The sequence below is a fragment of the Enterococcus hermanniensis genome (genome assembly GCF_001885945.1).
GTDB lineage: Bacteria > Bacillota > Bacilli > Lactobacillales > Enterococcaceae > Enterococcus_A > Enterococcus_A hermanniensis.
This window is the reverse complement of sequence record NZ_JXKQ01000003.1, coordinates 1-57671: the sequence shown is the minus strand read 5'-3', so window position 1 is coordinate 57671 and position 57671 is coordinate 1. Positions and strand designations below refer to the sequence as shown.

Genomic DNA, 57671 nt, shown 5'->3' with positions numbered 1-57671 from the left:
TTTCATTTTCTTGCACTTTCAACAGTTCATGGTAATGTAAATCATCGATTGGATCATCGGTAGTCGATAGGGCTTTCACGTTCATATTTCGAATTAGACTTTTTCTTGAAAAAGAAGATTCAGCTAATTTTTTATTTGCTTCTTCCCAAATTTCTGGAGCTGTTTCTGTTGTTAAAACAGTCTCGATATCAAAGAAACGTCTCAATTCAAGATGACACCATTCAAAAATTGGATTGCCATAAGCTTTTTCTAGCACCTCAGCAAAGGCTAAAAATTTTTCATAAGGATCACCATTTCCAGTGATCAATTCCTCCGGTACACCATTTGCTCGCATTAGTCGCCATTTATAATGATCACCAAAATTATTTCCTTCTGTCAGCCAAGCTTCCGTGATATTATTGAAGTTTTTATCTTCATAGATTTCTTTTGGGTTTAAGTGGCAATGATAATCGATGATTGGCATTTCTTTTGCGTACTCGTTAAAGAGTTTTTTTGCAATATCCGTAGTTAATAAAAAATCTTGATCTAAAAACATAGCATTTTCTCCTTATTATTATGAATTTTGATTTATGTTCTGTACTAATTTGCGTGCACCTTGCGTCAAGATAACCGCGACATCATTTTTTACTGTCTTCTCTAACTCAGGGTAGTTAGTCAAGTCTTCTCCCCAAAGTTCTTGATCGCTCAATACCGTGTGTACATAATCATTTGACGTCTTCATTTCTTTAAATTTAGCGATTGTCTCTTCCCCATCCACAGGTTGAACGGCGATTTCATCGTAATTACCATAGATAACTAGCAAGGCTGCCAATGCCGCAACCATCCGCTGTGGCACTTGATTTGTTTCGTTCAGTGTTTGAATGACTCCCGGCAACAATCTTGTTTTGTATTTTGAAATGCTGTTTAAGGCGATCGACTGCAACTCATGGTGAACAAATGGATTTTCGAAACGTTCTTTGATTGCTTCGCAGTAAGAAGCAAGTTCCTCTTTTGGTAAATCAATGATTGGTGAGATCTCTTTCGTCATTTCATCGTGGATAAATGGAGCAAAATCTATATCATTCATAACGGAGCCCACAGTGTCAATCCCAGCCAATAGACCTAATGGTGTCATGGTCGTATGTGGTCCGTTTAACAATCTGACCTTTCGTTCACGATATGGTTGCATATTATCGGTAATGATTACATTTAATCCTGCTTCTTTAAATGGTAAAACTTCGGCTAATTTTTTATTTCCTTCAATCACAAAGAGTAAGAAAGCCTCTGCTTTGACTAACATATTGTCTTCGTAACCAATCCGCTCAAATACTTCTTCTTTATTTTCATGAGGAAATCCCGGAACAATTCGATCAACTAATGTGCCATAAAAATAATTTTCCTTTGCGATCCATTCTTTAAATACCACACCTAGATTCCATAAATCAGCATAGTTTAAAATGATTTCTTTCAATTTTTCTCCATTATAGTTAATCAATTCACATGGGATGATATGAAAACCCGGCTTCCCTAATTCGAATCGTTTGTATAATAATTGAGTTAATTTACCCGGATAGGATTTTGCGGGTGCAGCCTCTTTTTTATCTGTTTCATCATAAGTAATGCCTGCTTCAGTAGTATTTGAAAAAATAACTTCAATTGTGTCCTCTTCAGCAAGTTTTAAGTAATCTGAAAAATTTGTATAGGGGTTAATTGTGTTATTGATTGCTGTGATCACTTCATCACTTTGAACTTTATCTCCATCTAACAATCCTTCTAATGTTACAGTATAAAGATTTTTTTGCGCTTCTAAATGATCGATCATTCCATTTTCAATTGGTTGAACAATCGTTATTCCTCCATTAAATAATTGTTGATTATTCATCTGTTGAATCTGCCAATCAATAAATGCTCGTAAAAAGTTTCCTTCGCCAAATTGAATTATTTTTGTAGGTAAAACTTTTTTATCCATTTTAATTTCCGTAATTTTTTTCATGCAGTTGCTCCTAACATTCTTCTTTGTTAACGTTAACAATAGCTGTAAAAAAATATTTCAATACTTTACATTCATCTTTGTTAGCGTGAACATTTGTTAGGAAGAGCTTATCATCATTTTATTGTGAAATCAATAACTTTTTTGAAAAAATAAAAACTAGTGCAAATATTTCTATTTACCTAGTCTTTGAGTTCCTCATTTTTATCTTACAGAATCACGAACTATTAATCCGCTATCGATATTATATTTGTATTTTTTAGGCGCTTTTTCTTCTAATAAATCTAATAAAATCTCCATTGATTTTTGAGCCATTTCTCGATAAGGCTTATGGATTGTCGTTAATGCGGGATTCATATACTTCGCATAGTTAGTATCATCAAATCCAATAATCGCAAGCTCATTCGGAACCAAATAACGCTCTTCATTACATGCTTTGATGGCTCCAATCGCCATATCATCATTGCCGCAAACGATTACTTCTGGCAAGACGTCATTATTTGCAATAATTTTTTTCATGGCTTCATAACCACTTGCAAGTGTATATTTTCCTTCTTCGATTGCCGAATGAACGATGGTAATTCCAGCATGATTACAAGCTTCTACTAATTTTTGATATCGCTTTTTAGCAGAAGAAAAACTAGAAAATCCTTTGATCGTTCCAACAGTCTTGATACCACATTCAACTAAATAATCGACCATTTCTTGAATACCAACAGACTCATTCGTTGATACATTATAAATTTCTGTATTTTCTATGTATCGATTCATTACCACGATAGGCAAATTTAATTTATGTAGATAGTCAATAAATGCATCATCTTTTTCGGATTGAGTCGCTATGATGACACCATCAAAACGGCCGATCACTGCTTCAATGAGTGAGTTCTTTGCACCATTAATATTCATCTTATCGATACTATTGACTGATAATAAATAATTATGAGGCAATTGTTGATAGATTTGATTAACCAAATCCCCTAAAAAAACTTCTGAGGTTCCTTCCATCGAACTAAAAAAGAGCCCAATTGAAAAATTCCGATTCATGACTAAACTTTTAGCATTATAATTGGGGATATAATTCAATTTTTTTGCAACTGCTAAAACTTTTTCTCGCGTGTCTTTTTTGATGCTACTGTTTGGTTGAAAAGCTCTTGAAACAGTCATATGAGAAACATTGGCTGCTTTTGCAACATCTTTACTCGTTACCATCTCGTTATCACTCCCTGTCGTTTATTTAAAAAGCAGTCTCTTTTTATGTACTATAGTGGTTTCTTTATATAAGTATAATTAGTTTGTATAAAAAAATGAATTTCAGGGATAGTATATCATCATAAATAACCCTATACTATTAAAGTTACATAAATAATACCCCCGTGCTCTTCTTATAAGAACACGAGGGTATCATACTTTTGAAATTTAAAGCAAGTCTACATTGACCAATTTTAATCATTTCAACATAAATATTTTAGTGATTGTTTGCTATTATTCTTCTAAAAATCAATAATTAGGCTTTTGATCTACCTAAAATAAGTGAAACAATTAAGACTAAAATAACAGCTCCAATAATTGAAGGAACTAAAGCCATACCTGCTAGTGATGGTCCCCAACTACCTAATAACGCTTGACCTAAAGCAGAACCGACTAAACCAGCAATGATATTAGCAATCCAGCCCATGCTGTTACCTCTTCCAGTGATCGCTCCTGCAATCACACCAATAATAGCGCCTACGATTAATGACCAAATTAAACCCATGATAATTCCTCCTCTATCTTATTTTTTTATTGTACTCGAGGTTCACGATTTTCTTCTATTTTTGCTTGTGCTTTGTTCGTGCCTCGGCTTACCGCATTTTTAGCTTTATCTGTTTGCTTAGAAGCAAATTGACCTGTTGTTTTTGCGGCTCCAGTTACTTTATCTTGAACCGTTTCACTCTCATCTTCATACTCAGCTCTTGACTTGATATCGACAACATTTACATTCACTTCGATAACTTCGAGATGTGTCATGTGTGCAACTTCATCTGTGATAACTTTTTTAATTTGATTATCGATCGCTGGAATATCACGTCCATACTCAATCACAACATCCATATCCACAGCAACTTGTTTTTTGCCGACTTCTGTTTCGATGCCCGCAGTTACGTTATCGGTATTGACTAATTTTTCAGCGATATTAGAGAAAAATCCGCCATCAACAGTTAGCAAGCCATCGATTTGTTCAACCGCTTTACCCACGATTTTTTGAATAACTTTGTCGTCATAAGTCAATTCACCTTTGACATTATCTGCACGATCATTTTTTGTAGTATCCTTAAAATTGGGATTAGCTGCGTGTTGCGCTCTTGTTTGTCCAGCAACACCTGGAGTTTGATTCAAATTATTGTTTTCAAAATTGTTAGCCATTATAAATTCCTCCGTCTTGTTTAAAATTCTAATTCATTTTTTAGTAAGTAAAAATAATTTATTTGTTTTCTCGCTGATTAAAAAATTCATTTAACAAGCCCGTTTGTTCAAGATAGAACCCAAGAGCCACTCCTAAACCAGTTAAAATGATAATTAACAAAGTTTTAAAGAAGCCAATAGAAACAAACAAGATAGCAAGTATCAAACCTAGTCCCCCGAAAATAATCGGGAGTTTATATTGTTCATATATTTTTTTCATGGAACTCCCTCCTATTCTACTCGTGAGCGATTTGCTTCATTTTTATCATGCTCATCATCATATTTTGCAAATGTGATATCAACTTTAACTTTTTCTTGGCTACCTAAAATATCTTGTAATTCTCGTTGGATTTCTTCCATTAAAGTTCCTGTTTTTCCAATAATAGAAGAAGTTCGTGTTAATTGACCTTTAACTTTTACCTTAATTTTATTTTTTGTCGCTCTTACTTTAACATTTGGTGATGAGACGAAGCCCACACCATTTAGTTTTGAACGAACAAACCCTTCAATTGCTTTTTTATCTAACGTCAATTGACCTTTGTCTTCTTTGAGTACAAAAGTTTGTTTTGCCTTCGGATAGAAGATGAGGAATAAGATAAAAATTAACAAGATAGCAATAAGCACCAACGCGACCCAAAATAGATATTGTCGGAAATAATAATTTGACAGTGAGCCTAGCAAGAATTCTGTACGTTTCATTCCAAATGGTAAACTTAAATATGGAGAACTGATTGCAAGGACTATCAAGAACACCGATATCAATATCACTGAAACAATAATCCCAACTGCTTTTAATCCACGATTCATGACGCACCTCCTTCAATATATTGCAACTGATTCGAAGTACTCTGATTATTAGTCTGTTGTTCGTATACTTTTGAATCAGTCTAGTAACTATCAACAAAGAGAATTAGCTTTCTCTTAATAAAACCATTATTAAATACTGGTGTTAAAGATTGATCGGCTCGCCACCCGTTACACCATAAATTTGAGCAGTAACATAGCTTGCATCATTTGAAGCTAAGAAGACATATACTGGTGCCAGTTCAACTGGTTGTCCAGCTCTTTCTAATAATGCTTGTTGTCCAAAATCTGGTAATTTTTCTTCAGGCTGTCCTTGATCCAACTGAAGCGGTGTCCAGATTGGTCCTGGTGCTACTCCATTGACACGGATACCTTTTTTAGCTAATTGGGTGGCTAAGCTAACCGTAAAGTTTGCAATAGCTGCTTTTGTAGCTGCATAATCCATTAAATTATCACTAGGATTAAATGCTTGTACCGAAGTCGTCGTAATAATACTGCTACCGGCAGGCAGATGACTGACTGCTTCTTGGACAATCGCAAACATCGAAATAATATTTATGGTAAATGTATCTTTTACTTGTTGAATAGGTAAAGTTTCAATCGATTCTTGGGAAATTTGTTGTGCTGAGTTAAGAACTAATGTATCTAATCCATTTAATTCTGCGACTGCTTTTGCAACGATTTCTTTTGGTGCCTGTTCATCCCTCAAATCATAGGGAAGTAATACGGCTTTTCTTCCAGCTGCTTCTATCAGTTCAGCAACTTCCTTTGCATCTTTTTCTTCACCTGGGAAGTATTGGAAAGCCACATCTGCACCTTCACGAGCAAATGCGATGGCAGCTGCGCGTCCAATTCCTGAATCTGCTCCAGTAATCAATACTCTGCGATTCTCCATTTTTTTACTTCCAACATAACTTTCTTCGCCGCAATCTGGTCGTGGTGTCATGTTTGTTTGGAGAGCGGGAGTATCTTGATCTTGTTTTTCAAAACGATCATTATAAAATAACTTTCTCGGATCTCTTAAAACGGGTTCTGTCATTTATTTCTCCTCACTTTCTATATTTATCTTAACGTACTTTAAAATTTTTTAAAAATGATACGCCTTTTTGCACCAACATTCACAATGTTTTTACTGAAAAATCGATAAAAATAGGCCTTTTATCGATAAAAGGTTATAAATAGAACTTCTATTACTTGAAGCTTCTAATATTTATCGAAAAATAAAAATAACATACAATAAAATAGCGGTACTCTTTTTATGTCAATCTCCATTTCTTGATCCTTTTAGAAAAGGGTTTCAAAAATTATAACTATAAAAATCAATTTTATAAAAAACGATTTATTTTATTAATTATATAAGTAGACCGGAAAAGAATGATTTAAGAAGACCGGAAAAGAATGATTTAAGAAGACGTTTCTTGGTTTTTACTGTAGTTATTCAATCAAAAAAAAATTTTTTGAGAATGAATGAATATGATCAAGGACAAAAATGGAAGATTTTCTTATTTTAAAGGGGCTTTCGATAAATCGATGATCCATCGGGCTATGTGACGCTTATAGTTTTTATTTTAAAAAATTCATTTGCGATATTAATAGTTCTTTATTCAACTGATGAATTATTGCGTATTATCGTTCTCTTAACCTAAAAAAAGTGCCTAGTAAAGGCACTTTTTTAACGATCTATTTTTCTAAATCAAGTAAATATTTTTTACGAGCTAAGCCTCCCGCATAACCGGTCAGTTGACCATTTTGTCCAATCACCCTATGGCAAGGAATTATAATCGCTATTTTATTTAAACCATTCGCTCTGCCTACTGCCCTGACCTTATTTCTGTCTCCCAAACGAATAGCTATTTCTTGATAACTCCGCGTATTTCCAGCAGGAATTAGTTCCAATTCTCTCCACACTTTTTTTTGAAAATCTGTCCCATCATAAAATAGCGGAATCGAAAAAGTCATCCTCTTCCTTGCAAAATATTCATTGAGTTGCTGCTCAACTTGCTTACTGATTAATGTCTGACCGTATAGAATGCGAAAATTATATTTGCTACGTAATTTTTCAATTTCAAGCTCAAGTCCGCGTCGGTCTTCAAACTCCAATAAATATAAATAATTCTCATCTGCTAAACACAACATACGCCCAATGGGTATGGATATAAATGAAGCAATCAAAGGTGTCCCTACCACTTTTTTAGCTGGATTACCCATAATTTTGCTGAAGGCGTCGTTAAATCCACTTGCCGATTCATACCCTACTTCCAATTGTTGATCGACTACTTTACTGCCCTTTTTAATTTCCTTAAAAGCTATTCCCATTCGTCTTGCTCGCGCATATTGGACAAAAGTCATCTGATAAACTTCTTTGAACTTTCTTCTTGCACTAGCAGAATGCAACCCAAGCTTAGAAAAATCGGCTTCTTTCCATCGCTTTTCAGGTTGTTCCTCCACCGCATCGACCAATAATTGAACTTCTTCAGGAATCATTTGTGGAAATGACAGTGGTCGACAGATTTTACATGGCCGATAGCCCGCTAATAATGCTTCTTGAGCGGTCTTATAAAATTCACAATTCTCAAATTTAGGCTTACGTGCTGTACATGACGCATGACAAAATATACCTGTTGTTTTAATCCCCGCATAAAAAATTCCATCATAGGCACGATTTTTAGTTATTAAAGCTTGGTAATATTCTTTTTGTTGTTCTAAAGAAACAATCATTGTACTCGCCTCCTTTACAGCTTTAGTTTACTACGTTAGCAAGTATTATTCTTACGAAAATTGAACAACTAATTTTATAGATTTAAATAACCAGTAAATTAGTAGTAAATATGTTTAAACAATGTAAAATACATATAAAATAACTAATGTTTGACATTTTAAAAAAGCTGATTTATACTTTCTTCTATAAAGGAGCTGGCGTAGATGAATCAACAAGAAGCCAATCGTCGAATGGAAGAAGAAATTCAATTCTTCCCTTGGTTTATCCAAAACTATTTCCGAAAAAAAAGTGGAGATCAATACTCATCCATCACTCTTTATGAATATGCAAAAGAATATCGTCGTTTTTTAAACTGGCTGATTCAAGAAAGTTTCTCTTCTGCAGATAAGATATCAGAAGTTACTTTAACTGAATTCGCTAATTTATGGCCAGAAGATTTAGAATTTTATAAAGCACATTTAGTCAAGGCCCCTAAAATTCTAAAAGAAACAACTCAAAAACGTTTAGAAGAAAATGATCAGTCTTTACCGTTGAGACAAAATGCTACTGTCCAACGTGGTATTACAGCCTTACGTTCCCTCTTCAATTACTTAAACGATGCTGTTGATCGTAATAGCGGAAAACCTTATCTTGAACATAATATGATGGCAAAAGTAGCGAATGTCAAGGACAATAAAACAATGGCCGAACGTGGAGCTGCAATAGAAAAAAAATTATTTTTAGACGAAGAAGCCATCGACTTTTTAGACTATATCGAACATCGCTATATCGATACTTTAGAAACACGGCAAGCAATCACCGCTTTTAAGAAAAATCAAGTCCGTGATCTAGCAATCATTGCACTCTTCTTAGGTACTGGGATGCGTCTTTCAGAATTAGTCAATATGAATGTTCAAGATTTAGATCTAACTTCTGGTGAAGCACGGGTTTACCGTAAAGGTGGAAAATGGGATATGGTCGTTATCTCATCGATTGCTATGGAATTTTTAACGAATTACCTGGCTCAACGAGAAAATCTTTATCAGCCAGCTGAAACAGAGACTGCGCTTTTTTTAACACGCTATCGAGGTAAAGCAAAACGGATCGCCAGTGGCGCAGTTGAAGCAATGGTCGGAAAATATTCCGAAAGTTTCAAAATAAAAATATCTCCTCATAAACTGCGTCACTCAGTGGCAACACAACTATACAGCAAAACCAATTCTTTGATCCAAGTTGCCGAGCAGCTTGGTCAATCCGGCACTTCAGCTACAACCGTTTATACACATATCGCCGGCAAACAAAAACGCGATGCGATGAATGATTTGTGGACGTAAACAAGCTTAAATAAAGAACCATATAAGACCCCTGTTTAATAAATCGGGGTTTTATATGGTTTTTTTGATAACTTTTGCGTTCTATTTCATTTCTGAAATAAATTCTTCAATCATCAGATTAAAACTTTCATCATCGTCCATCCGAGGATTTTGGAAATATCCGAGTTGATTTAACGTGATATAGCCATGCAACATGCTCCTAAACGATCTACTTTTAACAATCGTTTTTTCTTCAGAGAGATCAAAACTAGTAAGAAGTTTAGTCAACACTTGATTGCTTTTAGCACCCGCTTCACTCAATCCTGTATTTTGCATCAATGGAATTGTATTTAATAACTCATACACCGAAGAAAATTTTTTAGAGAATGTACGATAAGTTAAGGCATATTGTAAAAGCGCCTCACCTTTAGATTTACCTACTAATTCTTTCATTAACAATTCATTAAGCTCTTGATGTAAATAAATCGCTGTTTGAATTTTTAAATCATCTAAATTTTTAAAGTGGTTATATAGTGATGGGGTCTTAACTTCTAATTTTTCAGCAATTCTAGGAAAACTTACTTTATTAAGACCTATTTCATGGGTTAATTTAATGTACAGATTGATAATTTTTTCTTTAGATAAATCACGCTTTTGAGAAGAATTCTCCGTATCTTTCATAAATTTTATCTCCTTATGCTATCTAAAATTTAGGATAACACAACTGTAAGTTACTAATCAATAATTGACAAGCTACTATTAGTAGTTTATATTTACGTTTGTTAATTTAGAAAGAAGGAATTATCGTGTCGAAACTTAAAAATTGGTTTTTCGGCGGTGAATTGTGGCAACGAAATTTACGGATACTTTGGTTTGGGGCTTTTATGACAGGAATTGGAGCGAGTATCGTTTCCCCTTTTCTCTCACTGTTCATTGATTCTTTAGGAAACTTCACACATAAAGAATTGAGCTTTGACAGTGGGATCATCTTTGCCAGTACCTATTTGATGACTGCTATTGTCTCGCCATTTTGGGGGAAATTAGCTGATCAAAAAGGACGAAAACCGATGCTGATAAGAGCTAGCTTAGGAATGGCGATTACTATTTTTTTAATGGCTTTTGTTACTTCTATTTGGCAATTGCTTGTATTACGAATGTTATTAGGAGCATTCTCAGGTTTTACTAGTAACTCCATCGCATTGATGGCGATTATTACTCCTAAAGAAAAATCTGGCCAAGTTTTAGGTACTTTATCAACCGGCACAGTTGCTGGTACATTACTTGGTCCAATCGTGGGTGGAATGATCGTTGCCCATACCAGTTATCGTGCAGCATTTGCACTCACTGGTAGTATCATGTTTCTTGTTTTTCTGCTAACTGTTTTCTTTGTAAAAGAAAAATTTGAACCAAAGAAAAAAACTGATATTTTACCAGCTCGGGATATGCTCAAAAAAATAACCTCTCCAAATATCGTAATCGGTATGTTGTTTACCACCATGATTTTACAATTGACCGATAAATCAATCAGTCCAATTCTTAGTCTTTACGTTAGAGAACTCGTTAGCAATTCCCAAATGGTTACTATTTTTAGTGGAATCGTTGCTTCTGCACCTGGACTTGTCATGATATTTGTAGCCCCTCTATTTGGGCGACTTGGAGACAAAATCGGACAATACAAAATACTTTTTATTGGAATCAGCGTGTCCTTAATTATTTACCTATTACTAGGATTTACGACCAATATCTGGCAAGTCATTATTTTAAGACTTTTTATCGGCGTAAGTGATGCTGCCTTAGCACCAAGCGTACAGATTATTCTTTCACGCAATACACCTATTGAAGCAACAGGTCGTATCTTTAGTTACAACCAAACAATGCAATCGATCGGAGCAGTGATTGGACCGTTGGCAGGATCAGCAATTGCCGCTAGCTTTGATTACAGGATGGTCTTTTTCTTTGCCGTAATCTGTATTATTTTTAATTTAATCAATTATGGAACCAATTTTAAACATTTAAAAATTCAAAATTAGGATGGTCTCAATGAACGAAATAAATTTATCAAAAACCGCATATGTAGCAATAGATATTCAAAAAGGCATTATGAACTCTCGGTCAATGTCGCCCTATACAAACGAAGAAATTTTATCTGCGTCAAACAAATTAGCCAACTTCTTCAAGCATACTGACGCCCTTATTGTTCTTGTAAATGTCGATGGAACAACTTTTTCTTATTTACATCCTTCACGAATAAACCGAGCAGAAGAAACGCCTTTTCCTAAACTATATACAGAACTCTCAATGGATATTGCAAAGGACGAAGCAGCTAAAAACGTCATTCAAATCACCAAACATAACCCAGGCGCTTTTTTCGGGACTGATTTAGATCTTCAATTACGTCGAAGAGGAATTGATACAATTATTTTATCCGGAGTATCAACTAGTAATGGGGTATACGCAACCGCCTTAGATGCTTTTCAATATGGTTACAAACTTTATATTGTCGAAGATGCCACTGCTGACAGAGATACTGAAATGCACAATTTGTTTTTTAAAAAACTATATCCTAAACTAGGTTCGGTCATCAAATTATCTGATATATTGGAACTTGAAACCCATGATTAGTAAAGATACTGCTTTACTCGTAATTGATATTCAAGTAGGCGTAAAATTCATCGCTAACCATTTCTACAAGAATTTGACTCAAACAAAATTGAACCAAATCATCAAAAATAATCAGAGACTAGTTGATTCGTTCCAGCAAAAAGGTTTACCATTTTTTATTGTAACGGTCGCCCCTCCTTTTTTCTCTAAGAATTTAAAGAAAAAATTTACAAAGAGTCTCCTTTCATTTTCTAAGGAAGCTTTTCAAATAACCAAAGAAGGCCCAAGCGCTTTTAAGAATACAAATTTAGAAAGTTTATTAAAAATGAACGGTATTCACTCTTTGGTGATCACCGGTATCTCTACCGATAACGGTGTGTTAAAAACCGAAAAAACAGCTAAAAAATTAGGTTTTCAAACAGTTATCCTTTCAGATGCAACAGGTGCAAAAAATAAAAATACTCAGTTAAAAGCACTAAGCAATTTTGAAAATGTACAAAAAACGAATGACTATCTGAATGAATTATTGGATTGTAAAAAGTGTAAATAGACTTTATCTATTTACACTTTTTTTCGGGTATTATTATTCATTTTTTGTATATCACTTTTTTAGCAAAATGCGCTATACAAAATTGCGATTGTACTTCTATAACACTTGGTTCTATACTCAGTGCTGTTAAAGAATTTATATACGGAGGTAGCAATCATGACTACAGAAATAAAAAAAGAAATGTGTTTCAGTCCTTCATTTGACTATATCGATAATGGTATCGAACATGGTGTCTTGAGTCCCTTTGAAACAAAAGAAGTACTACTAAAAAAAGGTACTGTTATTGCTGAAGGTTTTAAACCGCTAACTGGTGATATTAAATTATTAAAAGACGTTCCCGTAAAATTAAGAGATGGCGTCACAATCTATACAGATATTTACTTACCTATAACAGAAGAAAAGGTTCCTGTTCTAGTTGCTTGGAGTCCATATGGTAAAAGTGCTGGAACAGCTCCACGTTATAAAAATTTATTTAATATGCTGGGCATGGGTAATCACTGGAATTCTGGTTTAACTAAATTCGAAGCTCCTGATCCTGATTATTGGTGTGCACATGGTTATGCTGTTTGTAATCCGGACATGCGTGGCATCGCACACAGTGAAGGTGATACAACGATGATCGGTTCACAAGAAGCAGAAGATGGCTATGATTTGATCGAATGGTTAGCAGATCAAGCATGGTCGAATGGTAAAACAGCTTTGACTGGAACGTCTTACTTAGCATTTTCACAATGGTATATCGCAGCTGAACAACCGCCTCATTTAACGTGTATTAACCCAACTGAAGGATTAGCGGATGGTTACCGTGATTTAGCTTATATCGGCGGTATCCCAGATAAAAATTTCATTGAACGGTTACAAGTCAACCACGTAAGTGCGACTGGTGCAAAACGAGAAGATTTAGTGAAAGAAATGGATCGCTATCCTTTAGCAAATGCAGCTATTTGGCAGGATAAAAAAGCCGACCCAAGTAAGATCACTGTCCCTGCATTTGTGATTGCTAGTTATTCAAATACCCTTCACACAATGGGTACTTTCCGTTCATGGCGTACACTTGGCTCAAAAGAAAAATGGCTACGAATCCACGATCGTCAGGAATGGCCCTACTATTATGAAGAAAAAAATATTGAAGAGTTGCGTCGTTTCTTTGACTACTACCTTCTTGGAAAAGAAAATGATTGGTTGGCTACACCAACTGTTCGTTATTCAATTCTTGATTTTCAAGGTGGCAATCAAACGGATATTCCCGCAGAATCTTTCCCACCGGTTACTAGTGAAAATAAACGTTACTTTATGAATGGCCAATCTCGAACGTTACAAGAAAATGCTTCTACCACGGATGTACCCGTTACGTATAGTTCTGCAGTTCTACCCGGTCGTACGTCATTCCAAATGACTTTTGACCAAGCAACAACGTTTGTCGGCTATCCAAAAGCTAAATTATTTATGGAAGTGAACGACTATGATGACATGGATGTTTTTGTCTGGGTTCAAAAATTAGACAAATTTGGAAATGTTTTAAGTGAATTTGTTGTCCCTAACCATGGGGCTGCACTGCAAGATTTTACTCAAGAAGGAGCTTCGGCATTGCGCTATAAAGGTGCTTGGGGCCGTTTACGTGCTTCAATGCGTAAACTAGATGAACAAGTTGCAACAGATGAAATCCCTGCCTACACATTTAATCAGGTAGAGAAAGTTGCTGCTGGTGAAATTGTCGAATTGGATATTGTTTTAAGTCCCATGGGGTTAAACTACCAAGCTGGTGAAACATTACGCGTCGTTATTAGTACAAAAGATGAACTTGGATCTGTTATGCCAGGCACTCCTGGATGTACACCCGATAATCAAGGAACTCATACCCTTCATACCGGTGGTGAGTATGCCTCTTATCTTCAATTACCATTATTGGTAGACTAAGCTTCAAAAACTTGTAAATAAAGGTTGATACTTTTATACTGATACCACTACAATGATTGATTGGAACGGAGTCAGTATGAAATTATCAACCTTAACTTATTTTGTGGAAGTCGCGACAGAAGGCAGCTTTACCAAAGCCGCTCAAAAACTTTATATTTCGCAACCTACCCTAAGCAGACGAATACAGGAGCTAGAACAGGAAATCGGTGGCGAATTATTCATTCGTCGAAGCCATTCCCTAGAACTGACCCCTGTTGGTGAGCAGTTTCTAACGAAGACCAATGATATTTTAGATCGCGTAGAACAATTAACACATTTGTTCGATCACCAAACGGATCCAAACAAGCGGCCTCAATTAATTAAAATCGGCTATTTGCCCAATTTTAATATGAAAAAAATGTATCAATTAGTTGATCAATTTAAAACGGCGCACCCTAATGTAAAATTCTTATTAAAACAAGATACACCCATGGATTTAGTTGATGGCCTTGCTTCAGGGAATTACGATTTCGTGTTCAACTTGGCTACGTATTTCCAACAAACAGACAACTTTGAAAAAATACCCTTTCAGGCTAATCATCTCCAAGTAGCGTTGCCCATTCAACACGCTTTAAGTCATCAGAAGAAGTTACGTTTCTCGGATTTAAATAAAGAAACTTTTATCTTATTAGAACGGCAGCAATCGCCAATTATTGTTGATTATGTAATCAACCAATTTATAAAGTATGGTTTCAACGTCAAAGCAGCCACTTACGTCAAAAATCTGGATGAGGGCTTAGCCAATGTTGCTTTAGGAGAAGGGTTAGCCTTTTTATATTCTGGAATGGATGATGGCACTTTAGAAGAAAAGTATCCGATCAAAATTGTTGATTTAGAAAATGAGAATTCCGATCAAAGCATTGTTGCCGTTTTCAATACTGAAACTGCTAATCCGATGATTCGAGCATTTTTTAAGTACGCAAAAGAAAATTTTTATCAATCCATTTAGCTGTTCCTAAAAAAGACAGACCATTTTAAGGTCTGTCTTTAAATCAAAAAATTTACTTACTCATGTTGTAGTTTTGCTGAAAATTTAATGCGGCACCAATCAAGTTCGCATCATTGTGAAAAGCACAACATTTTATCGAAGGCATGATCTCTTCAATGCCTTCTTTTTGTAGTAGCCTAAAGAGTCTAGTTGTTAATTCCTCTGCTAACTCTTTTCTTTTTGAAATGCCGCCACCGATCACAATCATTTCCGGATCAAAAGTAACTTGGATACTATACAAATTATTCGCAATTACTTGGTACATATCTGATAGAATCATTCGAGCAACTACATCCCCTTGTCCATCCAATTCAAATAAATTTTTTCCGTCTAAATGAAGTGATAAATATAGCCAGTGCATCAAAGGTATTTTAAATCCCGATTATTTAAAAATAACTCTTATAATTGAATCTAACAAAATAATAGCTTCTCATTTCGTCACGGCTGTTAAAATCAAGCAACAAAAAAGTACTAACCAACCAAGTGGCTAATGCGTAAATAGTTATCGTATGGTTAGCAACCACTCAATTAAATCAGCGGCTACTTGTTGATTTTGATTATTGATTTCTGATTTTCCATCACCTTTTTGCTTCCCGTAAGCACCAAAGCCGGCATGGTTTCCACCAGCAATTTTTTTATATTCCGTAGCTTTAGGTAAATATACTTTTGCCTCTTGATAAGATGTTTGATCCAAGACTTGATCGTTAGACCCTGTAAGCGAAAGTACAGGCAGATCTGATGTCTTTAAGCTCCCCTTTTTATCAGGATAACTAGCTAAAAAGAAAACACCTTTTAATTTTTCACTATGTTCACTGGCAAAGCGACTAGCCATTACTCCTCCCAGTGAGTGCCCGCCAATGATATATGAACGGTTTGAATTCTCGTCTAGAACTTTTTGTCCACTATTTGGTGACAACACAGCTAAATCTAATGGCATCTTCATTACATAGACTGGATACCCTGCTTGGGCAACTTCTTCTGCCCAGACACTATAACTTGCTGGGTCTACTAAAGCGCCTGGATAGAAGATGATGATCGGGTTATCTTTATTCTTTGTCGAAAAATACAGCCAATCATTGGTTACGCTCGCTTGCTCTGCTGATTTTTGTGCATGGTCACTTGCTGAATACATCTGAGTATGTAAATAAAAAATTCCCCCTAAAAGAATTCCTATGATCCCTACTAAAATTCCTAAAAGAATTTTTTTCCATTTTTTCATTTGATAGGTCCTTTCCTTATCTTTCTCAATTGAATAAATTTTATAAAGTTTAGCATTTTTTTAGCTTCTTTATCTATCATACATGATAATAATTCTTTTTATAATTTAATTACTTGAAATAAAAAAGAGAGTGTGACAAAAATCTTGTCATACTCCCTCTTCTTTCCTGAAGTTAATCACTTCAGTTTCAATCACTTTTTGATATTATTCTGTTATTTTTTTATTTTCTCGCATAAATACTGCTGCCCCGATTGCGCCAATTAAAACGACAGCACCCGCTACGTAACAGATTTGGATCATCCCTTTATTGAAAGCTTGCATTACAATTTTTTGTAATTCTGCTGCAAAGGGTGCTTTACTTATCGCTTCAGAAAAAGCAATCTCATGTCCAGAAAATGGACCCGCATCAATTAATGCATGGGTTAATTTATCTGGTAAGTTGATACTTGCAGCATGATCGTTGATTACCTCGGCATAACGATTTGCTTCAACTAAACCTAAAATCACTACCCCAAAACTTGTCCCAAATTGACGAAAGACATTTAATAATCCTGAAGCCATCCCCATTTCTTGAGGCGCCACACCTTCTATTCCAGCAGAGTTCAATACAGGGTTTACGATTCCGTTAGCAATCCCGATCATCACAAGTGTTGGCCATAATTGAGCATACCCCATTGTCGGAGATAATTGACCAATCAAGTATAAGAAACCAGCACCACTAATCAAAAGCCCTGCCACGATCATCCATTTTCTTGAGAATTTATTACCTAAAATACCAACAATCGGACCTAAAATAAGTGACCAAACTGAAAGCGCAAGTTGACGAATCCCAGTATCAAAAGCTGACCAACCAATATAGTTTTGCATTAGAACAGTTAGATAGGTGTTAAAAGCATAGATACCCGCACCTAAAGCGAAGGCCACGATGACAGAGCCTACAAAGTTGATATTCTTAAACATTTTTAGATTCATCATTGGGTTTTTAACTTTTGATTCCACAAAGATAAAGGCAATCAAAAGAACAACTGCTAACAACAACCAGCCACCAACTTTAGGATTTGTCCAGGCCCAATCAAGGTTGGTTTCTTTTTGAATAAGACCATAAACAGCACTAAATAATGTAGCCGCAGACAAAATCATCCCCATAAAATCAATTTTTTGATCTCTACCGTAGCTAGGCGTTTCATTAACAAAACGAATCGTCATCAAAACAGCGATAATACCGACTGGTAAGTTAATAAAGAAAATGGATTCCCAACCAAAGGCATCCACTAATAGTCCACCGACTAACGGACCAGAAGCAGAGGATAACCCGATAACGGAACCTAAAATACCGAGTGCGAGACCTCGTTGCTTGCCGTCAAAGTTTGATGCTACTAATGCCATGGATAGCGACATCATACCAGCACCACCGATTGCTTGGACCCCACGACCAATATTTAAAACAAGCAATGAAGGGGCGAACCCATTTACTACAGAGGCAATAACAAACAAAATCAAACTAGCTAAGAAGATTTTTTTTCGTCCGTACATATCACCCATTTTTGAAACGATTAATAGCGTAACCGCAAATACTAACGTATACGCATTTAATACCCATTGTAATTGAGTAAAAGGTTCATTGAAGGCCTTTTGCATCGTTGGTAATGCAACGTTGACAACTGTAACGTCTAAAAGTCCCATAAAGACACCTAAAGACATAGCAACTAATGCAAACCATTTATTTGAAGATTTTTCCATAATTTTTTAACACTCCTACTATAATGAAATACATCGTTTGTAAAAAAGACTATTTTCGGTTTTCGATTTGTTTTTTGATCCAAGCAAGTTTCGTATTGGCTAACTGAATATCTAAATCATATGAATTAATAATTACTCGAAATCGTTCCGCATTTTCAGGGAATCGTTCACTTTTTCCAATCATCTCCACTTGTGATTCTTGATAGAAAGCTAAATCTTTTTCGATAAACGCTTGAAATTCTTCTAGAATTTTTATCTGTTCTGAAACTTCTACGCTATCTAAAGAACGTAATTTAAAATGGATCATATCATTGCGCTTTGCATCGGATGGAATTTTTTCTTTCATTAATTGAGTAAATCGATCAATTCCCTTTTCCGTGATATGCCATAGTTTTGTTTTTCGTCCCTCTTCATGAACTGTTGAAGTAATCATTCCGTCCAATTCTAATTTTTCTAGCGATGGATACAATACCCCACTCGATACTTTACGCATCGGCTGCAACGCAGAGCCTACGATTTTTTGAAGTTTATAGCCTGTTTTATCTCCAGTGATCAACGAACCTAACAATAATAAATCGTACATTATATCCTCCTTTCACAAAATCAAAATATGTCTTTTAGATATATCGACTTGCTTATTATAGATCTTTTAGATACATTGTCAAGAAAAAGATTTTCATTCCATTTCCATCTTTTATTTACAAGTATTTTAAAAAAATAACTCTACTGCTTGTTAGACTTTTAATAGTGATCCTTTCCTTACTAACTTGTTTCCCAAATTATTTTAAATGCTGTTCTTTTAAATAAGCACAAAAAACACCAAGAGGTTTATGGCCTACTGGTGTTTTCTAATAAACTACTTAAATCAAAACCTGTATTGATTTTCGAGTAAATCGAACAGACGACAAATAACTGTCTATTCGCAAATGTAACTTTTTGAAATCTTCTTGAAGATGCTGGGATGTGGTGGTGTCCGTGAATGACACCCAGGATTGGATAGTCCTGGAACACTTTTTCAAGATCAGCATTATCACAATCATATTGGTTACTATATGCACTGCTTTGAGGTGATAGCATGCTTAGTTCATTGAATAATGGGGCATGAGATAGAATTACGATGGGTGTTTCATAATCATCTTTTAACAGTTTTTTTAAGGTTCTCAAAATAAATTCCTGTTGGGCCTTTTTTCGTTCTATTAAAACAACCGGAATCGTCAATCCCACATAGCGAATACCTTCATGCGTGTAAACTTCATTATTGAGCACGTGCATTTTAGGGAATCGGTGTTGTATTGCGGTTTGGATGGAAGAATAAAACGTATGATTTCCTAATGGTAAAGAATACCATTGCTCATCTGAATCACGCATTAATTCTTGGAACCATTGGTCGTTAAAATAGGGGCGCCACTTATCCCAAACTTCCATCTTTTGATCTTGCTCTTGCGGCAAGCTATCAACCAATTCATGACCACCAATCACGTAAAGTCCTTTAATCTCAGAATCACTTATACGCGATTCTGAGATATCACCAATAAATAAATTGAAATGACGATTCACTATTGGTAGTTCACCATTTTTTGCGTGGATATCAGAAATTACATTGATCAGATTTCTATTTTCATTCGAGTGTACATTTTTAAAATGATCCGCGATATTGTCTGGTCGAACACTGTGTGCCACATAATTTTCACGCAATCGAGACAATTCAGCTCCATATTCAGAACGCAACAATGGTCGTGTATTACTCAACATTTCTTGATTCGAATCAGCTAAAGCTGCCTGAATACTTTGCTTCAAGGGCTGTGGTAATAGCGATAATCCCGGGGTAATGTCTGTCGAATAATTCAATCCAATTAATGTTTCTTCAGTATTTTCTATTAATTGAACTTGTTGTCCATCAATCATCAGCGGTAATGCCTGAGTCAATTGAACGACAAATGCTAAGTATTCAGAAATATACCCCGCTATTCCAGTTTTAACGTTTTCGCTGAATAAAAATTTCCCAGCTAGATTAGCAGATAGTGGCCCTGTTTCATCATGTTGCATCAATCGACCGAGTATCTGAATCTCTAACAAGGGATTTTTAAAAATAGCTTGATAGGCTTGTTTGACCTCAATAGAATCTTCAGTCACTTTCTGATGTGTGGTTTGAAAAAGACTTAGCATTAAGTATTTCTCCAGATTTTCTTTGTGTGATTCAATATAGCTTCGCGCTTCTGCTGGATGTAATAAATATTGAATAGCTGCACGCTGAATATAGTTTCGGGCAGTATCATAAGGAATCGCAGAGTAGACTAAATCGCCTTTAGATGAAATAGCCATCGATTGATCACGAGTATTAAAAGTCAATTGAAAATATTCATTTCGAAAAATCGTTTTATTGATCGGTCGACGCTTATTTTCAGGATACAATTCGATTCGTTGATTAATCAGCTGTGGTAATGGATTCTCTTTGATATGCGCTGGAGCTACACTTATTTTCAACTCATTTTTCTTTGATTTCATTTATTCCTCTTTGATTATGGGAATCATTAGCATCCCATTTCATTTTATTGTCATCTCTATTATATCAATAAATCAAAAATTTTAAAAAAACATATAAAAATACCCGAAAATTTCGTCTATACGAGTTTCGGGTATCGATCATTTTTAATTTACACGAACACCAAAATCTGGTGTATAGTATTGTGTTGAACCATAGGTTACCGTTTGTCCTGGTTGTGGGGCATGAATATATTGATCGCCACCAGCTGAGATCGCCACATGATACGTATCGCCTTGATCACCCCAGAATAATAAATCACCAGCTTGTGCATCGCTAACAGCGATTTGTGTACCAGCTGATTCTTGAGCTACCGTCCACGAACCAATATTTTCTCCGGTTACTTGTTTGTAAACATATTGTGTCAGACCAGAGCAATCAAAGCCACTTGGGTCTTTCCCACCCCACACATATTGTGTGCCAATATATTTTTCAGCTTCGGCTACAATTTGTTGACCTTGAGAATTTTGCTGTGTCTGATCAACCACTTGATTTTGGTTTGCAGTTTGATCGGTTGTTGTCTGATCGGCCACTTGGTTTTGGTTTGCGGTTTGATCAGTTGTTGTCTGATCTGCCGCTTGGTTTTGGTTAGCTGTTTGATCAGTTGTTGTCTGATCGGCCACTTGGTTTTCGTTAGCTGTTTGATCAGTTGTTGTCTGATCTGCCGCTTGGTTTTGGTTTGCGGTTTGATCAGTTGTTGTCTGATCGACTACTTGATTTTGGTTAGCTGTTTGATCGGTTGTTGCTTCTTGTTCAGGTGCGTCTACTTGTTCAGTCGGTGTTGAAACAACAGGTGTTACTACTGAAGTGTCGACTGACGGATTACTATCTAATTGGGTTACTGAATCCTCTACCACATCAGTCGTTGCTGGTAATGTTGTAGAAATCAATGTATCAGCATTCGTATCGACAGTATTCGTCGTAACTGCTGTTGCGGGCGCTGTTACCATTTGGTCAGTCGTCACTTGATTGGTTTTGCCCTCTCCAACGACCACTGTTTGACCGGCATAAATATTATTGTCAGTGATGCTGTTCCAATCGGTAAACTCTTTCACTCCAATTCCAAATTGATCCGTGATAGAATTAACTGTATCACCTGACTTAACAGTGTACTCTTGCGTTGCTGTCGTTTTTGTTTCTGCTGCTTGTGCAACCGGTGCGTTAACAGGTTCAGTCGCATCATACGTAGTTAAATTATTCTCTTGAATTGTCGCGACTAATTTTTGAACATAACTTTGATCTTTATTGAAACGACCTTCTAAAGCTTGTGCAGCACTTTGGTAATCTTGTGCATTGCTTCGCCATGTACCACTAAAATAATTTTCTTTTCCATCTTGAGAAGTCGTTTTTAAAATTTCAATATAATCTTGGACAGCTTCTTTGAAAGAACCATATTTCTTCAATTCTTTCTTTTGGGTAAGACCAGATTCTGAATCAGCCTTATCAAGAACAGCGGATTGGCCTTGATATTGTCCTTCTAATCCAAAAAGATTATTATAAGGAGCTTGAGCAAATTCATTTTGTCCCCAGTTGCTTTCAATGATAGCTTGAGCAATGATCACTGATGCATATAGGTCATGTTTATCTGCTAAAGGTTGAATCTCTTTTGAAATTTTTTCTATAAATGCTTTTTTATCTGCATTTGACGTAGTCGCAGTTGTTTGATCTTCAACCGCTTTTACCTGATGAGTCTTTAATAAAGGTGCTACAACGGAAACCGTCACTAATGCTGTACCTAAAACAGCGGAACCTTTTTTTAGGTAGCGATAGTTACTGGACTTCTGTCGTTTTTGTTGGCGCAATTCGCGTCGTGTTAAAACTTTACTAGCCATTAAACATCTCTCCGTTCTCTCAATAATTCTTAAATTTTTTTTAATCCAATTAATTATAACATACACTAAATAGAACAGCTCAATTTATAGTCCGTATTTTTTTTATTTTTCGTATTATTTTTTTGTCTGTGCGACTAAAATGAGCTGAGTTGTGTTTGTTTGTACTTTAATTAGAAGCAAAAGTATACAAAAGTCTTTTTAAAGCACTTTAAAAGTCTTAACATTCCATGTTGGAGGTTCCTCATGCTTAAAGAAAAAGTTCGTTTATTGCCTCAATTGCCCGGCGTTTATAAAATGAAGAATACGCACGGTGAGATTATTTACATTGGAAAAGCTAAAAATCTAAAGCAGCGGGTTAGTTCCTATTTTATAAAAAATTCACAGCACTCAAAAAAATTATTGATATGATACGTTGGATCGAAGATTTTGATATCGAAGTAGTCGATACAGAATTTGATGCATTGCTATTAGAATGTCAATTAATTCACCAATTCCGACCTAAATATAATCACATGATGAATTATTACGAAAACTACGGTTATTTCCAATTTATCCAATCCTCACCCTATTTAAATGTTTTAAGTGACTGGTCTGAAAAAGGATTAGTTTTAGGCCCTTTTTATAAAGAAAGCAAAATCAAAGAAATCAGAGATATCATCAATAGTGTCTACCGCTTAGATGGGCCTTTAAAATATGCCGCTGGTATCGTAGCAAGTTATCAGACCGTATCTCCAGAGGCTGAATTTGATTTACGAATAAAAGAAATCAAATCTACCTTGATAGGTGATTCTACTGCCTTGCTGACTCGGATTGAAGAACGTGTCCAAGCAGCAACACAAAGAGAAGATTATGAGGCCTCAGCGCAATGGTGGCAAAAATATTTAACTGTCCAACGTTTTTTGCGACGAAATAAGCAAGTGTTACAAATCATACAAAACCAACGATTTGTCGGTATCCTTCCTGACCAGGGTAAATTTTATTGCTATCTATATGTTAAAGGAGAAATTTAAACCGAACCGTTTATCAGCGTCGTCCTTCGATGCAACAAGCCAAAAAAAGATTAGAAAAAGCCATTTCACTACAGGTTTGGCAACGACTAGATTCAAAAGAGCGTTTAGAAAAAGCCGATGTCGATTTGTTCCCGATTGTTTTTAATTATTTGAATCGACATGGTGAAATCCTCGGCTTTTCACCTCCTGAATAATCCCTCTAGTTTGTATTCGATTTCATTAATTGATACAATATTGTAATAGCATCATACGATGGAGGATACTTATGCAAATTGAAAAAATCACAAAGCCAGATCAACTAATCGTTTCAACATCAACCCATATAGCTCACGAATTTTTACCAAATTTTATCGGTACTTCTTTTGTAGAATTATCGGAATACGCTAAAAAAAACGGAGCTGAATTAGTCGGAACACCCTTTATTTCATACTTAAATCTGGCTGAATCTGGGTTGCCAAAAGATGAGTTATTAGAAATTGAAATTGGATTTCCAATCAATAAAGAAATCTCCTCAACTGAAAAATTTCAAAGCTATCACCTTCCTAGCTACCAAGCTGTACGGACGCTATACATTGGTGATTATGATGATCTGACGGACTCGTATAAAGAATTGATTGAAGCAATCAAGCAAGAAAATGGCATTTTTACGTATCGTAGCTATGAATATTATTTAACGGACGCTTCGGTTCCCCTAGCGGATCAAGAAACAATGATCGAGTTAGCGTTTCGTAAAAAACGGAAAGATTTATTTAGTGACTAGTTTTCTTAATTTAAAAAAGCATCTTCCATTAAGGAAGGTGCTTTTTTAAATTAGAACGTTTCACCCCATGTGTGAAAGGTTACCTTAGAACCCTCAGACGCCATAATTGTGAGACTCGAATTATCAACGATACCGCCTTGCCGAATTTCAGCTAAAGACATTCCCTTCAGTGTATTCAATAATGCCATCAGTAAGATCCCATGACTTACCACTAGAATATTTCCCTCTGGGTATTGTTTGGTAATCTCTTTGATTACTTGCGTACTACGTCTAATTACTTCTGCGTAAGATTCACTATGAAATTTTTTTGAATCAAATAAATCTGGGCGCGTTCGATAATCCCGGATATCTTCAGGATATTGCTTGGTGATTTCGCTGATTTTTTCACCATCCCAGTCGCCCAACCGCATTTCTCGCAAATCTTCAACAATCGTTAATTTGGGTCCTCGGTCATGTTCTTTCAAGATAATTTTCGCCGTCGTTTGGGCTCGCAGCTGAGGCGATGATAAAGCAAGGTCAAAAGAAACATCCTTCAAATATTGTGCGATTTTCTTTGTTGCCTCGATACCCTCGGGTACCAACGGAGAATCTACAGTCCCGCCGTTAAAGCGCCCCTCTGCATTAATCTCTGTTTTTCCATGTCTGATAAAATAAAAAAGTGTCACACTCTCACCTCTTTCAATCATTAGTATACACTATCGACTTATGATTCCTCAGTATGAACTTGTCTTTTCATGATGACTTTTAAATCAGTGACTTTGTAATCGGATTCATTTATAATGAAATTAAGAAAAAAAGAATAGTATCTGCTCTTATCTGTTTGATACCCTATTATTTTTATAAAAATAAGTTATTATCGGAGGCCTCTTAATGGAAAAAGAAAAGCGATCACAAACAAGTACCGATTTAGCGTTAGCTACCTCGGGTATTTTTAGTCTAATTCTTTTCAGTATATTGATGATTGCTCGTGTGATTGAGCACAATGAGATTATGGACCTTTTTAGTTTGATTACAGGTGCCGCGGCTGCTTTTTGTTACGGAAAATTTATTTGGAGCAAGCAAAAACTTTGGCTAATCTCCGCGATTGCTCTACTCATCTTATGTATTTTCTTTTTTATTAAGTATTTATTCTAACAACTGTCAAAGAGTATTTTGACAGTTTTTTAATTTTTATTTATTTGTTATCATAGATTAATATCACTTATTTAGGAGGTTCATATGTCTGATTTCGAAGTGCTTGTTGATTATTTGACTACCACATCCATAGATCCAAATTTCCATTCAGATACATTGATCCTCGCAGGCAACAGCCTGATTTCTTTGATTATTTCAACCGCTAAATTCTGCAAGAACCAGGAAGCGATCCAACAAATCGTTTTTGTAGGTGGAATTGGCCACGGCACTGCGCCATTGCTGGCAAATGCTAAAAAACAAATTCCTGAATTAGTGCGTCCAAGGTGGCAAACATTATCAGAAGCCGAGATCATGCAAGAAATTTTTTCTTATTATTGCTCTCGTGATGTGAACCAATTATTGGAACCGCACTCTAAAAATACCGGTGAAAATGCTCGTTTCTCCCGTGATTTATTTAAAAAGAAGCGTCCCAAAAAATTTTGGTTAGTACAAGACCCATTAGTCCAAAAACGGACTCATTTGACCTTTAGTAAAGAGTGGGAATTACCGCTAGAAGCGATCCAATCCTTGATTTTTGAAAAACCTGAGTTAATTGCTTATGATGGTCAGCCTCATTTTAAAAATACCGAAATGGATGATTGGTGGCAAACGGACTATTTCTTATCTTTGACCTTAGGTGAAATTCGCCGACTGCAAGATAACGAACAGGGATACGGACCAAAAGGTACAGCATATATTCCACATGTAGATCTACCTGATGACGTATTATTGAGTTATCAACATTGTCAAAAATATCTAACTGGTAATAGTCGGATATAAAAAAGAAGCTCTGTACAAAGAGCTTCTAGCTTTATTCAATCACTGTCCCTAAAAAGCTCGTTACGCTATCAAAGACACTACTAAAAAAATTCGTCAAACTTTGCCAGATTCCACCGAAATCCGGGTTAGCTACAAAATTTTGTAGTTGTGAAAGCATTTGATCTTTATAGATATAAATAATAAATAGTAGAAATAAAACACCCGCAATTCGCCACAAGATAGAACCTACTTTTACTACAAAGAAAATTAATAATGCTATAAATGCAATCGCTAATAATTGCTCCATTTGATCCACTCCTTTATGCATACGGTTTAAACTAATTTTACTTTTATAACTTCTTAGTTATTATGCAACAAAGTCACTTATTTTTCATGGGTCGCAAGTCGGATATCTACTTAAACAACCTAATTTGATTTCTAAGAATTTGGTAAGCGCTATAATAGCTATTCTATTCAGCTTTCTAATCTAAAAGAAAAGAAAACGCTTCTTATTTCTTTGGATTTTTACAGAATTTTTCTCATAAACTTTAAGCGTATTTACGCTGTAATAAAAACTATTCTCGTTACTATGATTATAATAAAGTATAAAAGGAGTCGTGTTTGTGTCGACAATTACAGAACAAGCCCTAGAAGAATTAAGCCCTTTCGAATTAAGTCTTTTTTTGGAACAAAAAATTCATGAAAATAAAAATGTTACTAATCTTTTGAATGCCGGTCGAGGAAATCCGAACTGGACAGCCCCTACCCCCCGAGAAGCATTTTTCTTATTGGGACAATTTGCTACGCAAGAAACATTATATGGAACAGGTGAACTTACTGCTGGAATGATTCAATCCGATGCAACACGTGGACAACGTTTCGTCGATTTTTTAGCAAATCATCCAAGTAAAGGCGCTGATTTTTTAAAAAAAATCTGGTTCTCCGATAATAATTTCTTGGGAATGCCTAAAGAACTTTGGTTAACAGATATCTTAGATCATATTATCGGTGACAATTATCCGAATCCTGTACGTTGTCTAACTGCCTGTGAAGCACCGATTAAATCTTATCTAAATCAAGAGCTTTTTTCAAATAGTACTATTCCTTTCGACGTTTTTGCTGTTGAAGGTGGAACTGCTGGTATTTGTTATATCTTTGATACACTGTTAAACAATTTCTTATTGAATCGTGGCGACAAAATTGCTTTAATGTTGCCTACTTTCGCTCCTTACCTTGAAATTCCTGAACTACCAAAATATGCTTTTGAAATCGTCAAAGTTCAAGCCAAACAAACAATGGTTGATGGAAAGATGACCTATCAATATCCAGATGAGGAAATCAATAAATTACGTGATTCAGATATCAAAGCTGTTTTTGTAGTAAACCCTAGCAATCCGACAGCGAATGCGCTGGCACAACCAACAATTGAATTGCTAAAAGATATCGTTTCAACCGATAATCCTGAATTGATGATTTTAACAGATGATGTGTATGGAACTTTTGTTCCAGTCTTTACCTCGCTTTTTTCAGAATTACCATACAATACTGCTTGTATTTATTCGTATTCAAAATATTTTGGTGCCACAGGCTGGCGTGTTGGCACGATTGCTGTTGCTAAACACAATTTATTTGACGAATTGATTGCTAATTTACCTAAAGAAAATATCGAGCAATTAAATGAACGCTATGCTTCTTTAACTGCTGATCCAACCACAATTACTTTTATTGATCGAATCGTAGCTGACAGTCGTGATGTTGCATTAAATCACGCTTCTGGTTTATCTGCCCCTCAACAAGTGATGATGGTGATGTTTAGCCTATACAGTCTCTTAGATGAAGGTCAAGCCTATAAAGCAGAGGTCATGGATATTTGTCGACAACGCGAAAAATTATTATTCCACACATTAGGGCTACAAGAACCACTAGAAGATCTAGATACCGCCTATTATTGTGAAATCAACTATGAGGATTGGAGCCGTAAACGTTACGGAAATGCTTTTGCCGACTACCTAAAAAATAAATGGACTGTAACAAAAGTCTTAACGTCGTTAGCTGAGAAAGAACAATTGATGTTACTAAAAGCAAATGCTTTCGGTAGTAGCGAATGGGCCGTTCGTGTATCATTGGCAAACTTAGCAACAAATCAATATCCTGAAGTAGGAAAACGAATTATCCGTCTAACAGATAGCATCCGTGATCAATGGATGAAAACAAAATAAAAAAATCTCCCTTCTTAATAGAAGGGAGATTTTTTTATTTATTGATACGACGATAATTTTCGTCAAAATATTTTCCTGTCCGAATATCTTCTGGCATTCCTTCGTAAGGGGCTTCGCTGATAGCATCCTCATTGTCTACCCCAGCTTCACCCATATAAGTAATTTTAGCAAATTCTGGAACAACTAATTTTGGATAAGTTTCATATTTTTCTCTAGCCGCTAACATTTCATCAATATGTTCATTTTGGAAAGTAACGGTAATTTCAGGATGTTCTTCCACCCATTTAGGGAAGAAAATTGTTCCATGTAATTTTTGTTCATTAGGTAGGAAATCCAAAGCGACATCTGTACCAGTAGGTTCGGTCCAAGTAATTTTATAGACACCTTCAGTTAACATATCCATTTGAACTTCTTGATCTTTAACCCAACGACCTGCAACCATTCCGCCATGGATACGGTAATCAACTGTATGATCATTTTTTGCGTACCATTCATATTCCCAACCATTATCATATGTATAAATAAAATGTGTTCCGACAAAATCTGCTAAAGTTTTAAATTTTTTCATGATGATTCCTCCAATAAATTAAATTAATATATACATGTAATTAATTACATGTTTTTGATTACGTGATTATGTTAGAATATTTTTTAATGAATGTCAAGGGACGTGTTTAAAATCGCTCAAAAAAATATTTTGCAATATATTATTTTAGGAATGATCCAAAATGAAACAAATACAGGCTACGAGATAAAAAATGCTTTCACAACAGAAATTGGTGAATTTTGGCAAGCAAAACATAGCCAAATCTATCCTGAACTTTCTAAATTAACTCAAAAAAACATGATTGCTTTCCAAACCGAAGTTGTTGGTACTAAATTAGAAAAAAAAGTTTATTCTCTAACTAAAGACGGAAAACAAGTCTTGAATGAATGGTTAAAAGAACCCTTAGTTGACCTCCCTGTAAACAAAGATGAATTTGTGTTAAAGCTTTATTTTATTAAAAGCATGGATGATGAACGTTTACCCGAGATGATTCAACAGCAGATGGAATTACACTCAAAAAAATTAGAGCACTTAAAACAAAGGAAACAAATAGTGTTTTCAGAAGAAGAAATCCAAGAAAATTATGGGCATTATTTGATTTTGATGCATGCCATCCATCGCGAAGAAGAATATTTAAAATGGTTAGAATGCTTGAAAAATGACTAACCCCTTTTTATTGTTCAAATTGGCGGATTTAAAATAAAGCCAATTGGCAGTTTAAAAATCATACATTAACAGCTATGCTTATTAAAAATGAAAGCCTTGAGGTGAATAAAATGAAAAAAGTTGTGACGATTGCCGGATCTGACGCTACTGGTGGGGGCGGTTTAGAGGCGGATTTAAAAACGTTTCAAGAATATGGAACATTCGGACTTGCAGCAATTACTTCCATTGTAAATTTAAATCCCGCGACAGGAAGTCATCATTTAAGAGTATTACCAATTGATTGGTTGCAAGAACAATTAGCTTCTGTCTTTGCTGGTTCCATCGATGCCATCAAAACAGGGCTATTACCCACCCAAGAAATAATCGAACTCATTAGTAGTCACCTCCCCGTTGCTACGCCATTGATCGTCGATCCCGTTATTGGCGGAAAAGGCACTCAAGACTTTATTGGTAATCAGCAAGTTCAAGCATTGCAAAAAAAAATACTACCAAAAGCATTAGTAACAACGCCAAACTTACGTGAAGCGGGTATTCTATCAGAACTTGGTGAGTTGTCTTCTGAACAACAAATGAAAAAAGCGGCCCAAAAAATAGCTTTATTAGGACCAAAACACGTTGTCATTAAAGGTGGTGCTCGATTAAATCCAACAGAAACACTTGACCTTCATTATGATGGTTCAACGTTTCAAACCTATCGGCATCAAGTTATCAATACTCCTTATAATCATGGAGCTGGCTGTACTTTTGCCGCAGCAATTACGGCGGGGATCGCTAAAGGAGCAACAACCGATCAAGCCATTCAGCGAGCAATCGATTTCGTTCAAGCTGCTATCAAGCTAGGAGAACAAATCAATCCATATGTGGGTCATGTTTGGCATGGTGCCTACACGCATGGAGAAAATAGAATGGAGTTTTCAAATGACCAATGACAATAAAATCCAAAATCTTGTATTGATCGCCCTTTTTGCGGCATTGACATTTATTGGTACCATGATCAAGATCCCCTTACCAACCGGTGCTTTTATCCACTTTGGAAATGCCGTCGTCTTACTAGGCGTTTTGCTGATTGGTTATTGGCAAGGCGCATTAGCTGGAGGAATCGGCTTTTTCATTTTTGATATTTTAAATGGTTATGCCACCGAAGCTCCCTACTTTTTAGTTGAAAGTTTCGTCGTTGGTGCAGCTGCCTTTTTAGCATTTATTCTGTTCAAAAGAAAACCTACTAAGATTTATCAAATCGTGCTGATCGGTATTTGTGCAGGTATCGCAAAATTTATTATGTCGGTTATTAAAGCAACTGCGATGGGACTCATTGCTGGAGCACAATTAAAACCTGCTTTCTTTGCTGCAATGGCAACAATGCCTGCAACTGTAATCAACATTTTTTCAACTATTTTAATTGTAAGTTTAGTCTTCTTCCCTCTAAGACATGCAATGGGAAGAATTTTTCATAATCAACCACTTTAATGTTATACTAAAGATCCTTGGCAGGGGCAAAAAAAACAAGCAGCTAAGTCACGATGATTTAGCTGCTTGTTTTTTGCTTATTAAAATTTAATCTATATATTTTTATTTTATTATTATTTTTTAATATGATATAATTTTTTATGTACCTGATTATTATTTGTGAAAGGAGCAAGCTTATGACATTTTTTGATAAGAAAATGGATTATCGTGTAACATTTGATTTAGATGAAAATATTTTCATCGTTTATTCAACAGATACAAAACATCAAGGTAGTGGGATTACGATTGAACAAGCAATTGATGATTTAAAAAAATCTGCTTAAGGAGTGTTCCCTTAATGAAGGATACCTATAATTAAAAGCCTCTGCTAAAAATAAAGCAGAGGCTTTTTTATTTTGACCACCTTACATAACTGTTCGTTTTCTTTAGCTTCAAGCCATGTTTTAAAATTTTGATCTCAGTTAAACTAAGAAAAACAACTTTAGGAGGTCAAATTTATGATGAAAAAACTATTAGTTCCTTTTTTTGCACTAAGCTATTTATTAGCTAAAGCGACTCTCGCCCTAACCATCTATCCGATTGACTGGTTCCATCAACTTTTTAGCTAAGGAGGACTTTATGTTCGATTTATTCCATCAAATTTTACATATACTCTCAAACTCTTTTTTAGGATTATTTAATTTTATCCTTGGTTTAATTACTTATCTATTTTCTGCTCAACTTTGATTTTACTTGACTAACCTTCTTTTTTATTAGATGATGAGGTTTTAAGTAAGAAAGTAGGAGAAACATGAGTATCTTAGATTTAAACGGCATCACCCAGCAATTCGGTGATAAGATTTTATATGAAGAGTTAGAATTGCATTTAAACAAGGGTGAACACCTTGGACTCGTTGGACAAAATGGTGCTGGAAAAAGTACCTTAATTAAAATCATTACGGGAGAACAATTACCCGATGAAGGCACCATTGCTTGGCAAAAAAATATCCACGTTGGTTATTTGGATCAATATGTGGAAGTTGATCCCACCCTTTCAATTAAAAATTTTTTAAAAACAGCCTATGCTGCTGACTTTGCTAAAGAAGCAAAAATCGGTGATCTATATATGGAATACAGTGAATCGATGGATGATAAATTATTGGAACGTGCGGGTCGATTACAGACAGAATTAGACCAAGGAGATTTTTATCAAATCGATACATTGATTGCTGAGATGAGTAGCGGTCTTGGCTTAGATGTTTTGGGTATGGATACACCATTGGAAGATTTAAGTGGTGGCCAACGTTCTAAATTGATTTTAGCAAAATTATTACTTGAAAAGCCCGATGTGTTAATCCTTGATGAACCAACAAACCACCTGGATGATGAGCACGTCGCTTGGTTGAGTCAATTTTTACAAGAATTCGCTGGAACATTCATCGTGATTTCTCATGATCGTGATTTTCTAAATCAAATCACTACGCACATTGCAGACATCGAATTTGGAAAATTAACCAAATATACGGGTAATCTAACTAAAGCCTTAAAACAAAAAGAACAATTCCAAGAAACATATATGAAACAATATGCGGCTCAAAAACGGCAAATCGAGAAAACAGAAGCGTACATCCGGAAATACAAAGCGGGCTCTCGTTCAACGATGGCGAAAAGTCGTCAAAAACAATTGGATAAGGTCGAACGTCTAACACCACCTTCTTCAAATGCAGTAGCTCAATTTGATTTTCCCTATACACCAATCGTTACAACCTTAGCCTTAGAAACAACCGATTTAGAAATTGGTTACCAAAAGCCCTTGCTTTCTCCCATCAACATCACATTAAGATATGGCGAAAAAGTAGCAATTCGTGGGTTTAATGGTATTGGAAAGTCAACTTTATTGAAGACTCTTATCGGTATGATTCCAAAATTGGCAGGTGAATTTCATTTTCCAGCCAATACTACGATTAATTATTTTGAACAAGATTTGCAATGGGAAAATCCCTTTCAAACGCCCTTACAATATTTAAGTGATCATTTCCCTAAAGAACCAGTCAAAGAATTACGGAAACATTTAGCAAAAGCAGGTTTACCAAATCAATTGGCTCAAGAACCTTTAAGCACTCTTAGCGGGGGTGAACAAACGAAGGTAAAACTTTGTCAAATGACTATGCAAAAGGGAAATTTATTGATTTTGGATGAACCTACAAACCATATCGATCAAAGTACAAAAAATAGCTTGCGTGAAAGCTTAGCAAACTTCGCTGGTACCGTCATCGTCGTATCCCATGAAGAAAGTTTCTATCAAGATTGGACCGACCGAGTGATCGAAATCAGTCAATAAAAAGGACTTCCCAAGTTTGGGAAGTCCTTTTTATTGATCATTTATCCACTGAAGTTGGTTTTTTTCAATTTTACTCAAACCAAAGACTTCATAATTAGCTAAGATTCGTTCCATCAAATCTGGGATCTGAGCATCCTGTCTAACTAAAACATCAATTCCAGCAGGTGTTACTAATGATTTTTCAAATCGAATCACCAAGATATCCCCTTTGATCGTCACTACTTGCCAGCGGCTACTTAAAATTTTTAAAGGTCCGAGTCCCCGCCAAACAAATTGATTATCGGAAATACGATCGATTCCTTTGATTTTCTTTGTCTTATTTTTCGATTCATATTCGACAAGATCTAGTAATTCAACAGAATTTTTAGCAAGTTGCTTATAAGTAATCCGTGGTTTTGTTCGTTTTTCAGATAACCACATCGGAAATGTCGTGCCTTTGATTTCCCAAGTTCCGTTTAATTGTTTATACCAAGTTCTCATCGACTCACCTCATCCTTTTCTATCAGTGTAATGCAAAGAATTTATTCCTAAAAGAATTTTGCATTTTAAAAATTTTAGGCGCGCCGAATCTTTTTCTTTCTTTTTCCTATTATTGGGTGTATGATGACATCGTAGAAAAGAAATAGAAAGGTGGGAATCACTTGAGTACAAAAAAAGGTCCCATTCTCGAACATACAAATGGACTTTCATTAGAAGAAGTCAACGGAACCATCAAAGTACCAAAAGGTAAAAGTTTTTGGCGAACACTTTTAGCTTATTCAGGACCAGGAGCATTAGTCGCTGTAGGATATATGGATCCCGGAAACTGGTCCACTTCTATCACTGGAGGCCAAAATTTTCAATATCTATTGATGTCGGTAATCCTACTTTCTAGTTTAGTTGCAATGCTTTTACAGTATATGGCGGCAAAATTAGGTATCGTCACTCAGATGGATTTAGCACAAGCAATCAGAGCACGCACAAGCAAAGCATTGGGCATCGTACTTTGGATTTTAACAGAATTGGCCATCATGGCGACCGATATTGCAGAGGTGATTGGGGCAGCCATTGCACTTTATTTACTCTTTAATATTCCATTAGTCATTGCCGTTTTTATTACTGTGTTAGATGTTTTCTTATTATTGCTGTTGACAAAAATTGGTTTTCGAAAAATTGAAGCAATTGTCGTTTGTTTGATTTTTGTTATTCTCTTTGTTTTCATCTATCAAGTAGCTTTATCTAATCCTAATTGGAGTGAAGTGATCAAAGGCTTCGTTCCAACGAGCGAAACATTTGCTAATTCCCCTGCAATTGGCGGTCAAACGCCATTGACTGGTGCATTAGGGATTATCGGTGCGACCGTTATGCCGCATAATTTATATCTTCATTCAGCAGTTTCTCAAACAAGAGAAGTGGATCATTCCGATGAAGAGGATGTCGCAAATGCTGTTCGTTTTACTACTTGGGATTCGAATATTCAATTATCTTTAGCCTTCTTAGTCAATGCTTTATTATTGATCATGGGAGTAGCTGTTTTTAAAACCGGCACTGTAAAAGATCCTTCATTCTTTGGTTTATACGAAGCTTTATCAAACCCCGCGACAATGAGTAATGGAATTTTGATGAATGTTGCGAAAACGGGAGCTTTATCTACCCTCTTCGCAGTCGCTCTTTTAGCATCTGGTCAAAACTCTACGATTACTGGTACGTTAACGGGACAAGTAATTATGGAAGGCTTCATTCATATGCGGATGCCTATCTGGCTTCGCCGACTAGTCACTCGATTGATCTCAGTAGTTCCAGTACTTATTTGTGTCTTGCTTACTCGTGGAAGTACGGTTATCGAAGAACATGAAGCCTTGAACAATTTAATGAACAATTCGCAAGTTTTCTTAGCTTTTGCTCTTCCCTTCTCTATGCTACCTCTTCTAATGATGACCAATAGCAAAGTAGAAATGGGTGAACGTTTTAGAAATAATCGGATCGTTCAATTACTTGGATGGATTTCAGTCATTGGTCTAACTTATTTGAATTTGATTGGCTTACCTAGCCAAATTGAAGGATTTTTCGGGGATCATCCTACTGCTTTAGAAATTAATACTGCTGATACGATTGCTTATATATTAATTGTAGCCGTTCTCGCTCTATTAGCCTGGACGATCATGGATCTTTATCGCGGAAATAAACGTGTAGCACTTGAAACCAAAAAATTAGATGAAGATCTATCTGAATAATAAAAGGCAGAAATCGATTTGATTTCTGCCTTTTCAATTTTATAAGATAAATAAGCCCTAATCTCTTCTAGCTTACAAAAATTAACAGGAGTTTTTCCTTAATCAGAGCATTTATCAGTTAAAAATGCTAAAATCAATTTACAGAGCTTAAAGGAAGTGATTTTTTGGAAGAATATCGCGGTTTATTGGAAAAGACGATTTTATTACAGGAAAAACCTATAATGATGTCTTTATTAATCATGAGCGATGGAGAAAGTAAAACTGAGGTCTTGATCAAAGATCGGTATCTCTCTAGCTATGTTTTTCGTCTCCCTGAAAACAAATATATGATCCACATTATGGGACGACGGAACAAACGCAATCAATTAGTCGCTAAACATTTTGAAATTATGAATCCAGATGAATACATCAAAATCATTGGCGCACCTGAATAATAAATGAATAGGAGCAGTACCCTTGTTAAAAAAAATTAAACTAGTTGCTGTACTTGTTATCGCAGTAGCTAGTTTCGCTGCGTGTTCAGCGAAACACACGAACGAATCATCGCAAAACACCTCATCTTCAACAACAAAACAAACCCAAACTATTTCGGCTCAACAAGATTTAGCAAATCTGAATTATGATGGCACACAAACAATCGAAATCAATCAAAATAAACCAACTTTTTCTCAGTCAGACCTTTCTACCGCTAATGGTCCTTGGGAAACATATAATGATTTGGATAATTTGAATCGTGCTACTGGTGCAGAAGCACTTTTAAATAAAAAATTAATGCCTACTGGAAAACGTGGTGAAATCTCGAGTGTTACACCAACAGGGTGGCATAGCAAAAAAGTAAATGGGCAATACTTGTTCAATCGATCTCATTTGATTGGCTATCAACTGACCGGTGAAAATGCGAATTGGAAGAATTTGATTACTGGAACACGCCAATTGAATAGTCCCGAAATGCTACGTTTTGAAATGGATGTTAAATATTACTTAGAAAAGAGTGCTAAAAATTATGTACGCTATTCAGTTACTCCTATTTTTCGTGGAGATGAACTTTTAGCTCGCGGTGTCCATATGATGGCTCAATCGATTGATAGTAACGATATCCAATTTAACGTTTATATCTTCAATGTTGAAGATGGAGTTACGCTGAATTATGCCGATGGTACAAGTACAACCACAAAAAATACCCAACAAGTAACCTCAAAAACATCGACTACAGAAACAATCAACAGTAGTACTTCAACGACTAATCAAGAATATGTCGATAGTAATGGCAATGGATTGATTAAAGGTTCTAACAGTGGTGTCTATCATTTACCAGGTAGTAAATACTACGATAAAACGACCAATCCAAAAGAGATGTTCAAAACAGTAGAAGAAGCTAAAAAAGCTGGTTATCGCGCAGCAAAATAAATCGTAAACTCCTTGAAATAATTTCAAGGAGTTTTTTTATCGGCCTTAAGTCCTATTTTTTCTTTATACTATGTAATGTATAGTATGAGGTATAAAGAGGTGTTGTTATTGGATAGTCAATTAAAAAAAGGAATGATTGAATATTGTGTTTTAGCCTCCTTGATCGATGTTGATTCTTATGGGTATCAAATTATCAAAGAAATTCCTTCTCAAATCGAGCTAACGGAATCAACCTTGTACCCCATCTTGAAACGTTTGGAAAATAATAAAAAAGTGACCACTTATTCTAAAATTCACAACGGACGGTTACGGAAATATTATCATCTCACAGAAATTGGGTTGCGCAGTATCGAAAATTTTTTAACGGAGTGGAACGAAGTCGAAGCTGTTCATCAGTATATCAAAAGGAGTGTAAAAAAATGAATCGAATTGAATTTATCAAAGAATTGAGCAATTATTTAGCTTATGAAGTCCGACCGAGTGAAGTTCATCGATTGATCGAATATTACGATGAAATGATTTTAGATTTGATGGAGGATGGATACTCTGAGCAAGCTGCAGTAGCAAAATTGGGCAATCCAAAAGAATTGGCTCTTGAAGCAGCTGGGATTCCTCAAGAAGTAAAAGTTCCCAAAAGACTTCACTGGCTATGGATCATTTTATTAATTTTAGGTTTCCCTTTATGGGGCAGTATCGCTCTGGCTATTTTTTTATTATTACTTAGCCTCGATCTTCTTATTTGGTGTCTTCCTTTCACAGGTGCTTGCTTAGCTGCTGGAACACTCATCGGTGGTGCTATCGCGGCCTTTACAAGTCCTTTTGTTTTGTTTGACTCCATGTTCATGGGCCTCACTCAATTAGGAATGGGGATGTTACTCTTTGGTTTCGGCTTACTCTGTATGTGGGTCACTTATAAATTTAGTGCTATTTTTATTGATATGCATCAATGGTTGATGACTATTATTCGCCGAAATATTTTTCAACGAAAAGTTGTGGAACTATGAGCGCTAAATATTTAATTCCTAAAATTGCTATGTACCTGATCGGAGCAGGACTGCTTTTCACATTGATTGGTTATACATTATCTGGTTTTTCAACTGATCGCTATTTAAATTATGATCAAAATCATTGGTACAACGTTATCCATATCGAGCGTTAAAAAAATACGCAACCTTATACTAAAAGGCTGCGTATTTTTTATGCTACTTTTTTATAAAAATTGCCTCTAAAACACTGTACATGATTCCTGCCAAAATAAAAATTATCCAGCTGGAACCCCATGATCCAGTTAGAAAAGACCAACCAAAATAGATTAAGGTAACCATCGGCCAATAAATTCGAGCGAGCAAGTGTTTGCTAGGCGCAGCCGCTCCATATTTTTCATACATAGCTTTTGGGCCGGGTTCATCTTCATCTGCAATAAAATACTTCGCATCGATAAATTTATCAAAGCTCGTGTAATTGACACTGCCATAAATAATCAAAAATACCCCAATTGCTAAAAAGAAAAACATTACTGGAATACCATATTCAGCATAAGTAAACATCTGGAAAAATAGAATAGGTGCAATACTTAAGACGCATAAGCATATTCCGAAAACCAAGCTGATTTGAAAACTTTTTTGGTACTCATTTTTCATTTTCGTCGCTACTCGACCCAAATTCGATGAAACATACCGATCATTCAAAATAGCCCCGTTTTTAGATAATTGCATCCCATTATAAATAATAAAGCCTACACTAACTGCTAATAACACAAAGAACAATAGTAATCCAAGCATTTCTGCTCCATGAATACTAAGCCCGATTAAGACACCCACAGCCAATAAACAGCCGCTGATTCCTAATCCTAATCCCAATGTATCTTTCCTACGGTGAGATAAATACATAATCATTTCTGATTCTTCAATCTCATTTTCAGGTTCGGGTTCTGGCTCTGAAGATTCCTCAACTTGTAACATTTCACGTAATTCATCCACCGAACCAAACTCACTGATTACTTGGCCGATCGCTTCATGTTCACTTTTGCCTTCCTCGATCAACGCCAAATAATGATCTTCCATTATAGTCAAAATTTCCTGTTTTGCTCGCTGTACTTCTGGCGTATTAGGAAATTCAAGAAATAATGTAGCTAAATAATTTTTGATTGTATCCATATTTACCCTTCTTTCATAAATCGATTCACTACTTTTTTGGTCTGTTGCCATTCATTTTTCTTTTCAATTAAAAAGTGAAGACCCTCATCTGTTATATGATAATAGGTCCTTTTTTTCCCGTGGGTAACTTCTCCCGGATATGACTGTATGTAGCCATTTTTCTCTAATCGATTAAAGGCAGAATATAATGTGGTTTCTTTAATAACATAGATTTCTTCACTTATATCACGAATTTTCTGGGAAACTGCGTAACCATATGAGTCGCCCTCCTTCAATACCGACAAAATGATGACATCATTGTATCCGCGAATTCCATCGCTTGAAATCATTTTGTCACCTCCTAGATTACTTCATCTGTCGTTGTAATCATTGTACGACAATTACTACGACAGGTAAAGTAAAAAAGTACTTATTTGAAATGTATTTATGATTATGGCAAAATCTATTAAAGAAAGAAGTGAATAGATTGAAAAAAATTGCGATTATTGGCGGCGGAATTATTGGAATGACGTTAGCTAATTATTTAGATACAAATAAATATAATGTCACCTTGTTTGACGAGCCTACAGGACAAGCAACCAGTGCTAGTGCGGGAATCATCTCACCTTGGCTTTCAAAACGAAGAAACCAAAAATGGTATCAGCTTGCAAAAGATGGTGCAGCTTTTTTTCCTAAATTGATTCAGGACTTCCAGCTAGATGATACAATTTATCAAAAAAGTGGCACGCTGATTATCCGACCAGCAGAAAAGTTAGATGATCTGATTGATTTAGCTGAACAACGTAAATTATCCGCCCCAGAATTAGGTCAGATCGAAAAATTATCCGGCGAGCAAACGCAATTAGAGCTCCCCTTACTAAAGGCGCTGCCTTCGATTAAAATCAGTGGTGGCGGTCGTTTAGACGGTAAGGCCTATTTAGCACATTTAAAAAATTTAGCTGAAAAAAAAGGCCTCACCCTGATCAAGAAACGTGTATCCTTGCCAGAACAACTGGAAGAATTTGATCAAATTATTTTGACTGCTGGGCCACACTTGAAAAATTTATTAGCTCCCTTAGGCTACAAAGTCGATCTGCGCCCCCAAAAAGGTCAGCTATTGGTCTTTGATACATCCATTAAAATGAGTAGCAACTATCCTGTAGCGATGCTCGATGGTGAAGCAGACTTGATCCCTTTTATGAATGGTAAAATCTTATTAGGAGCTACCCATGAAAACGATGCTGCTTGGAATCTCGAACCAACAAGAGAAGCATTTACTCAACTGACACAGAGTGCAGAAAAATTCTTAGCAGATCCACAGCGTTTATTTAATCAACCGTATCATGTCCGAGTGGGCTCCCGAGCCTATACATCAGATTTTGCGCCTTTCTTCGGCCAATTAAATGAACAATTGTTAGTGGCTAGCGGTTTAGGCTCTTCTGGATTGACTACCGGTCCTTACATTGGCTACTTATTAGCACACTATTTAAATACAGGTCAAAAAAATTGGGCAATCTATCAAAATGAATTAGCCACTTATATAAAAGAAGCAGCGTTGGATAGTTGATCCAGTGCTGCTTCTTTTATATAAGTATTTATTATGCTATTTACCAATCACTTTAGCTAAAAATATTAATATAATTTTTGCTTGCTTCGTTCTGATGATGGCTCATTCTTTTTAGAAGCGGACTATCTTTTTAGTCTTTTCTTGATTCATAGGCAATCCAACAATTTAAATAGTCTACTTCTCCTTATTCTCGTTTAAGATTTTTCTTGTTAAAATCATTTTATCCTTAATCCTTCGATTATCGATCAGTTGTTTCTTGTCACCGATCCTTTTAATCGTTAAAATCATTATGAGAAGATTATTTAACACAAGAGAGAGGTTTTTGGATGCATATTACAGAAAAAGATTTTGGGCACGGATATCGTTTGATCACAATTGAAAATGAATCCGGTTTCCATTTGTCCGTAACTGACCTAGGTGCTCGTATCGTCAGCTTAGGAAACGCAAGAGAATTAGTATTAGGGTTTGATTCTGCAACAGAATACTTAGAAAAAGATCCATATATTGGCGCTATGGTTGGTCGTATCGCGGGAAGAATTGAAAACGGTCACTTTTCATTGGAGGAAAGAAATTATCAAGTAACAACAGATCCTTTAACCGGGCACTGTTTGCATGGTGGCAAACCTGGCTTTGAATCAAAAAAATGGGCTTACCATATTGAGGAAAATAAGGATACCACTTCGGTTATTTTTTCTACTATCAGTCCCGATGGCGAACATGGTTTCCCTGGTAATTTAACGATCGAAGTTCGTTATTCTTTAACTGAAGAGAATATTTGGGAACTGACCACCAAAGCAATCAGTGATCAAACTACCTTATTTAATCCGACAAATCATGTGTATTTCAATCTGACTGGCGATGTAACGAAACCAATCGATCAACACCAGTTATGGTTAAATAGTAGCAACTATGCTCCACTACGTTCCGATAGTATTCCTACTGGCGAAAAAGTAACCGTAACTGATACAGCTTTTGATTTTCAAGTTGCTAAAACGTTAGATCGTGTATTTTCAAGTAACTTTGAACAAAAAGTGTTATTTAATGGAATCGATCATCCTTTCTTCTTGAACAGTTCAAATTTGCAAGAGCTTGCTGCTAAATTATCCAGTCCAGATGGTTTAATTGAGTTAGAAGTTTTCACAGATGCTTCATGTATCGTTATTTTCACAGCTAATTTTGGGGAAAACACACCTGAGATGCATGGGAAAAATTTAGCTGATCATGGCGGAATCACTTTTGAAACCCAAACAGCTCCAGGAGCAGAACAATTTTCAACTTTTGGTTCGATTAGTTTACTAGCTAATCAGCCCTATGAAACCACTACACGCTTCAAAATAACTATGAAAGAAGTCGATTAAGATGGAAATCAATCCTACTTTGAAAGCAAAATTTTTAGATGTTTTCAGAATTAATGGAAACAATTATTACTTTTCGCCCGGTCGCATCAATTTAATTGGAGAACACACCGATTACAATGGTGGTCATGTCTTCCCTGCTTCTATCACTTATGGAACCTATGGCGTAGCGACACCACGAAAAGATAAAACAGTCTCGGTTTATTCTACTAATTTTGAAGACCTTGGCGTCATTAATTTTGAAATCGATCAACTAGTTTATGATAAAAAAGACAACTGGGCGAATTATGTCAAAGGAATGATTTTGAAGGTTCAACAAGCAGGCTATTCAATCGATCATGGATTTGATTTATTGATTGAAGGAAACATTCCAAATGGCACTGGACTTTCAAGTAGCGCGTCATTAGAACTCTTGATTGGTGTGGTCCTTGAAGATCTATTTAATTTAGCCATCGATCGTTTGACTCTGGTTCAACTTGGTCAAAAAGTAGAAAATGAATTTATTGGTGTAAATTCTGGCATCATGGATCAATTTGCAGTTGGTTTTGGTGAACAAAATCAAGCGATTTTACTAGATACAAATACGTTAGATTATGAAATGGTGCCGGTGCAATTAAATGACTATGCCATTGTCATCATGAATACGAATAAACGCCGAGAATTATCGGAGTCAAAATACAATGAACGTCGAAATCAATGCGAAGAAGCATTGAACCGGTTACAACAAACGTTGGATATTCCCTCTTTAGGTGCTTTAGATACAGAGACTTTTGAAAAGAATCGTGAATTGATTGGTGATGATACCCTCATTCGTCGAGCGCGTCATGCTGTCACTGAAAATCAACGGACCCTGTTAGCAAAAAAAGAATTAGTCCAAGGAAATTTGACCGCTTTTGGAAAACTATTGAATGCCTCTCACCATTCACTTCGTTTCGACTATGAAGTAACTGGAATAGAATTGGACACTTTAGTTGATGCCGCACAAAAGCAACCAGATGTTCTAGGTGCTCGGATGACTGGAGCTGGTTTTGGTGGTTGTGCGATCGCTTTAGTGAAAGAAACGACTATTCCAACATTCAAAAAAACCGTACACGATATTTACAAGCAGGCAATTGGCTATGCTCCCGAATTTTATGTCGCCCATATTGGACCAGGAACCCAAAAAATAGATAAAGACGGGGAATATTCTAACTCTTAAATTATTCTTCTCGAATCGTGTATCGCTATTCAAAAAATTCTGAATCTTTATGTTAGAATAAATAAACATTATTCGCTTAAGGAGATTGGAATGAAAAAAGATTCAGGGTTATTTTATGGTCTTAGTGCCTATATTATTTGGGGAATTTTGCCACTCTACTGGAAACTTGTTGGAAACGTAGGTTCAATCGATATTTTATTCTATCGAATTATTTGGTCACTTATTTTTATGTTGGTTTGTCTCACTCTTTCAAAAAAAATGGCTACATTTATTTCTGAAGTGAAAATTCTTTTAAAAAATAAAAAACAGATTTTAGCTATTATTATTGCTGCAATCTTTATTTCACTTAACTGGGGAATTTACATTTATACTGTTTCGATTGGTGAGGTGCAACAAGCAAGTCTAGGTTATTATATCAATCCTTTATTAAATGTTTTAGCAGGTACACTCTATTTAAAAGAGCCGCTTTCGAAACAAGCAACTTTAGCTAGTTTACTCGCTCTAGCAGGGGTTGTTTTACTAACGATCCAGACAGGGGCCTTTCCATTTAATTCTATTTTTTTAGCCGCGAGTTTTTGTATTTATGGCTTAGCAAAAAAACAATTAACTCTTAGCGCAGCTACGAGTATCACTTTAGAAACATTGATAATCGCTCCAATTGCTTTGATTTACTTATTTTTTATCTCTGATACAAGATTCATGAATTATTCGCTACCCACGAATCTTTTGTTGATCGGTGCCGGCATCGTTACGGCAATTCCCTTACTGCTATTTGCGAATGCGGTCAAAAAATTGTCCTACATTACAGTCGGTTTTTTACAATATATTAATCCAACCATCATGTTGCTGATGGCGATCTTCATATTTCATGAACCCTACGCTCTCCCCCAATTTATAGCCTTTTCATTTATTTGGTTAGGTATTTTAGTATTTATTATCGGGAACGTAATTGAAGCACAAAAAAAAGGGAGTCGCTTATAAGCGAACTCCTTTTTTTCATTTTAATCATTTAAAAATGTTTCGATATTTTGAATCACTTTTTGGGCTAGCCGAACTTTAGCCATTGATGTCAGTCCGGCATTATTTTTACCTGCAAAAACGTTTTTCATTCCGATCACTGCTTCACCTAATCCAGCTTCTGTATCACTAAAACCAAAGTTTCCTGGTTTTTCTAACCATTGTTTTAGTGCCGGTATTTCATGCGATGGTGCAATCGAAACATTCATTAAGATTTTTCCAACACCGAACAATTCAAACGCTTTTTCATCTAGCAAAACAACATTTTTATTCAAGCAAGTAATTAAAATATCTACTTCTGGTAATAACTGATCCAATGGATAATACGTCATTGACCAGTCTTCTTCCAGCATCGGTTTACGAGTACGGCTATAGTAGTTAACGTCCATATTAAAGAACTTCATTGTTTTAGCTAACAGACTACCCACTGTTCCCATCCCTACAATCCCAACTTTGACATCGGTCAATTCCATTGGTTCTTCTTTCCACATCGCAGTACCTCGCCCTTGAAGTAAACGAACCAATTCACTGATTGCATATTCTTTAACACCTTCATCCCCGTAATCGCGCACGCCAGTAACAAGGATACCCTTTTCTTTCGCATAACGAATGTCGACATTTGCATTTTCAGGTGAATATAGACTCGCACACAACCCGATATAACGAATATTAGGACAGGCTTCTAGTACTTCTTGATTTATAAAGCTTGTGAAGCTCAACAGTACACAATCTGCATCACCGATCCGTTCAATAATTGTTTTTGTGTCCGCAGGAATATCTTCATAAAAGATCGCTTCTTCAGCAAGAGCTTCCAATTTTTCATCCCATTCCGGTAATAACTTTGTCGGCTCGATCGCGACCATTTTTTTAAATTTGTTCATGTCAACCTCCCATAATCTATTCTATCTCTATGATAAAGCTTTCTATCTGTCAGGTAAACAGTAATCCTTTTAGTTGTTCTACTATTGCTCAAAAAAAGTGTTCGACCTTTTGGTTAAAGATCAAACACTTTTTATGTCTAAAATTGGACTTTAGCTAAACGGTCAAAAGCTTCTTTTAAAACAGCGATTGGTTGCGTAGCTGCTAAGCGAATGTAGTCATCCCCGACCGTTTCACCAAAAGCTTTACCAGGAACAAATAGTACACCCGTTTCTGCTAATATTTTTTCAACAAAAGTTACTGAATCTAAACCACTTTTACTGATATTGATAAACGCATACATACTGCCCGCTACTGCGTTCAGTGATAAATATGCAATCTCGTTTACACGTGCCTCAATATAAGCTAAGCGTTCCTTAAAAATGGCTACTGTCGGCGGGACTAATTCTTCATAGTGATTCAATGCATAAATTCCAGCTTGTTGAGAAGCCGTTGGTGCTGAATAAGTGATGCTTTCATTGATGACTCCAACAATTTGATTGATATAAGCAGGAGCAATCATATACCCTAAACGCCAGCCCGTCATAGCGAATCCTTTTGATAAGCCGCTGATCGTAATTGTATTCTCTGGTGCTAAGCGCGCCATCGGAACAAAGGTCTCTTTGAAGGTAAAATCTTCATAAATTTCATCTGAAATAATGAAGAGTTCATGCTCGATTGCAACTTGGGCGATCTCTTTTAATGTTGCTGCTGAAAAAACTGCTCCCGTTGGATTATTCGGTGAGTTGATCAAAATAGCTTTGGTCTTATCCGTGATCGCCGCTTTTAAATCTGCCACATCAATTTGGAAATTATTTTCTTCATAAGTCGGAACAAAAACTGGTGTTCCACCAGAGAGAATTACTTGTTCTTTGTACGGTGAAAAATAGGGTTCATGTAAAATAACTTCATCCCCTGGATCTAAGATCGATTGCAAGGCTAAATAAATCGCATGTAAAGCCCCTACAGTTGCCCGAACTTGATCCAATTGGACTGTCAGATCATATTTTTTTTGATAATAATCGATGATAGTCGATAACAACTCTTTACTACCAGCAGGGGCAGTGTATTTAGTCGCCCCTTGTTTTACTTCTTGATACGCAGCCTCAATAATTTTTTGGTTCGTGATGATATCAGGGTCTCCGATTGACAAATCAATGATATCTGCTTTTTCTTTTGCTAAAATCGCAATATTCATCAATAAATTTTCAGTTGGTTGTTGAAACCGTTGCGCTATTTTGTTCTTATCCATCCTAGATCCTCCTGTTACTGTTGGCTATAATACTTTATTTAAGAAATCTTGCGTCCGACTATTTTGCGGATGATCAAATATTTCCTCGGGCGTTCCCTCTTCTTGGATCACTCCATCTGCCATAAAAATTACTCGGTCTGCCACTTCTCTGGCAAAGCCCATTTCATGGGTGACGACGACCATCGTCATTCCTTCTTTGGCCAAGTCTTGCATAACTGTCAGTACCTCTCCGACCATTTCTGGATCCAAAGCAGAGGTTGGTTCATCGAACAGCATCACATCAGGGTTCATTGCTAAAGCCCGAGCAATCGCGACCCGCTGCTGTTGCCCGCCAGATAGATTTGATGGGTAACTTTCCGCTTTTTCTTTTAATCCCACTTGATCTAGTAATGCTAATGCTTTTTGCTTTGCCACTGCTGGATCTTCTTTTTTTATTTTGACTGGTGTGATCGTTAGATTTTCTAATACATTCATATGTGGAAATAAATTAAAACTTTGGAAAACCATCCCCATTTTTTGACGGATCTTATCAATGTTGCTATTAGGAGCTGTAATCTTTTGATCTTCAAAAAAGATTTCACCTGAAGTTGGTTCTTCTAGGAGATTCAAGCAGCGTAAGATTGTACTTTTCCCACTTCCAGATGGCCCTATGATAACGACGACCTCTCCGTCTTTGACATTTAAATCAATGGCTTTTAAAACTTCATTTTCACCAAAATTTTTAGATAATTTTTTTACATTAATCATTTAGTCCCATTCTCCTTTCAACTAAACCTAATAGACGGGAAATACAGAAAGTCAGCGCAAAATAAATCAGCGATACTAAAACGTATGGCAAGAATGGTTTGAAACTTGCGCCTTGTACGACACCCGTTTGGAAGATCAATTCAGATACCCCAATTACTGAAACGACTGATGATTCTTTGATGATCGTCACAAATTCATTCCCTAAAGCCGGCAAGATATTTTTGATTGCCTGTGGGAAAATAATGAAACGCATCGCTTCTTTTTGATTCATGCCTAATGAACGGGCTGCTTCCATTTGTCCTTTATTGACTGCATTGATACCTGCACGAACAATTTCCGCCACATATGCCGCGCTATTCAGTGAGACCGCGATACAGCCAGCTAGTAACTTAGAAAGATCTAGTCCTACAACACCGGTGCCAAAATACACGATAAAGATTTGGACTAATAGTGGTGTCCCGCGAACATACTCGATATAAATGACTGCTAAAGCTTTCAATAATTTATTTTTGCTTAGTTTCATCAAGGCTAGTAAACTACCAAAAATCAAACCGAACAAAACACCGACAAAAGCTAACAAAATCGTATACTTCGCTCCACTCAAATAATAAGGACCATATTTTTGTAAGAATGATTGATCTTCTTGGAACATCAATTCATTGGCTTTCTTTTTATAACCAGTTAATAGATCTTTGTCATTGATTGTTTTAATCGAAGCATTGACGTGCTCTTTCAGTTCAGGCGTATTTTTAGGCATTGCGATCGCCGTAACTTTTTCTCCTTGTTCAAAGCCAACCGAAGCTATCGCCAAATTTTTACTTTGTTGAGCATAAGCTTCCGCTACCGGCTGTTCCAACACCACCGCATTGACTTTTTTGTTTAGCAAATTGTTGATTAAATCTGGGACTTTTTGCAACGAAGTCAAATCGGCACCCGTCATTTCATTTTTTACTAGTGCTTCTTGCGTCGTCTGTTTTTGTGCGCCTACAGAAACACCTTTAAAATCATCGGTCGTTTTATATTTATTTTTGTCATCTTTACGCACCAACACTTTTTGTTGGACTACAAAATAAGGATCTGAAAAATCGACTTCTTTTAGACGTTCTTCAGTGATTGACATCCCAGAAATAATCAAATCGATTTTTCCAGTTTTCAATGCGCCTAATAATGCATCAAAACCCAATTCCTCAATTTTTAGTTTTACGCCCATATCTTTCGCAATTTTTTCTGCAATCGAAATATCAAACCCAACGATTTTATCTTGTCCATTCACATCGGCATGAAATTCATAAGGAGCATAATCCGCTGAAAGCCCTACAACCAACTCGCCACTTTGTTGGATCCGTTCATAGATTTCATCTTTTTCTGCTCCGTGAGCTTTTATTGGTAGACAATTTAGTAGCAATACTACTAGTCCTACCAGTAACCAAAACTTCTTTTTCATTTATTCCGCTCCTTTTGTATTGAATAATAATATAAGTATATGAATAATTAAAGAATAAATATTCAAAAACAACTTGCACTTATACTACCACAACTATTATAATAAAAAAAGATTTAAATAAAAAAATGATGAAAGAAGTTTTTAGATGACCAAACAATTGATAGTTCGCGGTGCCCCACAAGAATATGAGCTTAAAACCAAGGCATGGGAGAGTTTAGCCTTTCATCTTGAGCGGCGAAAGATAAATAATGTCTTGATAATTCATGGAAAAGATTCTTGGGAAGCAGTGAAACCACACTTTCCTAAATTATCTATCTCACAAAATTTTCATTATTATGGCGGTCAATGTACCGATAAAGCGGCTGAAGATTTTGCTTCTTTATGCATAAACAAGGAATTTGATGGCATCATTGCAGTTGGCGGAGGGAAAGTAGCTGATTTAGCAAAATTTACAGCCTACAAAGCACAGCTACCGATTATTATTTTGCCCACATTAGCAGCGACTTGCGCTGCGTACACACCACTAAGCGTCATTTATGATGAAAAAGACGTTATGGTACGTTACGATATTTTCCCAAAAGCGACCGATCTAGTCTTGATTGATCCTGAAATTATTCTTCATTCCCCAAAAGAATTAATGGTGGCTGGTATTGGTGATACGTTAGCAAAATGGTACGAAGCATCCGCTATCCTGTCACAGCTAGACACGCTACCGATCGAAGTTCAAGTTGCACAGTTTGCTGCCAAAAAATGCCACGATATTTTATTACAAGAAAGTATTGCTGCACTTGAGGCAATGGAAAACAAAAAAATCAACCAATCATTTATCGATGTAGTCGAAACAAACATTTTATTAGCTGGTATGGTTGGTGGCTTTGGAGATGAGTATGGCAGAACTGCTGGCGCTCACTCAATCCATGATGCGATGACTGTTTTACCTGATAGCCATGAACAACTTCATGGAAATAAAGTAGCTTATGGAATCTTAGTCCAATTAATGATCGAAAATAAGCAGCCTAAAATCATGTCATTACTCCCTTTTTATCATCAACTAGATTTACCGACTAGCCTATCAGATTTACAGTTAGAGTTAACAGAAAGTGACTATCAAGCCGTGGCCGAACGTGCCTGTGCACCAGAAGAAACAATTCATTTAATGAAAGAACATATCACTCCCGCATTGATTATTGAGAAAATGAAGGGGCTAGAAAAATTTACCACTGACTAAAAAAAGGATCTTTTCTCTCATTAATGAAAGAAAAGATCCTTTTTATTATTTGATGATCAATAAATTACTTGCTGATTTATTAGCTACATGCTTAATCAGTGAATCAAAAGTCAAACGTGTATAAAGTGTCTCCTCTTGACCCAAAATAACTAAATCGATCGCTTTTTCATTTGCATAATTAAGAACTGCTTTTTTTAATCCATAAGAAACATAAGAAACAATCAAGTTATCAGGATTACTTAAGTTAATACTTGAAACAAATTCCTTTATCTCTGCTTGATTTTCCTCATCTAGATCTTCCATCAACTGTATATCTGGCATGGTCAATTCTCCCATATACCCATCTTCCAAGGAAAACTCTTCACTTTCTTCTAAAGCAATATTTTCTTTTAAGGTGGTATTATAAATTAACACATGTAATTCACTTTTTTCTTTTTCGGCCAATTCAACAGCCTTTCTAAAAGCATTTTCTGGTTTACCATCGCTACCGACTAAAACTAAAATCTTAGTACTCATAGTATCCCTCATTTCAAGTTTTTTATTTATACGTCTATTATATATCAATTCAGAGGATAAGGATGATTTTACGATGAACGGTTTTCCTAGACATGCCACTTAAATTCAAGAACATCGCTTTTTACTTTACTTATCAAAATTGCTATTCTATTTGTACAACTTATCCTAAGGAGGATTCTCTAATGAAACAAAGTATTGTTCATATTGCTTTAGTTGTAGATGATTATGATGAAGCAATTCACTTTTATACACAAAAGCTAGATTTCACTCTTATCGAAGACACGTATCAACCTGAACAAGACAAAAGATGGGTCGTAGTTTCCCCAAAAAATTCAAATGGAACAACTATTTTATTAGCGAAAGCATCTAATTCAATTCAAAAAGATTTTGTTGGTAACCAATCAGGTGGCAGAGTCTTTCTCTTTCTTGGAACCGATGACTTTCATGGAGATTATCAACGTTTGCTTTCTAAAGGAATTGAATTTGTCAGAGACCCGAAAGTCGCTGACTATGGAACTGTTGCTGTTTTCAAAGATTTATATGGTAATTTATGGGATCTGATTCAGTTCAATAATGAACATCCTATGCATAGTCGTTTGATTTAAATTAAAACCATCATAAAAAAAATTCTTAATAGATAAATCCCCCTAAGTCAGATGAAAACTGACTTAGGGGGATTTATATTGGGTAATACTTAAGCAGATTGTTCCAATCTAAATTATCCATTAATTCATAAAATAATCGCAAAACAACTATATTAATACTCTCTAATCATATACCCTACTTTTTAAGCCTATTCTAAATAATAATCACTTTTTTTATTACCGTATTGTTATGTGTTTCATTTTTTAGTTTTTATATTGTAAATACTAGTATAAAATGTTAATTATAGAGTCAAAATTATATTGAAAATAAAGTCATAAAAAATAGAAATATCTTACTTGAATTCAGAATGAAAAGTGCAATAACAACTAGATATAAGATTGCAACTTTATGGAAAGGATAACATTAAAAAAAAATAAATAATTTGGGCTCACTCAGCTCACGTATCTTAAATTTTATGTATTTCAAGAATAAAAAAATGAATTTTAGAGAATTATTTCTACAACAAAATATATAGTGACTTATTTGAGTATTTATGGCGACTACTATTGCCTGAAATTAATCAGGAGGAGAAAAATGAAATTGTATGGGGGATAAAGATGGGAACTTTATTAATACTTGTAGGAATTTTTGGATTTATTTTTGGGGTAATCAGATTCATTAGATCGTTTTTCAAGAAATCTCCTAAGAAGCCAGAGCTGTTAATTATTCTAGGCGCTTTTATTGTATTTGTTGTAGGTGGTATTCTAATAGAGCCAGCCGAAAATAAAACAGCAGAAACAAAAATCAGTAGCACTCAGCCAACTAAAATAAAAAATAACTCTGATTCAAGTTCTTCAGAAAAAAAGAAAAATAATAAAAAAAAGAATGAGGAAAAGAACACTCAAAAGCAAGCACTTATTTCATTTACTGATAGAGTAAAACAAGATAATAATAATCTAGCAAATTTAGAATATAGCAAAAATCAAACAATTGAAGTAAATGACAACAAACCTACCTTTTCTGAAGACGATTTATCTTTAGCAAACAAGGCGTGGGAAAAATACGGCGACCTTGATAAACTCAATCGTGCTACTTCAGCAGAGGCGATGTTAAATCAATCATTAATGCCTACAGCAAAGCGTGGAGATATTTCTAATGTTAAACCTACCGGATGGCATAATAAGAAAATTGATAAAGGGTATCTTTATAATCGTTCACATTTGATTGGGTATGCCCTTTCTGGTGAGAATGATAACTGGAAAAACCTTATCACAGGAACAGCACAATTGAATAATCCAGAAATGCTTCGCTATGAAATGGATATTAAAACCTACTTGGAAAAAGAAAAAAACAACTATGTTAGATATTCAGTAACACCAGTATTTCGTGGAGATGAGCTTCTAGCTCGCGGTGTCCATATGATGGCACAATCTATCGGTAGTAACACTATCAAATTTAATATTTATATTTTTAATGTGCAAGAGGGCGTAACTATAAATTACGCTGACGGGACAAGCCAAACAAGTAAAGAAAAGCAAGAGGCTCAACAGAAAAAAGAGGATGAAAAAAAAGATCAAGAACAAGCTGCTGCCGAAGCCAAACGCCAAGCTCAAGAACAAGCCGCTGCTGAGGCCAAACGTCAAGCTCAAGAACAAGCCGCTGCTGAGGCCAAACGTCAAGCTCAAGAACAAGCCGCTGCTGAGGCCAAACGTCAAGCTCAAGAACAAGCCGCTGCTGAGGCCAAACGTCAAGCCCAAGAACAAGCCGCTGCTGAGGCCAAACGTCAAGCTCAAGAACAAGCCGCTGCTGAGGCCAAACGTCAAGCTCAAGAACAAGCCGCTGCTGAGGCCAAACGTCAAGCTCAAGAACAAGCTGCTGCTGAGGCCAAACGTCAAGCTCAAGAACAAGCTGCTGCTGAGGCCCAACGTCAAGCTCAAGAACAAGCTGCTGCTGAGGCTCAACGTCAAGCTCAAGAACAAGCTGCTACACAACAAAATCAAAGTGGTATAACAGGATACTGTAAAGATGGCAGCCCCGCTAGTGGCGATCCTAGTGCAAGAGGAAAAGCCAATTCTTGTTACGGCCATGGTGGATGGGTTAGATGACTATAAATTTCTCTATTCGAAAAAGGATAATATTTTCATTTGTTTTATTACTACTATTAATATTAGTAATAACTGGATTTTATCTATTTAAACAAAAAAATTCGGATTCTAATACTTATATAGCACAGGATGATACTCAAGTTTTTAGTCGTATTGAAAAAAGAGAGCCTGGTGTTTATTTCTTCTATTTTCCAGAATGCCCTTGGTGTGAAGAGATTTTACCAATTTTGAAGAAGGAAGCAACTATTAAAAAAACACCTATTTGGACTACTAATATTCATAATGAGGCCTTCACAAAAAAGAATAAATTATCTTTACAACATATAATTTCGCAGTCTCAAAATGGCAATGAAATAATTGTTCCATTTATAGTTATCATAAATAAGAAAAAAGATCTTACAGCTCAAATCGGCTTAGTTGATCCTAATATTAAATTAGATAGAGAAAAACTAATAAAAAAAGAAACAGTTTCACTATTAAATAAATCTAATAGATAAATACAGTTACTAAATTTTGGGCATTTTTGCTTTATATCAATACTTATGATAACTATATAAAAAGAGAGAACCTTTTAAATAAAGGTTCTCTCTTTTTGAAATATCAAATTATAGCAAAATCATTTTTTAAATTAAAAAATCTTTCCGGTTCTTACGGCATAAACGAACCAGTTAATATCGTTGGATAATCAATGGTCTTTCAATGCTTATTACTATCAGTTTTTCAATCAATTTATAGCCACTTAGATTATTCAACAGTATGTCACTGATTAATAGTTTTTTGCCCCTTTTTTGTCCCTTATGAATTCAATTTAATAATCTGTTCGCTTTACAAATCAGAACATTTGTTCGTATAATAAATTTGAGGTGAGCGATATGATGGTCAACAAATCAGAAGTAGCTTTCTATTACAAACCGTTGCTAACAGAAAAGCTAGCTGCAGACTTTATGAAAGTTGTAGATACCGACCTTCCTTTTTTTACTATTCAAGATGAATTATTGTATCTTATGAATGAAAGAGATATTCCTTGTTTTAGAATACCTAAACATAAAACTAGAGATGGATTAGATCATGTTTTTTACTTCGATATTGTTATCAATGAGACGATTCCTAAGCTCAAATTATATAAATATAAATTTCAGCGAATTGAAAGGCGGCAATAATTATGCAGACAATGAATGGTATTGTGAGTAGTATCAAAATATTAGAGTTTTCTGAACGTCCCCTTGTGTATTTCAAATTGGATAATCAATCGTGTTTAATTGCTGGTCACTCGTTGAACTTTTTAGCTGACGTAGAAGACGGCATGCATGTAGTTGTTGCTGGTTTATATAATAGTAGGAAACAGTTCATTGTGAAGAAATATGCGGTAATCGGTCAGACTAAAATGATGATGGAATTTAATCGAATAGCGATATAAAAAAAGCCAGCCAGATCACTCATAAAGTGGACTGACTGACTTTCCCTGTAAGGAAACCTATGTTTGATAAAACAATTATAGCACTTTAAATCAAATTAAACAAATTATATCCTTAATAAAGTTTTACCGTTTTATTAAAAAGCTAGTATTTTTTTTTTTCAATGTTAAAATAAACAAAGGACGTCAGATTTCCCCACAGCCTACTTCCCCAAGTAACTGTATCTGACGTCCTTTTTCGATGGGCGAGTGACTTCCCACCAAAGTTAAACATACAGAGAAAACGATTACTTTGCAAGCATTATATACTTATAAAAAAAAACTCCCAACTAATTAAGTCTGGGAGACTTCTTCTATCTTAATTACAATTAAGAAAGCACAAAAATAAGCCCCCTACAAAACTGTAGAGGGCTGTTTGTTTATTCGTTTTTTGCAACGTTAGTTAATACTAATTTACCACTTGCGTCACGAACAGTTAAGACTGTATTTTCTATTTCTCTTTTTGTTATAGGAGTATAGAAAATATTCTCTGCCTTTAACACCGGAAAATTAATTTTGATGTTCGTAGTTTTATATATCTTTCCTTTTGGTTTGACGCTCCCCATAAGCTCAATCTCATCCTTAGATATAGCTAACACTAAATGACCTATTATTTTATTGTTATTCACCAATTTAACATCCTGTAAAAGTGATATTACACACACCATTATTTCATTAGATATTTCATTAGGTAGAGGTAAAAATTCTAATTCGAGTAGTATCTGGTTTATATCTTTAAAAAGATCAGCAGTTTTAAATCTTTCCTTTATTACTATTGTTGTAGATTCTACACCTATTTTTTCTGCTTTCAGTTTCGTTTCGAGAATGTACTTATGCAACATTCCGCGATCACGCTCCCTATGAGCAACAAAATTAGCTAGTTCAAATACTATGCTGTTCTTTTTGCTGTGCTGACGTAACATAATCAGTAATAAATAGACATCCGATTCATCGAATAATCTCAGGTAAAACTTTTTCAGACGCTCATTTAGCAATGCTTGCTCTTTCTTATCCATAGATGATTTTCTATTCCACTATTGAATTTCGAACTATCTTTTCAAATTCCTCTGGAAATATTTTGAGTAAAACTTTTTTTGTAGTTTCTATTTCAGAGTAATAAACTCCATATCCTTCTTCCAAAGAAAATGTAATTATATTTTTCAATTCAGATAATTCTGACTCGCTTAGGAATAGCCTTTCGTTAGTTTTCCCCATATAAATGCCCCCAAAAGTGTGGTATAATATCTATATACTTATGAACTACAGGAAGAGCTTTCACTTTTGCGGGTGGGCTCTTTTTATTTTATCATAAATACCCTTTAATTAATTTAAGAGGGCTGTTTGTTAGTACTTGAATCCTTTAATATGAGTAGCATCGATTTTGACGTCGCTTGCTTTTCCTAATGCTTTAATTTCATTTAAAACTACTGGTGCATCTGTATTATTGAAACCTTCACCTTTAACACGAACGTCATATGTGCCATAACTGTTTTTCTCCGCATAGGTCTGGCCGTCCAATAAAATATCTTTTAGGAAATTTCGCATATGACTGGAAAAGTCCACGGACATATTCCTTGCTTCAATTTGAGCGTTGTCTTTATCTCCGTTAACGATGGCGATGTTTTGCTGCATGTAACCTGGTTGATACGATTTTAATTCTTGTTTCAGTCTAGCCAATGATTGATCTAATCGTTTACCTTTACCTGTCTTAATAACTAAAGTGTATCGTCCATCTTTTTGCTTATTGACTTTAACTTGATCTCTCAATAATGTCCATGCGTATTTTGATTGAATCCGTTGAACCATTTTCGTTGCTTGATCCTTAGAAACATTGTCAATCGCAATGCCATTTTTACCTGATGTACTTGATGTGTTAGTTGTGGTGTTTGAATTGCTATTCGTTTTATTGCCAGCATATGCCTTCCAAGCATTTGCGTCACCATAAAATACATTTGCATCTAATCTCGAACCCCAACCACTTAACATTGTGTTTGACGAATATTGATACATTGCTGTTGATTTCCAATAAGGACTAGAAGGCGGACTTGGTTGTTTAAAACCATTGATGACTGCATCTGTACCGTAATTAGCCACCCACAATCCATAATCGGCATTGGCAATCGAGCTAAAATTGTAACTATTTAATACGCCTGTGTAAGTATAGAACATTGGTGCAACACCTGTTTTAGCCCACACATAGTCCATCCATGTTTTAGCCCAATTCACGTCTCCTTTATTTGAAGATTCCCAATCCAAAATCAGGATAGCTTCTCCAATGTAACCTTTGACATTATCAAGGAAAAACTGTGCTTCTTGTTCGGCAGTTCCTTCCATGCCTGATTCATGAGCGTAATGATACACGCCTAATAACTTGCCAGACTTTTTAGCACTTTGATATTGCGTATCACAATGTGGATTTACATAGCTTTTACCACCGGTTGCTTTGATAATCGCAAAATCACAGGCAATTTTAGAAAAATCAATTCCAGCTTGCCAACTCGCTACATCTACTCCATTTAACACCATTTATTTTTCCTCCTTTTCAGATACATCTTTTAATTTAGAAAATCGATCTTTGACCCAATCAGGAAACGGAACGCCTAACTGACCTAAATTTTCAACAATTGAAATCCCATAAACTGCAATATAGAAAAATACGAAGCTCGTTGCGATTGGTTCAAAGCCCATAATTTTTAAATATGGATATGCGACGATTACCAAACACACTACTAATAAGTGTTTAACAATCCCCAATAATCCTTTAGTACTATTGCCTTCCTTAATGAAAAATCCTTTGCATAAACCTGTTATGATATCCCCACACACCATCCAAACGAACACTTGCAAATACCCATTGCTTAACAAGCTTCTGAACTCGTGAAGCAAAACTCCATTATCTAAAATCACCAATATTTTCCACCCTTCCTATCAATTAAAGAAGCCCCGTCCGAAA

60 protein-coding genes and 4 pseudogenes (1 of these 64 running past the window's edge) are annotated in these 57671 nt (G+C 35.6%); 33 read left to right on the top strand and 31 right to left on the bottom strand.

What is annotated here, in order from left to right; translation table 11 throughout:
- From uxaC to RV04_RS04195, 9 genes and pseudogenes are all read right to left on the bottom strand, one after another.
- Positions 1 to 535, bottom strand: a pseudogene (gene uxaC / locus RV04_RS04235) (glucuronate isomerase) (it extends 879 nt beyond the left edge of the window).
- 18 nt (positions 536 to 553) lie between these two features.
- Complete coding sequence (locus RV04_RS04230) at positions 554 to 1972, bottom strand: tagaturonate reductase (protein ID WP_071857231.1); 1419 nt, start codon at positions 1970 to 1972, stop codon at positions 554 to 556.
- Between the two features lie 201 nt (positions 1973 to 2173).
- Positions 2174 to 3181, bottom strand: coding sequence for a LacI family DNA-binding transcriptional regulator (locus RV04_RS04225; RefSeq protein WP_071857230.1), 1008 nt, complete (start codon positions 3179 to 3181; stop codon positions 2174 to 2176).
- 295 nt (positions 3182 to 3476) lie between these two features.
- Positions 3477 to 3725 carry a GlsB/YeaQ/YmgE family stress response membrane protein gene (locus tag RV04_RS04220; RefSeq protein WP_071857229.1) on the bottom strand — a complete coding sequence of 83 codons (249 nt, stop codon included), beginning with the start codon at positions 3723 to 3725 and terminating at the stop codon, positions 3477 to 3479.
- A 26-nt stretch (positions 3726 to 3751) separates the two neighbouring features.
- Complete coding sequence (locus RV04_RS04215) at positions 3752 to 4375, bottom strand: Asp23/Gls24 family envelope stress response protein (RefSeq protein WP_084405517.1); 624 nt, start codon at positions 4373 to 4375, stop codon at positions 3752 to 3754.
- Between the two features lie 58 nt (positions 4376 to 4433).
- Entirely contained in the window at positions 4434 to 4634 is a 201-nt protein-coding gene (locus tag RV04_RS04210) for a DUF2273 domain-containing protein (protein WP_071857228.1), read from the bottom strand.
- A gap of 11 nt (positions 4635 to 4645) precedes the next feature.
- Positions 4646 to 5221, bottom strand: a complete 576-nt coding sequence (gene amaP, locus RV04_RS04205) for an alkaline shock response membrane anchor protein AmaP (RefSeq protein ID WP_071857227.1) — start codon at positions 5219 to 5221, stop codon at positions 4646 to 4648.
- Between the two features lie 142 nt (positions 5222 to 5363).
- On the bottom strand, positions 5364 to 6257 hold the full coding sequence (locus RV04_RS04200) for an SDR family oxidoreductase (RefSeq protein WP_071857226.1): 894 nt from the start codon (positions 6255 to 6257) through the stop codon (positions 5364 to 5366).
- Between the two features lie 641 nt (positions 6258 to 6898).
- On the bottom strand, positions 6899 to 7936 hold the full coding sequence (locus RV04_RS04195; RefSeq protein WP_084405516.1) for a bifunctional transcriptional activator/DNA repair enzyme AdaA: 1038 nt from the start codon (positions 7934 to 7936) through the stop codon (positions 6899 to 6901).
- A 204-nt stretch (positions 7937 to 8140) separates the two neighbouring features.
- Between RV04_RS04195 and xerS the strand changes: the two genes are divergently transcribed.
- The gene (gene xerS, locus RV04_RS04190; RefSeq protein ID WP_071857225.1) at positions 8141 to 9250 is read left to right on the top strand and encodes a tyrosine recombinase XerS; all 1110 of its coding nucleotides are present in this window, start codon (positions 8141 to 8143) and stop codon (positions 9248 to 9250) included.
- Between the two features lie 81 nt (positions 9251 to 9331).
- Here xerS and RV04_RS04185 read toward each other — a convergent pair whose 3' ends face one another.
- A complete protein-coding gene (locus RV04_RS04185; RefSeq protein ID WP_071857224.1) occupies positions 9332 to 9910 on the bottom strand; it encodes a TetR/AcrR family transcriptional regulator in 579 nt (192 codons plus the stop codon).
- Between the two features lie 122 nt (positions 9911 to 10032).
- Between RV04_RS04185 and RV04_RS04180 the strand changes: the two genes are divergently transcribed.
- The 5 genes from RV04_RS04180 (at position 10033) to RV04_RS04160 (ending at position 15285) form a co-directional block, all read left to right on the top strand.
- Positions 10033 to 11259 carry an MFS transporter gene (locus RV04_RS04180; RefSeq protein WP_084405515.1) on the top strand — a complete coding sequence of 409 codons (1227 nt, stop codon included), beginning with the start codon at positions 10033 to 10035 and terminating at the stop codon, positions 11257 to 11259.
- Between the two features lie 10 nt (positions 11260 to 11269).
- Positions 11270 to 11851: an isochorismatase family protein gene (locus RV04_RS04175; RefSeq protein WP_071857223.1), complete on the top strand. Its 582-nt coding sequence runs from the start codon at positions 11270 to 11272 to the stop codon at positions 11849 to 11851.
- A complete protein-coding gene (locus RV04_RS04170; RefSeq protein ID WP_071857222.1) occupies positions 11844 to 12380 on the top strand; it encodes a cysteine hydrolase family protein in 537 nt (178 codons plus the stop codon). Before RV04_RS04175 ends, RV04_RS04170 begins: the two co-directional genes overlap by 8 nt.
- Before the next feature lie 156 nt (positions 12381 to 12536).
- Positions 12537 to 14297, top strand: coding sequence for a CocE/NonD family hydrolase (locus tag RV04_RS04165; RefSeq protein WP_071857221.1), 1761 nt, complete (start codon positions 12537 to 12539; stop codon positions 14295 to 14297).
- Between the two features lie 76 nt (positions 14298 to 14373).
- Positions 14374 to 15285, top strand: a complete 912-nt coding sequence (locus RV04_RS04160) for a LysR family transcriptional regulator (protein WP_071857220.1) — start codon at positions 14374 to 14376, stop codon at positions 15283 to 15285.
- Between the two features lie 52 nt (positions 15286 to 15337).
- On the opposite strand, the pseudogene RV04_RS04155 reads toward RV04_RS04160, so the two are convergent.
- The 6 genes and pseudogenes from RV04_RS04155 to RV04_RS04130 all read right to left on the bottom strand — a co-directional run.
- Positions 15338 to 15658, bottom strand: a pseudogene (locus RV04_RS04155) (ROK family protein); the annotation flags it as partial.
- Positions 15659 to 15826: 168 nt separating this feature from the next.
- Positions 15827 to 16543, bottom strand: coding sequence for an alpha/beta family hydrolase (locus RV04_RS04150; RefSeq protein WP_071857218.1), 717 nt, complete (start codon positions 16541 to 16543; stop codon positions 15827 to 15829).
- A 204-nt stretch (positions 16544 to 16747) separates the two neighbouring features.
- The gene (locus tag RV04_RS04145; RefSeq protein WP_071857217.1) at positions 16748 to 18283 is read right to left on the bottom strand and encodes an MFS transporter; all 1536 of its coding nucleotides are present in this window, start codon (positions 18281 to 18283) and stop codon (positions 16748 to 16750) included.
- Positions 18284 to 18332: 49 nt separating this feature from the next.
- Positions 18333 to 18866: a PadR family transcriptional regulator gene (locus RV04_RS04140; protein ID WP_071857216.1), complete on the bottom strand. Its 534-nt coding sequence runs from the start codon at positions 18864 to 18866 to the stop codon at positions 18333 to 18335.
- Positions 18867 to 19111: 245 nt separating this feature from the next.
- Positions 19112 to 20788: a metallophosphoesterase family protein gene (locus RV04_RS04135; protein WP_071857215.1), complete on the bottom strand. Its 1677-nt coding sequence runs from the start codon at positions 20786 to 20788 to the stop codon at positions 19112 to 19114.
- 144 nt (positions 20789 to 20932) lie between these two features.
- Entirely contained in the window at positions 20933 to 22657 is a 1725-nt protein-coding gene (locus RV04_RS04130; RefSeq protein ID WP_071857214.1) for a C40 family peptidase, read from the bottom strand.
- Between the two features lie 243 nt (positions 22658 to 22900).
- Here RV04_RS04130 and RV04_RS13665 point away from each other — a divergent pair.
- The 3 genes and pseudogenes from RV04_RS13665 to RV04_RS04120 form a co-directional block, all read left to right on the top strand.
- A pseudogene (locus RV04_RS13665) lies at positions 22901 to 23199 on the top strand (GIY-YIG nuclease family protein); the annotation flags it as partial.
- 497 nt (positions 23200 to 23696) lie between these two features.
- A complete protein-coding gene (locus RV04_RS13460) occupies positions 23697 to 23861 on the top strand; it encodes a hypothetical protein (RefSeq protein WP_245791037.1) in 165 nt (54 codons plus the stop codon).
- Positions 23862 to 23932: 71 nt separating this feature from the next.
- The gene (locus RV04_RS04120; RefSeq protein WP_071857213.1) at positions 23933 to 24427 is read left to right on the top strand and encodes a GyrI-like domain-containing protein; all 495 of its coding nucleotides are present in this window, start codon (positions 23933 to 23935) and stop codon (positions 24425 to 24427) included.
- Between the two features lie 50 nt (positions 24428 to 24477).
- On the opposite strand, the gene RV04_RS04115 is transcribed toward RV04_RS04120, so the two are convergent.
- Entirely contained in the window at positions 24478 to 25092 is a 615-nt protein-coding gene (locus RV04_RS04115) for a histidine phosphatase family protein (RefSeq protein ID WP_211271173.1), read from the bottom strand.
- A gap of 205 nt (positions 25093 to 25297) precedes the next feature.
- Here RV04_RS04115 and RV04_RS04110 point away from each other — a divergent pair, with 205 nt between their 5' ends.
- Entirely contained in the window at positions 25298 to 25561 is a 264-nt protein-coding gene (locus RV04_RS04110) for a DUF6442 family protein (protein WP_071857211.1), read from the top strand.
- 84 nt (positions 25562 to 25645) lie between these two features.
- Positions 25646 to 26380 (top strand): YdcF family protein, encoded by a 735-nt coding sequence (locus tag RV04_RS04105; RefSeq protein WP_071857210.1) that lies wholly within the window; start codon positions 25646 to 25648, stop codon positions 26378 to 26380.
- Between the two features lie 31 nt (positions 26381 to 26411).
- Here the strand turns inward: RV04_RS04105 and RV04_RS04100 are convergent, their stop codons facing one another.
- Positions 26412 to 26666, bottom strand: a complete 255-nt coding sequence (locus tag RV04_RS04100) for a hypothetical protein (RefSeq protein WP_071857209.1) — start codon at positions 26664 to 26666, stop codon at positions 26412 to 26414.
- A 316-nt stretch (positions 26667 to 26982) separates the two neighbouring features.
- Here RV04_RS04100 and aspD point away from each other — a divergent pair, with 316 nt between their 5' ends.
- The gene (gene aspD / locus RV04_RS04095; RefSeq protein ID WP_071857208.1) at positions 26983 to 28578 is read left to right on the top strand and encodes an aspartate 4-decarboxylase; all 1596 of its coding nucleotides are present in this window, start codon (positions 26983 to 26985) and stop codon (positions 28576 to 28578) included.
- Positions 28579 to 28612: 34 nt separating this feature from the next.
- On the opposite strand, the gene RV04_RS04090 is transcribed toward aspD, so the two are convergent.
- The gene (locus tag RV04_RS04090) at positions 28613 to 29146 is read right to left on the bottom strand and encodes a phenolic acid decarboxylase (RefSeq protein ID WP_211271172.1); all 534 of its coding nucleotides are present in this window, start codon (positions 29144 to 29146) and stop codon (positions 28613 to 28615) included.
- Positions 29147 to 29257: 111 nt separating this feature from the next.
- Here RV04_RS04090 and RV04_RS04085 point away from each other — a divergent pair, with 111 nt between their 5' ends.
- The 5 genes from RV04_RS04085 to RV04_RS04070 all read left to right on the top strand — a co-directional run bounded on the left by RV04_RS04085 (position 29258) and on the right by RV04_RS04070 (position 33578).
- Positions 29258 to 29791: a PadR family transcriptional regulator gene (locus tag RV04_RS04085; protein ID WP_071857439.1), complete on the top strand. Its 534-nt coding sequence runs from the start codon at positions 29258 to 29260 to the stop codon at positions 29789 to 29791.
- A 110-nt stretch (positions 29792 to 29901) separates the two neighbouring features.
- Positions 29902 to 30720: a bifunctional hydroxymethylpyrimidine kinase/phosphomethylpyrimidine kinase gene (thiD, locus tag RV04_RS04080; protein ID WP_071857206.1), complete on the top strand. Its 819-nt coding sequence runs from the start codon at positions 29902 to 29904 to the stop codon at positions 30718 to 30720.
- Positions 30710 to 31258 (top strand): ECF transporter S component, encoded by a 549-nt coding sequence (locus RV04_RS04075; protein WP_071857205.1) that lies wholly within the window; start codon positions 30710 to 30712, stop codon positions 31256 to 31258. Before thiD ends, RV04_RS04075 begins: the two co-directional genes overlap by 11 nt.
- A 176-nt stretch (positions 31259 to 31434) precedes the next feature.
- Entirely contained in the window at positions 31435 to 31581 is a 147-nt protein-coding gene (locus RV04_RS13180; RefSeq protein ID WP_169818182.1) for a hypothetical protein, read from the top strand.
- 467 nt (positions 31582 to 32048) lie between these two features.
- Positions 32049 to 33578, top strand: coding sequence for an ABC-F family ATP-binding cassette domain-containing protein (locus RV04_RS04070; protein ID WP_071857204.1), 1530 nt, complete (start codon positions 32049 to 32051; stop codon positions 33576 to 33578).
- A 30-nt stretch (positions 33579 to 33608) separates the two neighbouring features.
- On the opposite strand, the gene RV04_RS04065 is transcribed toward RV04_RS04070, so the two are convergent.
- Positions 33609 to 34058, bottom strand: a complete 450-nt coding sequence (locus tag RV04_RS04065; RefSeq protein WP_071857203.1) for a hypothetical protein — start codon at positions 34056 to 34058, stop codon at positions 33609 to 33611.
- A gap of 161 nt (positions 34059 to 34219) precedes the next feature.
- Here RV04_RS04065 and RV04_RS04060 point away from each other — a divergent pair, with 161 nt between their 5' ends.
- From RV04_RS04060 to RV04_RS13175, 6 genes are all read left to right on the top strand, one after another.
- Entirely contained in the window at positions 34220 to 35791 is a 1572-nt protein-coding gene (locus tag RV04_RS04060; RefSeq protein WP_071857202.1) for an Nramp family divalent metal transporter, read from the top strand.
- Between the two features lie 164 nt (positions 35792 to 35955).
- Positions 35956 to 36225: a hypothetical protein gene (locus tag RV04_RS04055; protein WP_071857201.1), complete on the top strand. Its 270-nt coding sequence runs from the start codon at positions 35956 to 35958 to the stop codon at positions 36223 to 36225.
- A gap of 22 nt (positions 36226 to 36247) precedes the next feature.
- The gene (locus tag RV04_RS04050; RefSeq protein WP_071857200.1) at positions 36248 to 37198 is read left to right on the top strand and encodes a DNA/RNA non-specific endonuclease; all 951 of its coding nucleotides are present in this window, start codon (positions 36248 to 36250) and stop codon (positions 37196 to 37198) included.
- 108 nt (positions 37199 to 37306) lie between these two features.
- Positions 37307 to 37621 (top strand): PadR family transcriptional regulator, encoded by a 315-nt coding sequence (locus RV04_RS04045; protein ID WP_071857199.1) that lies wholly within the window; start codon positions 37307 to 37309, stop codon positions 37619 to 37621.
- Positions 37618 to 38202 (top strand): DUF1700 domain-containing protein, encoded by a 585-nt coding sequence (locus tag RV04_RS04040; RefSeq protein ID WP_071857198.1) that lies wholly within the window; start codon positions 37618 to 37620, stop codon positions 38200 to 38202. Before RV04_RS04045 ends, RV04_RS04040 begins: the two co-directional genes overlap by 4 nt.
- Positions 38199 to 38357 (top strand): hypothetical protein, encoded by a 159-nt coding sequence (locus tag RV04_RS13175; RefSeq protein WP_169818181.1) that lies wholly within the window; start codon positions 38199 to 38201, stop codon positions 38355 to 38357. The genes RV04_RS04040 and RV04_RS13175 overlap by 4 nt, the downstream gene beginning before the upstream one ends.
- A gap of 43 nt (positions 38358 to 38400) precedes the next feature.
- On the opposite strand, the gene RV04_RS04035 is transcribed toward RV04_RS13175, so the two are convergent.
- A complete protein-coding gene (locus tag RV04_RS04035) occupies positions 38401 to 39354 on the bottom strand; it encodes a permease prefix domain 1-containing protein (RefSeq protein ID WP_071857197.1) in 954 nt (317 codons plus the stop codon).
- A 2-nt stretch (positions 39355 to 39356) separates the two neighbouring features.
- Entirely contained in the window at positions 39357 to 39683 is a 327-nt protein-coding gene (locus RV04_RS04030; RefSeq protein WP_071857196.1) for a PadR family transcriptional regulator, read from the bottom strand.
- Positions 39684 to 39820: 137 nt separating this feature from the next.
- Here RV04_RS04030 and RV04_RS04025 point away from each other — a divergent pair, with 137 nt between their 5' ends.
- The 4 genes from RV04_RS04025 (at position 39821) to rarD (ending at position 44434) form a co-directional block, all read left to right on the top strand.
- Positions 39821 to 40900 carry an NAD(P)/FAD-dependent oxidoreductase gene (locus RV04_RS04025; protein ID WP_071857195.1) on the top strand — a complete coding sequence of 360 codons (1080 nt, stop codon included), beginning with the start codon at positions 39821 to 39823 and terminating at the stop codon, positions 40898 to 40900.
- 326 nt (positions 40901 to 41226) lie between these two features.
- The gene (locus RV04_RS04020) at positions 41227 to 42258 is read left to right on the top strand and encodes an aldose epimerase family protein (protein WP_071857194.1); all 1032 of its coding nucleotides are present in this window, start codon (positions 41227 to 41229) and stop codon (positions 42256 to 42258) included.
- Between the two features lies 1 nt (position 42259).
- Complete coding sequence (locus tag RV04_RS04015; RefSeq protein ID WP_071857193.1) at positions 42260 to 43453, top strand: galactokinase; 1194 nt, start codon at positions 42260 to 42262, stop codon at positions 43451 to 43453.
- Between the two features lie 90 nt (positions 43454 to 43543).
- On the top strand, positions 43544 to 44434 hold the full coding sequence (rarD, locus tag RV04_RS04010) for an EamA family transporter RarD (RefSeq protein ID WP_071857192.1): 891 nt from the start codon (positions 43544 to 43546) through the stop codon (positions 44432 to 44434).
- A 20-nt stretch (positions 44435 to 44454) separates the two neighbouring features.
- Here the strand turns inward: rarD and RV04_RS04005 are convergent, their stop codons facing one another.
- From RV04_RS04005 to RV04_RS03990, 4 genes are all read right to left on the bottom strand, one after another.
- Positions 44455 to 45351 carry an NAD(P)-dependent oxidoreductase gene (locus RV04_RS04005; protein ID WP_071857191.1) on the bottom strand — a complete coding sequence of 299 codons (897 nt, stop codon included), beginning with the start codon at positions 45349 to 45351 and terminating at the stop codon, positions 44455 to 44457.
- 137 nt (positions 45352 to 45488) lie between these two features.
- Positions 45489 to 46640 carry a pyridoxal phosphate-dependent aminotransferase gene (locus RV04_RS04000; RefSeq protein ID WP_071857190.1) on the bottom strand — a complete coding sequence of 384 codons (1152 nt, stop codon included), beginning with the start codon at positions 46638 to 46640 and terminating at the stop codon, positions 45489 to 45491.
- 24 nt (positions 46641 to 46664) lie between these two features.
- Positions 46665 to 47387: an amino acid ABC transporter ATP-binding protein gene (locus tag RV04_RS03995; RefSeq protein WP_071857189.1), complete on the bottom strand. Its 723-nt coding sequence runs from the start codon at positions 47385 to 47387 to the stop codon at positions 46665 to 46667.
- Positions 47380 to 48831: an ABC transporter substrate-binding protein/permease gene (locus tag RV04_RS03990; RefSeq protein ID WP_071857188.1), complete on the bottom strand. Its 1452-nt coding sequence runs from the start codon at positions 48829 to 48831 to the stop codon at positions 47380 to 47382. The genes RV04_RS03995 and RV04_RS03990 overlap by 8 nt, the downstream gene beginning before the upstream one ends.
- 145 nt (positions 48832 to 48976) lie before the next feature.
- Between RV04_RS03990 and RV04_RS03985 the strand changes: the two genes are divergently transcribed.
- Positions 48977 to 50059 (top strand): iron-containing alcohol dehydrogenase family protein, encoded by a 1083-nt coding sequence (locus RV04_RS03985; protein ID WP_071857187.1) that lies wholly within the window; start codon positions 48977 to 48979, stop codon positions 50057 to 50059.
- A 45-nt stretch (positions 50060 to 50104) separates the two neighbouring features.
- Here RV04_RS03985 and RV04_RS03980 read toward each other — a convergent pair whose 3' ends face one another.
- On the bottom strand, positions 50105 to 50575 hold the full coding sequence (locus tag RV04_RS03980) for a universal stress protein (RefSeq protein ID WP_071857186.1): 471 nt from the start codon (positions 50573 to 50575) through the stop codon (positions 50105 to 50107).
- A 182-nt stretch (positions 50576 to 50757) separates the two neighbouring features.
- Between RV04_RS03980 and RV04_RS03975 the strand changes: the two genes are divergently transcribed.
- The 5 genes and pseudogenes from RV04_RS03975 to RV04_RS03955 all read left to right on the top strand — a co-directional run bounded on the left by RV04_RS03975 (position 50758) and on the right by RV04_RS03955 (position 54682).
- Complete coding sequence (locus RV04_RS03975) at positions 50758 to 51180, top strand: VOC family protein (protein ID WP_071857185.1); 423 nt, start codon at positions 50758 to 50760, stop codon at positions 51178 to 51180.
- Between the two features lie 597 nt (positions 51181 to 51777).
- Positions 51778 to 52687: pseudogene (locus tag RV04_RS13455) on the top strand (DNA/RNA non-specific endonuclease); the annotation flags it as partial.
- A gap of 574 nt (positions 52688 to 53261) precedes the next feature.
- Positions 53262 to 53762, top strand: a complete 501-nt coding sequence (locus RV04_RS03965; protein ID WP_071857184.1) for a hypothetical protein — start codon at positions 53262 to 53264, stop codon at positions 53760 to 53762.
- 375 nt (positions 53763 to 54137) lie between these two features.
- Complete coding sequence (locus RV04_RS03960) at positions 54138 to 54425, top strand: DUF5960 family protein (RefSeq protein ID WP_071857183.1); 288 nt, start codon at positions 54138 to 54140, stop codon at positions 54423 to 54425.
- 2 nt (positions 54426 to 54427) lie between these two features.
- Positions 54428 to 54682 (top strand): hypothetical protein, encoded by a 255-nt coding sequence (locus RV04_RS03955; RefSeq protein WP_071857182.1) that lies wholly within the window; start codon positions 54428 to 54430, stop codon positions 54680 to 54682.
- 416 nt (positions 54683 to 55098) lie between these two features.
- Here RV04_RS03955 and RV04_RS03950 read toward each other — a convergent pair whose 3' ends face one another.
- The 4 genes from RV04_RS03950 to RV04_RS03935 form a co-directional block, all read right to left on the bottom strand.
- A complete protein-coding gene (locus tag RV04_RS03950; protein ID WP_071857181.1) occupies positions 55099 to 55734 on the bottom strand; it encodes a hypothetical protein in 636 nt (211 codons plus the stop codon).
- 10 nt (positions 55735 to 55744) lie between these two features.
- Entirely contained in the window at positions 55745 to 55933 is a 189-nt protein-coding gene (locus RV04_RS03945; RefSeq protein WP_071857180.1) for a hypothetical protein, read from the bottom strand.
- A 129-nt stretch (positions 55934 to 56062) separates the two neighbouring features.
- Complete coding sequence (locus RV04_RS13450; RefSeq protein WP_071857179.1) at positions 56063 to 57244, bottom strand: GH25 family lysozyme; 1182 nt, start codon at positions 57242 to 57244, stop codon at positions 56063 to 56065.
- A complete protein-coding gene (locus tag RV04_RS03935) occupies positions 57245 to 57628 on the bottom strand; it encodes a phage holin family protein (RefSeq protein ID WP_071857178.1) in 384 nt (127 codons plus the stop codon).
- Between the last annotated feature and the right edge of the window lie 43 nt (positions 57629 to 57671).

Excerpts from the sequence above, each read along its gene's own strand:
- RV04_RS04210 (WP_071857228.1), bottom strand. The coding sequence starts at position 4,634 with ATGAAAAAAATATATGAACAATATAAACTCCCGATTATTTTCGGGGGA.
- RV04_RS03950 (WP_071857181.1), bottom strand. The coding sequence starts at position 55,734 with ATGGATAAGAAAGAGCAAGCATTGCTAAATGAGCGTCTGAAAAAGTTT.
- RV04_RS03980 (WP_071857186.1), bottom strand. The coding sequence starts at position 50,575 with ATGAGTACTAAGATTTTAGTTTTAGTCGGTAGCGATGGTAAACCAGAA.
- RV04_RS04005 (WP_071857191.1), bottom strand. The coding sequence starts at position 45,351 with ATGAACAAATTTAAAAAAATGGTCGCGATCGAGCCGACAAAGTTATTA.
- RV04_RS03955 (WP_071857182.1), top strand. The coding sequence starts at position 54,428 with ATGCAGACAATGAATGGTATTGTGAGTAGTATCAAAATATTAGAGTTT.
- RV04_RS04170 (WP_071857222.1), top strand. The coding sequence starts at position 11,844 with ATGATTAGTAAAGATACTGCTTTACTCGTAATTGATATTCAAGTAGGC.
- RV04_RS04175 (WP_071857223.1), top strand. The coding sequence starts at position 11,270 with ATGAACGAAATAAATTTATCAAAAACCGCATATGTAGCAATAGATATT.
- RV04_RS04215 (WP_084405517.1), bottom strand. The coding sequence starts at position 4,375 with ATGGCTAACAATTTTGAAAACAATAATTTGAATCAAACTCCAGGTGTT.
- RV04_RS13460 (WP_245791037.1), top strand. The coding sequence starts at position 23,697 with ATGCAACAAGCCAAAAAAAGATTAGAAAAAGCCATTTCACTACAGGTT.
- RV04_RS04110 (WP_071857211.1), top strand. The coding sequence starts at position 25,298 with ATGGAAAAAGAAAAGCGATCACAAACAAGTACCGATTTAGCGTTAGCT.
- RV04_RS04065 (WP_071857203.1), bottom strand. The coding sequence starts at position 34,058 with ATGAGAACTTGGTATAAACAATTAAACGGAACTTGGGAAATCAAAGGC.
- RV04_RS03965 (WP_071857184.1), top strand. The coding sequence starts at position 53,262 with ATGACTATAAATTTCTCTATTCGAAAAAGGATAATATTTTCATTTGTT.
- RV04_RS04070 (WP_071857204.1), top strand. The coding sequence starts at position 32,049 with ATGAGTATCTTAGATTTAAACGGCATCACCCAGCAATTCGGTGATAAG.
- RV04_RS04090 (WP_211271172.1), bottom strand. The coding sequence starts at position 29,146 with ATGAAAAAATTTAAAACTTTAGCAGATTTTGTCGGAACACATTTTATT.
- RV04_RS13175 (WP_169818181.1), top strand. The coding sequence starts at position 38,199 with ATGAGCGCTAAATATTTAATTCCTAAAATTGCTATGTACCTGATCGGA.
- RV04_RS04015 (WP_071857193.1), top strand. The coding sequence starts at position 42,260 with ATGGAAATCAATCCTACTTTGAAAGCAAAATTTTTAGATGTTTTCAGA.
- RV04_RS04195 (WP_084405516.1), bottom strand. The coding sequence starts at position 7,936 with ATGATTGTTTCTTTAGAACAACAAAAAGAATATTACCAAGCTTTAATA.
- xerS (WP_071857225.1), top strand. The coding sequence starts at position 8,141 with ATGAATCAACAAGAAGCCAATCGTCGAATGGAAGAAGAAATTCAATTC.
- RV04_RS03995 (WP_071857189.1), bottom strand. The coding sequence starts at position 47,387 with ATGATTAATGTAAAAAAATTATCTAAAAATTTTGGTGAAAATGAAGTT.
- RV04_RS04160 (WP_071857220.1), top strand. The coding sequence starts at position 14,374 with ATGAAATTATCAACCTTAACTTATTTTGTGGAAGTCGCGACAGAAGGC.
- RV04_RS04120 (WP_071857213.1), top strand. The coding sequence starts at position 23,933 with ATGCAAATTGAAAAAATCACAAAGCCAGATCAACTAATCGTTTCAACA.
- RV04_RS04150 (WP_071857218.1), bottom strand. The coding sequence starts at position 16,543 with ATGAAAAAATGGAAAAAAATTCTTTTAGGAATTTTAGTAGGGATCATA.
- RV04_RS13180 (WP_169818182.1), top strand. The coding sequence starts at position 31,435 with ATGACATTTTTTGATAAGAAAATGGATTATCGTGTAACATTTGATTTA.
- amaP (WP_071857227.1), bottom strand. The coding sequence starts at position 5,221 with ATGAATCGTGGATTAAAAGCAGTTGGGATTATTGTTTCAGTGATATTG.
- RV04_RS04220 (WP_071857229.1), bottom strand. The coding sequence starts at position 3,725 with ATGGGTTTAATTTGGTCATTAATCGTAGGCGCTATTATTGGTGTGATT.
- RV04_RS04135 (WP_071857215.1), bottom strand. The coding sequence starts at position 20,788 with ATGAAATCAAAGAAAAATGAGTTGAAAATAAGTGTAGCTCCAGCGCAT.
- RV04_RS04165 (WP_071857221.1), top strand. The coding sequence starts at position 12,537 with ATGACTACAGAAATAAAAAAAGAAATGTGTTTCAGTCCTTCATTTGAC.
- RV04_RS04200 (WP_071857226.1), bottom strand. The coding sequence starts at position 6,257 with ATGACAGAACCCGTTTTAAGAGATCCGAGAAAGTTATTTTATAATGAT.
- RV04_RS04185 (WP_071857224.1), bottom strand. The coding sequence starts at position 9,910 with ATGAAAGATACGGAGAATTCTTCTCAAAAGCGTGATTTATCTAAAGAA.
- thiD (WP_071857206.1), top strand. The coding sequence starts at position 29,902 with ATGAAAAAAGTTGTGACGATTGCCGGATCTGACGCTACTGGTGGGGGC.
- RV04_RS03990 (WP_071857188.1), bottom strand. The coding sequence starts at position 48,831 with ATGAAAAAGAAGTTTTGGTTACTGGTAGGACTAGTAGTATTGCTACTA.
- RV04_RS04020 (WP_071857194.1), top strand. The coding sequence starts at position 41,227 with ATGCATATTACAGAAAAAGATTTTGGGCACGGATATCGTTTGATCACA.
- RV04_RS03985 (WP_071857187.1), top strand. The coding sequence starts at position 48,977 with ATGACCAAACAATTGATAGTTCGCGGTGCCCCACAAGAATATGAGCTT.
- RV04_RS04030 (WP_071857196.1), bottom strand. The coding sequence starts at position 39,683 with ATGATTTCAAGCGATGGAATTCGCGGATACAATGATGTCATCATTTTG.
- RV04_RS04035 (WP_071857197.1), bottom strand. The coding sequence starts at position 39,354 with ATGGATACAATCAAAAATTATTTAGCTACATTATTTCTTGAATTTCCT.
- RV04_RS03960 (WP_071857183.1), top strand. The coding sequence starts at position 54,138 with ATGATGGTCAACAAATCAGAAGTAGCTTTCTATTACAAACCGTTGCTA.
- rarD (WP_071857192.1), top strand. The coding sequence starts at position 43,544 with ATGAAAAAAGATTCAGGGTTATTTTATGGTCTTAGTGCCTATATTATT.
- RV04_RS03945 (WP_071857180.1), bottom strand. The coding sequence starts at position 55,933 with ATGGGGAAAACTAACGAAAGGCTATTCCTAAGCGAGTCAGAATTATCT.
- RV04_RS04075 (WP_071857205.1), top strand. The coding sequence starts at position 30,710 with ATGACCAATGACAATAAAATCCAAAATCTTGTATTGATCGCCCTTTTT.
- RV04_RS04000 (WP_071857190.1), bottom strand. The coding sequence starts at position 46,640 with ATGGATAAGAACAAAATAGCGCAACGGTTTCAACAACCAACTGAAAAT.
- RV04_RS04140 (WP_071857216.1), bottom strand. The coding sequence starts at position 18,866 with ATGTACGATTTATTATTGTTAGGTTCGTTGATCACTGGAGATAAAACA.
- RV04_RS03975 (WP_071857185.1), top strand. The coding sequence starts at position 50,758 with ATGAAACAAAGTATTGTTCATATTGCTTTAGTTGTAGATGATTATGAT.
- RV04_RS13450 (WP_071857179.1), bottom strand. The coding sequence starts at position 57,244 with ATGGTGTTAAATGGAGTAGATGTAGCGAGTTGGCAAGCTGGAATTGAT.
- RV04_RS04225 (WP_071857230.1), bottom strand. The coding sequence starts at position 3,181 with ATGGTAACGAGTAAAGATGTTGCAAAAGCAGCCAATGTTTCTCATATG.
- RV04_RS04130 (WP_071857214.1), bottom strand. The coding sequence starts at position 22,657 with ATGGCTAGTAAAGTTTTAACACGACGCGAATTGCGCCAACAAAAACGA.
- RV04_RS04105 (WP_071857210.1), top strand. The coding sequence starts at position 25,646 with ATGTCTGATTTCGAAGTGCTTGTTGATTATTTGACTACCACATCCATA.
- RV04_RS04145 (WP_071857217.1), bottom strand. The coding sequence starts at position 18,283 with ATGGAAAAATCTTCAAATAAATGGTTTGCATTAGTTGCTATGTCTTTA.
- RV04_RS04230 (WP_071857231.1), bottom strand. The coding sequence starts at position 1,972 with ATGAAAAAAATTACGGAAATTAAAATGGATAAAAAAGTTTTACCTACA.
- RV04_RS04040 (WP_071857198.1), top strand. The coding sequence starts at position 37,618 with ATGAATCGAATTGAATTTATCAAAGAATTGAGCAATTATTTAGCTTAT.
- RV04_RS04100 (WP_071857209.1), bottom strand. The coding sequence starts at position 26,666 with ATGGAGCAATTATTAGCGATTGCATTTATAGCATTATTAATTTTCTTT.